Origin of the sequence: Flavobacterium luminosum, assembly GCF_023635005.1 — a bacterium.
Classification (GTDB): domain Bacteria; phylum Bacteroidota; class Bacteroidia; order Flavobacteriales; family Flavobacteriaceae; genus Flavobacterium; species Flavobacterium luminosum.
The window spans coordinates 57,672-99,216 of record NZ_JAMLJM010000010.1; the positions used below are offsets into that span (position 1 = coordinate 57,672).

General features: G+C 34.3%; 27 protein-coding genes and 1 tRNA gene (1 of these 28 running past the window's edge). 20 read left to right on the plus strand and 8 right to left on the minus strand.

Annotated elements, in window-relative coordinates; translation table 11 throughout:
- Window positions 1–9, plus strand: the 3' end of a protein-coding gene (locus NAT50_RS11315) for a DUF1294 domain-containing protein (RefSeq protein ID WP_250593336.1). The gene continues 252 nt to the left of window position 1, outside the view; the window shows 9 of its 261 coding nt (coding positions 253–261); its start codon lies off the left edge, out of view; it ends in the stop codon at window positions 7–9.
- On the opposite strand, the gene NAT50_RS11320 is transcribed toward NAT50_RS11315, so the two are convergent.
- Entirely contained in the window at window positions 6–1,052 is a 1,047-nt protein-coding gene (locus NAT50_RS11320; RefSeq protein WP_250593337.1) for a hypothetical protein, read from the minus strand. The two genes, NAT50_RS11315 and NAT50_RS11320, sit on opposite strands and share 4 nt — an antisense overlap.
- A gap of 99 nt (window positions 1,053–1,151) precedes the next feature.
- Here NAT50_RS11320 and NAT50_RS11325 point away from each other — a divergent pair, with 99 nt between their 5' ends.
- A complete protein-coding gene (locus tag NAT50_RS11325; protein ID WP_250593338.1) occupies window positions 1,152–1,754 on the plus strand; it encodes a trimeric intracellular cation channel family protein in 603 nt (200 codons plus the stop codon).
- Between the two features lie 54 nt (window positions 1,755–1,808).
- Here NAT50_RS11325 and rpiB read toward each other — a convergent pair whose 3' ends face one another.
- The gene (gene rpiB / locus NAT50_RS11330; RefSeq protein ID WP_250593339.1) at window positions 1,809–2,240 is read right to left on the minus strand and encodes a ribose 5-phosphate isomerase B; all 432 of its coding nucleotides are present in this window, start codon (window positions 2,238–2,240) and stop codon (window positions 1,809–1,811) included.
- Between the two features lie 769 nt (window positions 2,241–3,009).
- On the opposite strand from rpiB, the gene rnr reads away from it, so the two are divergent.
- The 4 genes from rnr (at window position 3,010) to NAT50_RS11350 (ending at window position 7,404) form a co-directional block, all read left to right on the plus strand.
- Window positions 3,010–5,190, plus strand: a complete 2,181-nt coding sequence (gene rnr, locus NAT50_RS11335) for a ribonuclease R (protein ID WP_250593340.1) — start codon at window positions 3,010–3,012, stop codon at window positions 5,188–5,190.
- A gap of 50 nt (window positions 5,191–5,240) precedes the next feature.
- Entirely contained in the window at window positions 5,241–5,927 is a 687-nt protein-coding gene (locus NAT50_RS11340) for a head GIN domain-containing protein (protein ID WP_250593341.1), read from the plus strand.
- 76 nt (window positions 5,928–6,003) lie between these two features.
- Window positions 6,004–6,690 (plus strand): LysE family translocator, encoded by a 687-nt coding sequence (locus NAT50_RS11345; RefSeq protein WP_250593342.1) that lies wholly within the window; start codon window positions 6,004–6,006, stop codon window positions 6,688–6,690.
- Window positions 6,691–6,738: 48 nt separating this feature from the next.
- Window positions 6,739–7,404: a GldM family protein gene (locus NAT50_RS11350; RefSeq protein ID WP_250593343.1), complete on the plus strand. Its 666-nt coding sequence runs from the start codon at window positions 6,739–6,741 to the stop codon at window positions 7,402–7,404.
- 50 nt (window positions 7,405–7,454) lie between these two features.
- Here NAT50_RS11350 and NAT50_RS11355 read toward each other — a convergent pair.
- Together NAT50_RS11355 and folB are read right to left on the minus strand one after the other, a co-directional pair.
- Window positions 7,455–7,525: transfer RNA gene (locus NAT50_RS11355), tRNA-Cys, on the minus strand.
- 78 nt (window positions 7,526–7,603) lie between these two features.
- Window positions 7,604–7,960 carry a dihydroneopterin aldolase gene (gene folB, locus NAT50_RS11360; protein ID WP_250593344.1) on the minus strand — a complete coding sequence of 119 codons (357 nt, stop codon included), beginning with the start codon at window positions 7,958–7,960 and terminating at the stop codon, window positions 7,604–7,606.
- A gap of 107 nt (window positions 7,961–8,067) precedes the next feature.
- Between folB and NAT50_RS11365 the strand changes: the two genes are divergently transcribed.
- Window positions 8,068–9,753, plus strand: coding sequence for a glutamine--tRNA ligase/YqeY domain fusion protein (locus NAT50_RS11365; RefSeq protein WP_250593345.1), 1,686 nt, complete (start codon window positions 8,068–8,070; stop codon window positions 9,751–9,753).
- Window positions 9,754–10,127: 374 nt separating this feature from the next.
- Here the strand turns inward: NAT50_RS11365 and NAT50_RS11370 are convergent, their stop codons facing one another.
- A complete protein-coding gene (locus tag NAT50_RS11370; protein WP_250593346.1) occupies window positions 10,128–11,114 on the minus strand; it encodes an SPFH domain-containing protein in 987 nt (328 codons plus the stop codon).
- 105 nt (window positions 11,115–11,219) lie between these two features.
- On the opposite strand from NAT50_RS11370, the gene NAT50_RS11375 reads away from it, so the two are divergent.
- A complete protein-coding gene (locus NAT50_RS11375) occupies window positions 11,220–11,876 on the plus strand; it encodes a PorT family protein (protein ID WP_250593347.1) in 657 nt (218 codons plus the stop codon).
- A gap of 140 nt (window positions 11,877–12,016) precedes the next feature.
- The gene (locus NAT50_RS11380; RefSeq protein ID WP_250593348.1) at window positions 12,017–12,595 is read left to right on the plus strand and encodes a hypothetical protein; all 579 of its coding nucleotides are present in this window, start codon (window positions 12,017–12,019) and stop codon (window positions 12,593–12,595) included.
- A gap of 39 nt (window positions 12,596–12,634) precedes the next feature.
- Here NAT50_RS11380 and gltX read toward each other — a convergent pair whose 3' ends face one another.
- Window positions 12,635–14,137, minus strand: coding sequence for a glutamate--tRNA ligase (gltX, locus tag NAT50_RS11385; protein WP_250593349.1), 1,503 nt, complete (start codon window positions 14,135–14,137; stop codon window positions 12,635–12,637).
- Between the two features lie 125 nt (window positions 14,138–14,262).
- Here gltX and NAT50_RS11390 point away from each other — a divergent pair, with 125 nt between their 5' ends.
- From NAT50_RS11390 to NAT50_RS11415, 6 genes are all read left to right on the plus strand, one after another.
- Window positions 14,263–17,556, plus strand: a complete 3,294-nt coding sequence (locus tag NAT50_RS11390) for a coiled-coil domain-containing protein (RefSeq protein ID WP_250593350.1) — start codon at window positions 14,263–14,265, stop codon at window positions 17,554–17,556.
- Window positions 17,543–17,962 (plus strand): rRNA maturation RNase YbeY, encoded by a 420-nt coding sequence (ybeY, locus tag NAT50_RS11395; RefSeq protein WP_250593351.1) that lies wholly within the window; start codon window positions 17,543–17,545, stop codon window positions 17,960–17,962. The genes NAT50_RS11390 and ybeY overlap by 14 nt, the downstream gene beginning before the upstream one ends.
- Before the next feature lie 135 nt (window positions 17,963–18,097).
- Entirely contained in the window at window positions 18,098–19,969 is a 1,872-nt protein-coding gene (gene mnmG, locus NAT50_RS11400; RefSeq protein ID WP_250593352.1) for a tRNA uridine-5-carboxymethylaminomethyl(34) synthesis enzyme MnmG, read from the plus strand.
- Between the two features lie 245 nt (window positions 19,970–20,214).
- On the plus strand, window positions 20,215–21,063 hold the full coding sequence (locus NAT50_RS11405) for a class I SAM-dependent methyltransferase (RefSeq protein WP_250593353.1): 849 nt from the start codon (window positions 20,215–20,217) through the stop codon (window positions 21,061–21,063).
- 255 nt (window positions 21,064–21,318) lie between these two features.
- Window positions 21,319–21,897 (plus strand): OmpH family outer membrane protein, encoded by a 579-nt coding sequence (locus NAT50_RS11410; protein WP_250593354.1) that lies wholly within the window; start codon window positions 21,319–21,321, stop codon window positions 21,895–21,897.
- A gap of 129 nt (window positions 21,898–22,026) precedes the next feature.
- Complete coding sequence (locus tag NAT50_RS11415; protein ID WP_250593355.1) at window positions 22,027–24,294, plus strand: helix-turn-helix domain-containing protein; 2,268 nt, start codon at window positions 22,027–22,029, stop codon at window positions 24,292–24,294.
- Between the two features lie 13 nt (window positions 24,295–24,307).
- On the opposite strand, the gene NAT50_RS11420 is transcribed toward NAT50_RS11415, so the two are convergent.
- Window positions 24,308–24,691, minus strand: coding sequence for a DoxX family protein (locus NAT50_RS11420; RefSeq protein ID WP_250593356.1), 384 nt, complete (start codon window positions 24,689–24,691; stop codon window positions 24,308–24,310).
- Between the two features lie 4 nt (window positions 24,692–24,695).
- On the minus strand, window positions 24,696–25,844 hold the full coding sequence (locus tag NAT50_RS11425; protein WP_250593357.1) for a DNA polymerase III subunit: 1,149 nt from the start codon (window positions 25,842–25,844) through the stop codon (window positions 24,696–24,698).
- Between the two features lie 393 nt (window positions 25,845–26,237).
- Between NAT50_RS11425 and NAT50_RS11430 the strand changes: the two genes are divergently transcribed.
- From NAT50_RS11430 to NAT50_RS11450, 5 genes are all read left to right on the plus strand, one after another.
- Window positions 26,238–26,675, plus strand: a complete 438-nt coding sequence (locus NAT50_RS11430) for a hypothetical protein (RefSeq protein WP_250593358.1) — start codon at window positions 26,238–26,240, stop codon at window positions 26,673–26,675.
- A gap of 47 nt (window positions 26,676–26,722) precedes the next feature.
- Complete coding sequence (locus NAT50_RS11435; protein ID WP_250593359.1) at window positions 26,723–28,003, plus strand: hypothetical protein; 1,281 nt, start codon at window positions 26,723–26,725, stop codon at window positions 28,001–28,003.
- 123 nt (window positions 28,004–28,126) lie between these two features.
- The gene (locus tag NAT50_RS11440; RefSeq protein WP_250593360.1) at window positions 28,127–29,566 is read left to right on the plus strand and encodes a T9SS type B sorting domain-containing protein; all 1,440 of its coding nucleotides are present in this window, start codon (window positions 28,127–28,129) and stop codon (window positions 29,564–29,566) included.
- Between the two features lies 1 nt (window position 29,567).
- The gene (locus NAT50_RS11445; RefSeq protein WP_250593361.1) at window positions 29,568–32,981 is read left to right on the plus strand and encodes a PorP/SprF family type IX secretion system membrane protein; all 3,414 of its coding nucleotides are present in this window, start codon (window positions 29,568–29,570) and stop codon (window positions 32,979–32,981) included.
- Window positions 32,982–33,082: 101 nt separating this feature from the next.
- Window positions 33,083–41,545 (plus strand): beta strand repeat-containing protein (locus tag NAT50_RS11450; protein WP_408610669.1); only part of this gene is annotated, 8,463 nt, incomplete at its 3' end.

The following is a 41,545-nucleotide window of genomic DNA, read 5'->3' on the forward strand; positions in this document are numbered from 1 at the left end:
AGAATTTAATTTTCGCTTTTATAATTTCTTTTCAAAAAATTCAACGCAGCTTCTACCACTTCTCCCATGGATGTTGCTTTTTTGAAATGGATATCGTGAGTAAATTCGAAAATTTCATGTTTAAGTTGTTTCAATTTTTCTGGAGAAGAAAGCTCCATTGATTTCATGGCTTTTAACAAATCGTTTAATCTTTTCTCTGAACCAGCCATTCGCTTTACCATAACAGAGCGTTCTTCAATCTGATATTGTTCTATCGAGTTGGCTTCGAGTTTATCACTAACCAATTGACTAAACTTGAAATTTTCTTTGAACAGATGGGGTTTGTATAATTTAAAACTTCCTTCGTAGCATTGCTGATCGAAATCGATAGCTCTAATTTTAAATACTTTATGATCGAAATCGAAAATTGGAATCACCACAAAATTATAAGATCGCATATCTCCCAATAAACCAATGGTGCATCGTTCGTTGAATTTGACAAATTCTTTGGCAATTTGTGATTTTTCAAGTTCGGTACAGTTTTTCAGATGCTTTTCTAAAAAAAGATCACCAGGAACTCCTACAATATGTTCTTCGATGATGGTATCCTTGAAAACTAAAAAATTAATGCGATTCGGTGATAAAATATCTTCAAGCTCCAAACCAAAAATTCGGGAAGCATCCGCTTTTTTGACATAAAAAATCGTGTAATTCTCATTCAGAATATTTCGGACTTTAATTCGAAAAGGTTTCGAATTCCCAAAAGTGCAAAAATCAATATAGTCAACAGTGAGGAATTGTATTTTACTTTCATCTCCATCGGATAATAAAAGAGTGTAAATCTTTTTTAGACTGGCGTCTATTTCCTGTTTTTCAAATTCATTATAAAAGACACGAATCCACAGAGTATCTTTTCCATTGTCATCAAACACTTCTACAGATCCCTGAAATCGAAGCAAATCATCATAAAGAACATAGGTTTTCGTGGTTCTTTTGTATTTTTCTAAATACTGAAAAAGCACCTCGTTAATTGGGTAATACTGTTTCTTAAATAATGGTGCTTCCTGACCCATAACTCATGTTGATTGCTAGCTATTTTATAAAAAGTAAAGTTAGTTGAATTTTACTATCTCTTGAAATGATTTAATTACTTTTGTGATTATTTGGATTGTATGGATAACTTGCATATTATTGGTTATTTGGGCGTTTTCGTATTTGCCGTAATAGGTGTTTTAAAGGCTAGAACCAAACGTTTTGATATTTTTGGAGCTGCTGTTTTAGCTTTTGTAACCGCTTATGGTGGCGGAACCATTAGAGATTTGCTCATTGGAATTAAACCCGTGAATTGGGTAAATGATAATTTGGCTGTTTTTATAGTATTGTTATCCACTGTAATTACCTTTTTCTTCAAACTCAATAATACCATTATCAGAAAACTGATTTTTTGGATTGATGCTTTTGGGATAGGATTATTCACCATTGTGGGGATTCAAACAGCGCTTAAAGCGGACGTCAGTCAGGGATATTCGTTAATTATGGGAATCATAACCGCTACCTTTGGTGGATTAATTTCCGACGTATTGTGTAATAAAGTACCTAATTTATTAAAACCCGGTGAGTTATACGCTACGGCTTGTATCGTTGGGGGAAGTTTATATCTTTTGATGATTAACTATCATATCAATACAACAACGAGCATGATTGTTGGAATTTTGGTTACTGTAGTGGTACGTATTTTTTCAATTAGACGAAAATTACAATTACCTCGTATTTAACCTAAAACATAAAAAAAAGAGCTGGTTTCATTTTTTGATCCCAGCTCTTTCTATTTATCGGCAAGCTATTTTTTTAACTCGGTTAGCATGTCTTCCTCCTTCAAATGGTGTTTCTAAAAAGGCTTGTACCATTGCTACTGCCTGAGGAATTGAAGTATATCGGGCAGGAATACTAATCACATTAGCATCGTTGTGTTGACGGGCCAATTCTGCAATTTCAACGGTCCAGCACAAAGCACATCGTACATCCTGATGTTTGTTGGCAGTCATGGCTATACCGTTACCGCTACCACAAATTACAATTCCAAAATCAGCTTTCTTAGTCTGAACATCATACGCTACCGGATGCCCAAAATCAGGATAATCGACACTATCAAAAGTATCGGTGCCGTGATTCACTACCGTATGTCCTAAATTTTCTAAAAATTCAACTATTGCTTTTTTGTAATCGGGACCTGCGTGATCGTTTCCTATTGATATAATCATAATGCTATATTTGTTCTGTGTTGATTACGTACAAAAATACAAAATCGCTTTCTTTTAATTCAAAACAAACCATATTAAATACTTGTTGTGTTTAAAAAAGGATGAAATCAACGATAAGTGCGTTTGTTAATAATTATTTTTAATTAAAATACTGTATTTCAGTATTTTAAATCGATTTTATAACCTCTTTTTTTACGATGTTAATAACGAATCACAATCCCTTTGTTTCTAAGAGGTTAACATTTAACATCATTTGTTAATAACTTTGAATAGAAATTTAGAACTTTTTTTCGGTTGTATGACAAAAAAGTGTAATCCAAAATTGAAATGAGAAAATCAAGAAAAGTTTCGGCAATTTGTTCTTAAATTATTCAACAATAAAACATAGTTTTCAACAGTTTTTCACAGATGAACTTTTCAAAAAAAGAACGTAAAACACAAAAACTAACAATTGTTAATAACCTTTATATTAGATTTCATTTACAACAGATTATCTTTTCATAACAGTGTTAATATCTCAGTATAACTCTGTAAAACTTTAAAAAAAAACCAAAATAAGAAAAGTTTTCAGCCTTATTAACACCCTATCATAATCATCATAAATTTTAAAATTTTAAAAATCTCTTTTTTGTTTTTTTAATTGTTGTTGAAAACTTTGAAAAGTTATGCAAGAAAAAAATTTAAAAGTTATTTTTAAGCCAATTGTTTCTACCGATTTCTGTTTTCTGAATTCTTCTTTGTAATTTTAATAAAAATTAGAAAAGATACAATGAGTATGAAACCTAAAAAGTTTAGTAAAGGGGTTAAAGATTTTTCTGGAAAAATTTTAAAGATTCTTTCCAAAGAACCTAATAAAACTTTTAACTATAAACAAATTGCTTCCCGATTGGAAGTTGACGATACTAAGAGCCGAAATGAGATCATTAAAGATTTAAAAATTTTAGCTTCTAAAAAACAGATTATCGAGACCGAACCCGGTAAATATTTAGTCATAGCACAGAGTCAAGATTATTACGAAGGTACTATCGATATGACCTCTCGTAAAACAGCCTATTTTATATGTGAAGATTTCGAAGAAGATGTTTTCATTCCAACTAATAATTTAAATCATGCTTTAGATGGAGATAAAGTTAAGGTTTACGTTTACAATAAGAGAAAAGGTAAAAGACCTGAAGCTGAAGTAATTGAAATTATCGAAAGAAGTAAAACAGAATTTGTTGGAGTCATCGATATTCAAAAAAACTTTGCTTTTGTAACTACGGCAAATGCTAAAATGTATACCGATATTTTTATTCCTAAGGATAAAATTGGTGAAGCTAAAAATGGAGATGTGGTTTTGGCTAAAATTGAAGATTGGCCCAAAAAAGCAGATTCTCCTTTTGGTTCTGTGATTAAAGTCTTGGGAAGACCAGGAGAGCATGATACTGAAATTCATGCTATCTTGGCTGAATATGGACTTCCGTATGACTTTCCTCCCGAAGTAGAAGCTTATGCACAACAGTTGGATACATCGATTCATCCGAATGAAATTGCAAAGCGTCGTGATATGCGTAACGTACTGACTTTTACTATAGATCCCAAAGATGCTAAAGATTTTGACGATGCTTTATCATTTCAAAAGTTAGAAAATGGTCATTATGAAATTGGTATTCACATTGCCGATGTATCACACTATGTTCAGGAAGGAACTATCTTAGATGAAGAAGCCTACCAACGAGGAACTTCTGTTTATTTGGTAGACAGAGTGGTTCCAATGTTACCCGAAGTTTTATCTAACTTCGCTTGCTCTCTTCGTCCTCAGGAAGAAAAATATACGTTTTCAGCAGTTTTTGAAATTAATGAAAAAGCACAAGTTACCAATCAATGGTTTGGTAGAACTGTGATTCATTCAGATCAACGTTTTTCTTATGAAGAAGCTCAGCACATCATTGAAACTCGCGGAAACAGCATCCCTGCTGAGATTTCTTTAACCGGAACAGAATATATTGTTCCAGATCCAATCGTAAATGCTACTCTAAAATTAGATGAACTTGCTAAGATATTCCGAAGAAACCGTCTTAATAATGGAGCTATTTCTTTTGATAAAGTGGAAGTAAAATTCAATCTTAATGAAAAAGCTGAACCTACCGGAGTGTATTTTAAAATTGCTAAAGATGCCAATCATTTAATTGAAGAATTTATGTTGTTGGCCAATCGAAAAGTAGCCGAATACATTGGTAAACAGCAAAAAACATTTGTGTATCGTATTCACGATGAACCCGATGAAAATAAGTTAATGAACCTTCAAGGTGTGATTTCTAAATTTGGGTACAGCATCAATTTTAAAAGTAAAGAGGCTATTTCAAAATCTTTGAATGATTTGTTAGTTGGTGTAGTTGGAAAAAAAGAACAAAACATGGTCGATACTTTAGCTATTCGTACCATGAGTAAAGCAAAATATTCTACCGACAATATTGGTCATTACGGATTGGCTTTCGATTATTATTCACATTTTACCTCACCTATTCGTCGTTATCCTGACGTTATGGTACATCGTTTGTTACAGTACTATTTGGATGGAGGCAAAAGTGTGAGCGAAGAAGTCTATGAAGAAAAATGCGTACACACTTCCAATATGGAAAATTTAGCTACCAATGCCGAACGCGATTCTATTAAGTACATGCAAGTTAAATACATGCAGGACCACAAGGATCAGGAGTTTGTTGGTGTAATCTCCGGTGTGACCGAATGGGGTATTTATGTTGAAATCATCGAAAACAAATGTGAAGGAATGGTTCGTATCCGTGAAATAAAAGATGATTATTATACGTTTGATGAAAAACAATATGCTTTAGTTGGTGAAATGACTAAAAGTCTTTTGCAATTAGGTGATGAAGTCATTGTTAAAGTAAAAAATGCCGATCTAATCAAAAAGCAATTGGATTATCATTTCATCCGAAAAAATGAATAACAATTCCTAGCAGCTTAATCAAAGCTGTTAGATTTTAAATAGAATACACAATGAAAAGACTAACATTTTTATTTTTAGCATCGACTCAATTTTTAGTGGCTCAAACTACTAAATCAGTGGGCGATTTTACAAAAGTTACAGGTTTTGATCAGATTTCTATAGTTTTAATTCCTGCTGGAGAAAATAAAGTAGAACTTTCAGGAAACAATTCTGAACAGGTAGAATTTGTAAACAATAACGGCGAACTAAAAATCCGTATGCCTTTACAAAAACTGTTAAAAGGGGAAGATGTATTAGCTAAAGTTTATTTTAAAAAAATCGAAGCAGCGGAAGCCAACGAAGGAAGTCATATTAAATCTGAAGCAACGATCAAGTCGATTAATTTTGATATCATAGCCAAAGAAGGTGCAACGGTACAATTAAACTTAGAGGCAAGTAGAGTGGCTGCCCGATCTTCGGGAGGTTCAGAAATTAAGTTGCAGGGTACAACCCAAAATTTCGAAGCAATTGCTAATTCTGGAGCAAAAGTCTATGCTAAAGATTTTGTAGCTTCTCAAGCTACAGCGACTGTAAATGCTGGTGGAGAAATAGAAATAAATGCCTCCGATTTTATAGATGCCAAATCCAGAGCAGGTGGTTCTATAATAATTTATGGTGATCCTAAGCAAGTGAATCAGAAAACCATTTTAGGTGGAAATATCATCGTAAAAAGTAACAAAAAGTACCATACCAACTAAAAAAAATATTAAAATTCAATTAAAGCTAGAATTTTAAAGAATATAAAATTAAATTGCGGTTTCTAAACAAACTATAATGATTCAATACATTTTAAGCAACGGTATTCCACTTGGTATTTTTTTAAGTTTTATGATCGGACCCGTTTTCTTTGTATTGTTAGAAACCAGTATTACCAAAGGATTTCGAGCCGCTTTTGTGTTTGACGTTGGCGTCGTTTTAGGCGATATTTTCTTTATCGGAATTGCTTATTTGGGAAGTTACCGTTTAATTCAGAGTTTAAAAGACGATCCAGCCCTTTTTATCTTTGGCGGCATCATTATGCTTACTTATGGGCTTATTTCCTTTTTTAAGCTTCGTAAAGCAAGCAAAAACATAGAAGCCGATCAAGAGGTAGTCGAGCTCATAAAAAAGGATTATTTGAGTCTCTTTATTAAAGGTTTTTTACTCAATTTTATCAATATTGGTGTACTAGGTTTTTGGCTATTAATTATCATTACTTTCGGTCCTAGATTACAAATGGAAATTTCTAACGTAATTTGGTTTTTTTCTACTGTAATCCTTTCTTATTTGGTAACTGATATTGGTAAAATTCTATTAGCGAAACAATTACGAAAAAAATTAACTCCAGCAAACATTATTAAAATCAAAAAACTAAGTAGTATTTTGCTAATAATCTTTGGGGCTGTATTGTTGGCGCAAGGTTGGTTTCCCTCTGACAAACAATTCGTAAAAGATACCATCGAAAAGATTGAAAATAAATAAATTAATATTCCCAATAGAATAAATTTTACCCACTTAACCTCTATCATTTTGAAAAAATTATTACTCCTACTTTTTACTTCTTTGTCTTTTTATGCACAAAGTGATTCTTTAAGTATTCAAAAACCGAAACTTTCCGTAGTAGGAAATGACGGTATGAAAGTTTTATATCGTGGAATTTCCAATCCTATTTCTATAGCTGTAAATAATGCTTTATCTTATAAGATATCGGGCGACGGAGTTTCTCAAGATTTAGATGGAAAATACGCGATCAGACCAAAATCAGGCAATGAAACTAAAGTTTTATTAGAAATTCAAACTACAGACAGTACAACCGTAGTGGAAGAACATGTTTTTAGAGTAAAACCTTTGCCTCTTGTATCCTTATTGGTCAACAAAAAAGGATGTATTAATGGCGATTGTACTATAGAAATTCAAAAAAAAGAATTGTTAAATGCAGAAATTACTGTAAAACTGGTTGATTTTCTTTTTGATTACAATATTACAGTGAAAGGTTTCCGATTGTATCTTACCAATAGTAACGGCGATACCTTGGCTAGTTTTGATATTCAAGGAAATAAAATTCCACAAGATATTTATAATGAAATCATTACGAATGAAAAAACGTCTCTAATTATTATTCATAAAATTGCGTTCGATTCCGATTTAAACCTATCGATTTCGAAAACACCGATAATAAAAATAAAGACGATTTAGAAAATGATAAGCATAAAAAAAGAGTTACTGAAAAGTAACTCTTTTTTTTGAGGCATCGCCCGGATTCGAACCGGGGTAGACGGTTTTGCAGACCGGTGCCTAGCCGCTCGGCCACGACGCCATTGTGGTGTGCAAATATAATAAAAAGTTTAAAGTTTAATAGTCAAAAATTAAAAGAATCTTTTTTTTCTTGTTTCTTTTATCTTTTCTTACTCATCATAATGGTAACTTCTTGAACATCACCACCTATAGGAGGGTTTAGCTTAGATACTTCTACAGTTACATTGTTCACTTTATCTATTTCTTTTATCGTTCTTTCAAGAATTCTTTGGGCCACATGTTCCAAAAGTTCTGATCGTATAGCCATTTCTTCGACCACAATTTTGTTCAGATGTACATAATCGACTGTATCGGCAAGCTTATCGGTTTGAGAAGATTTTTCTAAATCTGCTTCAATTTCTAAATCAACTCTGTAATCACTACCAATTTTACTTTCCTCTACCAAACACCCGTGATAAGAAAAGGTTCGTATATTTTTAAGTCTAATAATTCCCATTATTCCTTTTTTTGATGGTTTAAAGGTACAAGTTCAAGGTTTATTAAACAACATTAAACTTTAAAGCTTAAACTTTTTTATCTTTGTGCAAAAGATAAGAAAACACAATGTCTACAAAAGAAAAATCATTGAATTTTATAGAGCAAATTATTGAAGAAGATCTTAAAAATGGTTTGCCAAAAGATAAGTTACGTTTCCGTTTTCCACCGGAACCTAATGGTTATTTGCATGTGGGTCATGCTAGTGCAATTTGTTTAAATTTTGGATTAGGTATTGATTATCAAGTGCCTGTTAATTTGCGTTTCGACGATACTAACCCTGCCAAGGAAGAACAGGAATATGTAGATGCTATTAAGAGAGACGTAGAATGGTTGGGTTTTAAATGGGCTAATGAATGCTACGCTTCTGATTATTTTCAACAATTGTACGATTGGGCTGTAGCTCTAATTAAAGCTGGTAAGGCTTATGTTGATAGTCAATCTTCGGAAGAAATGGCTAAGCAAAAAGGTACACCCACCACTCCAGGTACGGATAGCCCTTATAGAAACCGTTCGATTGAAGAAAATTTAGATCTTTTCGAACGTATGAAAAACGGTGAATTTGAAGAAGGAACGCATATTTTACGTGCTAAAATTGATATGTCTTCTTCTAATATGTTGATGCGTGATCCTATTATGTATCGTATTTTACACAAACATCACCACAGAACCGGCGATGCTTGGTGTATTTATCCAATGTACGATTGGGCACACGGAGAAAGTGATTACTTAGAACAAATTTCTCATTCGTTTTGTACACTAGAATTTTTACCTCACCGTGAGTTATACGATTGGTTTTTAGATAATATTTACGATAGTTCAAAAGTTCGTCCAAAGCAACGTGAATTTGCTCGTAGAAATCTTTCTCATACGGTGGTTTCTAAACGTAAATTATTACAATTAGTTGAAGAAAAGTATGTTACGGGTTGGGATGATCCTCGTATGAGTACAATTTCAGGGATGCGTCGTCGTGGTTACACTCCTGCGGCTATTCGCAATTTTGCTGACACAATCGGTATTGCAAAACGTACCAATTTAATAGATGTTTCATTATTAGAATTTTGTGTACGTGAGGATTTGAATAAGACTGCACCTCGTGTGATGGCTGTTTTAGATCCAATTAAATTGGTAATTACCAATTATCCTGAAGGTCAAGAGGAATGGTTAGAAGCTGAAAATAATCCTGAAGAAGAGGTGTTAACTTTCAGAAAAGTTCCTTTTTCGAGAGAAATTTATATTGAAAGTGAAGACTTTAAAGAAGAAGCCGACAAGAAATTCTTCCGTTTGACTTTAGGAACTGAAGTTCGTTTAAAAAATGCCTATATTATTAAAGGTGAATCTGTTATAAAAGATTCAGAAGGAAATGTTACCGAAATTCATGCTACTTATGATCCAGATTCTCGTTCTGGAAGCGGTACAGAAGCTAGTAAACGTAAAGTTAAAGGCACCATTCACTGGGTTTCTACAGAACATGCTTTAGAAGCTGAAGTTCGTGTTTATGATCGTTTGTTTACGCATGAAAATCCTGACGGAAACAAAGAAGTTGACTTTAAAGAATATATAAATCCTAATTCTTTAAAAGTAATTACCGGTTTTGTGGAACCTAGTTTACAATCGGCTAAAGAATTGGATCATTTCCAGTTTCAACGTTTGGGTTATTTCTGTGTGGATAGAGATTCTACTTCAGAAAAATTAGTTTTTAACAAAACTGTTGGCTTGAGAGATACTTGGGCAAAAGTAGAGAGTAAAGAATAACATATTTGATTTTTATATGAAGGCTGTAAATAAAATTACAGCCTTTTTTATTTTTATTGATAGATATATAAATTTTAATAGATTATATATATTATAGTTTTTATTGATTGATTTTATTTTTTAATTATAAATTTTTATTAAAATCGACTTCTATATTTTTATTTTAAGACGTTTAAAAAAATGAATAAGGTGTTTTTATATTAGTTTATTTAAAAGACTTTTAAATTGAATTTATTTACTTTTTAATAAAAAATGTAGTAAAAAACTGTATTTTATATTTTACTTAATCTTTTTGATTCAATTCATTGTTTCATGATTCCTAATTAAAAAAAAAGAGCTTCATTTCTGAAACTCTTTTTGTGAAATTGTAATGATTAAATTTCTTCTGTTGGATTAGATGTATCCGAAGGATTATAATCGGTCGATGTATGATCGTTTGTATTTTTAATTCGTTTCGATTGACCTTTCATTTGTTCACCCATGATATTAGTCGCTGCAAAACTTGTAACCATACTATTTAACATATCGCTTGCGGCTTGAGGCGAATTAGGTAATAAAATTAAATTAGAATTGGTATCAGCTCCAATAGCTTGTAGTGTATCATAGTGTTGTGTAATTACAATCAGAGCAGAAGCTTCTTGTGAATTTATACCAACTTTGTTCAAAACATCAACACTTTCTACTAAACCACGAGCAATTTCTCGTCTTTGATCTGCAATACCTTGTCCTTGTAATTTTTTACTTTCCGCTTCCGCTTTAGCTTTGGCTACAATTCTAATTCTTTGTGCTTCTGATTCATACATTGCCGCAGTTTTTTCTCTTTCGGCAGCATTGATACGGTTCATTGCATTTTTTACTTGAATATCTGGATCAATATCAGTGACTAAAGTATTGATGATATCATATCCATACGCCATCATTGCTTCATTTAATTCACGTTTCACAGCAATAGCAATATCATCTTTGCGTACAAACACATCATCAAGAATTAATTTTGGTACTTCGGCACGTACCACGTCAAAAACATAAGCTGTAATTTGATCGTGAGGATATTCTAGTTTATAGAATGCTTCGTAAACATGTTCTTGTATTACTTTGAATTGTACCGAAACTTTCATTTTAATAAACACGTTATCTTTGGTTTGTGTTTCGATGATAACATCCAATTGTTGAATACGCAGATTTACTTTACCTGCAATGCGGTCTATAATTGGAATTTTTAATTGTAAACCGGAATTTCGAATACTTTGAAATTTCCCGAAACGTTCAATGACTGCTGCTGTTTGTTGCTTAACAGTAAAGAAAGAAGATAATAAAAGAATAATGCCAAAAAAAAGGATGGCAATGGTAAATGGTCCCATAATGTTTTAGTGATTAGTTCGTTATATAAGTTATACGTTAAATAATTCATATTGTTACAACCTTTTTCTCAGTATAATGTTTAATTTTGTGTAAAATTATCTCTTATGAAACGTTTTGTATTGATACTGTGTATCTTATCTAGTGGTTTTTCTTTTTCTCAACATAACAGAAATGATGGAAATCATATTGGTATTTCTTTTGGTGCTACTCAAACTTCCTTATTCACCTCTAATTTTGACACTAAACCTGAAATGGGTTGGATTGGTGGTTTTTCTGTTCGCGGAAATTATTACAACAATTGGAGTATGATTTTTGGAATGCAATTTACGGAGAGTAATTTTTCTGTAGAAACGAGTAATCTTTTATTCCAATCGGAAAATGTAAAATATAAACTTTCAGGAGCTCAAATTAGATTGTTGTTAAGCGCCAATATCATTGAAAATCATCTTTCTGTTGATTTTGGTCCTGTATTACAAGTGAATGGTAAATTAAAAATTAATGAGGGTAACAAAGACAATCTTATAAACGGAAATTTATTAACAGCTAACGATATTTTGGACGTCACCAAGATCAACGGTAATGTGTATTTAGGTATTTCAGCCGGAGGAAAATGGGTAAAAGCAGTTGTTTTCTACCAATATGGTGTGAATAATTTTATGAACAATCTTAATAAATTTGATGATTTAAAACTGAAAAACAATAATAAAGATTTCAAAGGTAATTTAGGAATGCTTTCCGGACAATTACTTGTCAACTTATAATAACAAACTCCCTTCATGGGAGTTTTTTTATAGCTTCACTTTTAAAATGTTAACTTCTTAATAATACTTTTTTAGTTATTTGTTAATCAAAAAGTAGATTTCAATTAATAGATTTGAGTTGTACTCAAATTTCAATTGCAATGAAACTTTTCCCCCTTGTTTTTTTTCTTTTCTATAGCCTTTTTGCTTTTTCTGCCGATGAAATTGTCCTAAAAGATGGCAGTAAACTAACTTTGAAAACCAACAGTTTTAAAGTCAATTTTTCCGAAAATAGTATTACTTATCAAACGTTATCCTCTTCAAAAGAGCAAAGTCTTAGTTTTAAAGATTTTGATTACGTTATTGCTGGTGTCAACAAATTTCAAACATTTAATTTAGAAGGTTCTTCTTCTGTGGAAGGTTATTTTGTCTTAGCCGAATCGAATTCTAAGAAACTTATCTTTCGATCGATTTACAATCCAGATGGTTCCATAGCAAGATTTATTTTTCATATTCTAAATGAAAACCTTCAGATTTTAGATTCTCACTTCTTTGATGCTGGTAGTAGTAAAAAAAGTGTGGATGTAAGAGCTGAAATTTATCTAAAAATTCGACATTATTTTAGTACGTGTACTGAGATGATGAAGCGACTTGAAGTGTATGACATGAATGCCGCTGAAAGTAACCATGTTCGAATATTGTTGTTTTTTAAGTCACCCATGTATTATAAGTGTAATTAAAAAAAGGAGGCTGTTTTATTAACAGCCTCTTTTCTTTTTTTATATTGTATCAACAGCTTTTTGTAAGCGTTTGATGGTTTCTTCTTTTCCGAGTATTTCTACAATATCAAATAAGTGTGGTCCCATCATTTTTCCAACTAAACTCAATCGGAAAGGTTGCATTACCTTACCCATTCCTATTTCATTTGCCGTTAACCATTCTTTTACTATGGTTTCGATGTTTGCACTAGTAAAATCAGAAATTGACTCTAAAACGGTAATTAATTGTTTGATTAGTTCGGGAGTTTCTTCCTTCCAATTTTTTAATGCTTTTTCATCATAAGTTGTAGGAGCAACAAAGAAATAATCTGTTAAATCCCATAATTCATTAACAAAGTTGGCTCTTTCTTTGTTTAAAGAAACAATTCTTTTTACATCTAAAGTAGTTGAAATGCCTTTCTCAGTTAATATCTTTTCAAACAGAACAGCAAGTTGCTCATCACTTTGTTTTTGTAAATATTGATGATTGAACCATTTGTTCTTTTCCGGATCAAACTTAGCACCTGATTTGTTTACGCGAACCAAATCAAATTTTTGTATCAATTCTTCTAATGAAAAAATTTCTTGTTCTGTACCATCATTCCAACCCAATAAGGCCAAAAAGTTGATTACTGCTTCAGGGAAGAAACCATTTTCTCTATAACCCATTGATGTTCCTTCTTCAGTTTTCCATTCTAAAGGAAATACTGGGAATCCCATTTTATCTCCATCACGTTTCGATAATTTACCATTACCAATTGGTTTTAAAATCAATGGTAAATGTGCAAATTCTGGTGCTTCCCATCCAAAAGCTTGGTAGAGTAACACGTGTAATGGTAATGAAGGCAACCATTCTTCTCCACGGATTACATGGGAAGTTTCCATTAAATGATCATCTACTATGTTCGCTAAATGATACGTTGGCATCCCATCACTTTTGTATAATACTTTATCATCTAATAAGTTCGTTTCGAATTTAATTTCTCCACGGATGATATCTTTTAGATGTAAAGTTTCATTCACCGGTGTTTTAAAACGTACTACATAAGGTTCACCGGCAGAGATTCTTTTCGTAATTTCTTCTTCAGAAAGATTTAATGAAGTATCTAAAGTTTCACGTACGGTATGATTGTATATAAATGTTTTACCTTCCGATTCTGCAAGTTTTCGTAATTCATCTAGTTTATCAGCTGAATCAAAAGCATAATAAGCCCAACCTTTGGTTATTAATTCATCAGCATATTGTTTGTAGATTTCCTTGCGTTCACTTTGTCGATAAGGTCCAAACTTTTCATTTTTTCCAACGGTTTCATCAGGTGCAATCCCTAACCATTCTAAAGCTTCAAAAATGTAAGCTTCAGCTCCTGGAACAAAACGAGTTTGATCGGTATCTTCAATGCGTAAATAAAAAACACCATTGTTTTTCTTCGCAAATAAATAATTGAATAAAGCGGTTCTTACGCCTCCTATGTGTAATGGTCCTGTAGGACTTGGTGCAAAACGCACTCTAACTGGCTTAGACATAATGTGTAAAATTTGTACAAAGATACATTATTATGATTTTCCTATTCTTAAATGCTCCTGAAAATCCTAGATTTTTGTATTCGGAAATTTTATAACTTTATAGGTTATAAACAATTGAAACAATTATGAACTCCTCAGCGCTCATTTTTTTAAAGCTTGAAGAATTTATCAGAAAGTATTATACCAATGAATTAATTCGTGGATCTATTTTATTTGTAGGTTTAGGATTGTTGTACTTATTATTTACAAGCTTCGTTGAGTATTTTTTATGGTTACCATCAGTAGGTAGAACCATACTTTTTTGGTTGTTTCTTATCGTTGAAATTTTTCTACTCACAAGATTTATTCTATACCCACTTTCGAAACTTTTCAAGATTAAAAAAGGTATTAATAACGCTGAGGCATCAAAAATCATCGGTAATCATTTTTCGGATGTGAATGATAAATTGCTTAATTTTTTACAGTTGACGACTGATACCAATCAATCGGAATTGCTTCTAGCTTCCATTGAACAGAAAGCATTGGCTTTAAAACCAATCCCATTTACCAAGGCTGTTGATTTTACTCGAAATAAAAGAATATTACCCCTTGCTATTTTACCCATTTTAGTTATACTCTTTTTCTTAATATCCGGAAGACAAGAATTAATTACCAATAGTATGGCACGTGTGGTTAATTACCAACAACACTTTTCCCCTCCTGCCCCTTTTTATTTTGTTATTGCGAATCCCTTGGTAACGGAACAAAACAAAGATTATGTTTTGCGTGTTAAAACAATTGGCAACATTGTTCCGGATAAGGTTATGATTTTTATGAATAACGAAAGTTACTATATGGAAAACACTAGATCAGGTGAATTTCAATTTGTATTTGAAAAGCCTCTTGCGAATATCCCTTTTCATATTGAAGCCAATGAAGTGACTTCTCCTGATTATCTTCTTAAAGTAACAACTGTTCCTGCAGTACTTAATTTTGAGATGATTTTAAATTTCCCTAAATACTTAAACAGAAATACTGAAATCATCAAAGGAACCGGTAATGCTATTGTACCTGAAGGTACTTCGATTACATGGAAAATGAATACGGTTGCGACTGATGAAGTGAATTTTTTATACGAAAAACAAAAGATTTCCTTTTTTAGACAAACGAATACGTTTAGTTTGAGTCAAAAAGTAACTAAAGATACAGAATATCAAATAGTTACTTCAAATAAAGCGCTCAAAAACTACGAAAATCTGTCATATTCTATCAAAACAGTAAAGGATTTATATCCTACTATTAAAGTTGAGCCTGTGCCAGATAGTTTAAAGACTAATAAAGGGTATTTCATTGGACAGGTTGCTGATGATTATGGTTTATCAAAATTACAAATCGTATATTATCCAAAGAATAATCCTGCTGAAATTAAACGTGGAAATATCCGTGTAAAGAATGATGTTTATGATCAGTTTGTTTTTGCTTTTCCAAGTAACTTAACGATCAAAGAAGGGATTCCTTATGAATACTATTTTGAAGTGTTTGATAACGATGCTTTACATCAATTTAAAAGTTCTCGTTCTGCCATTTTTTCTCATAGAGAATCTACGGCTTCTGAAAAACAAGAACAGTTTTTAGAGAATCAAAACAAGAGTATTCAAGGTTTAGAGCAATCTCTAAAAACTCAAGATAGACAATTAAGTGAGTTAGAAAAAATTCAAAACTCAGGAAAACAAAAAAAGGAATTAGATTATAAAGACCAACAAAAGATTAATGATTTCATTAAACGTCAGAAACAGCATGAAGAAATGATGAAGGAGTTCTCTGAAAAAATGAAAGAGAATTTAGAGAAATTCAATCCTAATAAGATTGATCCTGATAAACAACTTTTACAAGAACGTTTGAATAGAGTAGAAAAGGAATCCGAAAAGAATCAAAAATTATTAGATGAATTAAAAGAACTAAATTCGAAATTAGAGCAAGAAGATTTATTGGATAAAATTGAGAAGTTCCAACAGAAAAGTAAAAATCAAACCAAAAGTTTAGAACAATTGGTTGAATTGACCAAACGCTATTATGTAGAAAAAAAGGCTGAACAATTAGCAGAAAAGTTACAACAATTAGCAGAAAAGCAAGATCAATTATCAGATAGCAAAACGAATTCAGAAGAGAAGCAAAACGAAATCAATAAAGAATTTGATGCCTTAAAAAAGGAGTTGAATGATCTACAAAAACAAAACAAAGAATTAAAGAAACCTCTTGATTTGCCATCGCAAAAAGATAAAGAAGAAAGTATCAATAATGATTTACAAAATGCTTCGAAAGAGTTACAAAAAAATTCCCCTTCTAAAGCTACTGTAAAACAAAAAAGTGCTGCAAAAAAAATGCAACAAATGGGACAATCTATGCAAATGAATATGCAAAGTGGAGAGAAAGAACAGTTACAAGAAGATGTAAAAATGTTGCGCCAGATTTTAGATAACCTATTAGAATTTTCATTTTCAGAAGAAAAATTAATCAATAATTTTAAAGCGTCTAATGGAGTTTCTGCTTCTTTTTCAAAACACATCAAAGCCCAACACGATCTAAAAGATCAGTTCAAACACATCGATGATAGTTTGTTTGCATTATCATTACGCAATCCAAAAATTGAAGAAAAAATCACTTCTCAAGTGGGTAATGTTTATTATCATTTAGACAAAAGTATCGATTATTTTAACGAGAATCAATTAGGACGTGGAACCTCTAGTCAACAATATGCGCTAACCAGTGCGAACACATTAGCTAATCTTTTAGCTGATACTCTTAACTCCATGCAGATGTCTATGTCGGGTCAAGGACAAGGTTCTCCTAAACCAGGTCAAGGTCAGGGTCAAGGAATGCAACTACCTGATATCATTCAAAAGCAAGAAGGTCTTGGAAAGAAAATACAACAGGGTTCTAAAAGTGGCAATCAACAGGGTAATTCACCTGGAAACCAAAATAACGGTTCAGGTTCTAAAGGCGGTAACGGCCAAGACGGTGAAGGTGATGCTAAAGCTGTTTTAGATATTTTAAAGGAACAAAGACAGTTACGTGATGCTTTAGAAAAAGAATTACAAAAGCATGGTTTATCTGGTCAAGGTCAAGCGGCTTTAGATAAAATGAAGCAAATAGAAAAACAGTTAATCAATAAAGGTTTCACTCAAGAGGTGATTCAAAAAGCATTAAACCTTAAATACGATTTACTTAAATTAGAGCAAGCGGTACAAGAACAAAATCAAGACAATAAAAGAGAATCGAACACCAATAAGAAAGAGTTTCAAAACACGGCTCCTGCCCTACCCGCTAAATTGCAAGAATATTTAAATAGTATAGAAATTTTAAATAGACAAACATTACCTTTGCGTTCTCAATTTAATAAACGAGTTCAAGATTATTTTAAAGAAGATGATAAATTATAACTACGAATGTGATTTTAGGCTTGAGGATGAACAGTTTTTTTCAGACTGGATTACCAGAGTAATTGAATCTGAAAACAAATCTACAGGTGAAATCGCCTACATCTTTTGCGATGACGATTACCTATTAGAGATTAATCAACAGTACTTAGATCACGATACACTTACCGATATTATTAGTTTTGATTACACAGAGAACGATATTATAAGTGGAGATATTTTTATTTCTATCGATCGTGTTCAAGATAATGCAGATGATTTTGATACTCCATTTGAAGAAGAATTAAAACGCGTAATGATTCACGGTATCCTTCATTATTGTGGATATAAAGATAAATCTTCAGATGAGGAAGCTTTAATGAGAAACAAAGAAGAAGAGAAAATAAATATGTTTCACGTGAAACATTAACCTTCTTTAAATTTTTGTTTCACGTGAAACAAAAATTATCGATACCAAAAAATGAATTGTTTCACGTGAAACAATTAAGGATAACAAGCAAAATAATTATAATGTTTCACGTGAAACATTAAATTTTAAATACCAATGTTTTTAGAAAAATATGATGTTATTGTTGTAGGTGCGGGTCATGCTGGTTGTGAAGCTGCGGCTGCATCTGCAAATTTAGGATGTAAAACATTATTGATTACGATGAGTCTTCAGAACATCGCGCAAATGTCTTGCAATCCTGCTATGGGTGGAATTGCTAAAGGACAAATTGTTCGTGAGATTGATGCGTTGGGTGGTTATTCTGGAATAGTTTCCGATATAACGGCTATACAGTTTAAAATGCTTAACAAATCAAAAGGTCCTGCAATGTGGTCCCCTCGTGTGCAAAGTGATCGTATGCGCTTCTCGGAAGAGTGGCGTTTAATGTTAGAACAAACGCCTAATTTAGATTTTTACCAAGAAATGGTTACAGGTCTAATTGTTGAAAATGGTAAAGCGGTTGGAGTTAAAACCGGTATTGGTTTATCTATATATTCTAAAGCAGTTGTTTTAACCAATGGAACTTTTTTAAATGGATTGATTCATATTGGGGACAAACAATTTGGTGGAGGTCGTGCGGGTGAAAGTGCCTCTTACGGAATTACTGAAGATTTAGTCGCTCTCGGTTTTCAAGCGGGTCGAATGAAAACTGGTACTCCTCCGCGTGTTGATGGTCGTTCTTTAGATTATTCAAAAATGCGTGTGGAACCCGGAGATGAGAATCCTGATAAATTTTCTTATTCGGATGTCACAAAACCATTAACGGTACAACGCGATTGTCATATGACTTACACCTCTCCTTTAGTACATGATTTGTTACGGGAGGGGTTTGATCGTTCTCCGATGTTTAACGGACGAATTAAATCTCTAGGTCCTAGATATTGCCCCTCGATTGAAGATAAGATTAATCGATTTGCAGATAAAGATCGTCATCAGTTATTTGTGGAGCCAGAAGGTTGGAATACAGTTGAAGTCTATGTGAATGGTTTTTCAACTTCTCTACCAGAAGATGTTCAGTTTAAAGCGTTGCGTTCTGTAGAAGGTTTTGAAAACGTAAAATTCTTTAGAGCAGGTTATGCTATCGAATATGACTACTTCCCTCCTACCCAATTAAAACATACTTTGGAAACAAAGTTGGTCGAGCATTTATATTTTGCAGGTCAAATTAATGGAACTACAGGTTATGAAGAAGCCGCTTCACAAGGTTTAATGGCTGGAATTAATGCAGCGTTAAAAGTTCAGGAAAAAGAACCTTTTGTGCTGTTGCGAGACGAAGCTTATATCGGAGTACTTATCGATGATTTAATTACAAAAGGTACCGAAGAACCGTATCGTATGTTTACTTCTCGTGCGGAATACAGAACTTTACTTCGACAAGACAATGCCGATTTTCGACTTACTCCTAAATCGCATGCCATTGGTTTGGCTTCAGAGGAACGTTTACGACGTATGGAATACAAATTTGAAGAAGCGGATAAAATGGTAAATTTCTTTAAAGAAACTTCCGTTTCCGTTTCCGAAGCAAATCCTGTTTTAGAAGCTAAGAATAGTTCACTGATTTCACAAGGAGATAAAATGTTTAAAATTTTCTCTCGTCCACAAATTGACATGCAGGATATGTTACAATTTGAAAAAGTGAAGACCTATGCAGAAGAAAGCAAATTGGATCAGGAAATTTTAGAGCAAGCAGAAATTCAAGTGAAGTATTCAGGTTATATTGAAAAAGAAAAAGCGAATGCGGAAAAACTACATCGTCTAGAGAATATTCGTATTCCGGATAACTTCGATTACGATCAGTTAAAATCGCTATCGTATGAAGCTCGTGAAAAACTTAAAAAAATACGTCCGGTAACAATTTCTCAAGCTTCTCGTATTAGTGGAGTATCTCCTAACGATATTTCAGTTTTATTGGTTTTTATGGGTAGATAATTTTTTTGTACGCAAAAGTAATTTACAAATTACTTTTGCGTACTATTCTTTTTTTTGTTTCACGTGGAACTTACTTTTAAAAATCTCAAAATCTCAAAATAGTAAAAATCCAACGCATTTTCGCTCTAGTTTTTTTGATGGTGAATCTTTTTTTAAAAGCTATGCTTAAAAGAAACAAAAAATAGAAAATGAAGATTTTTGCTTATTCTCAAATAAGATATTTTTTAACAACTTTAAATTACAAAATGAACTTTTCAAATCATAAGGTATATATAAAAGTCGAAGATCATTCGGTTTCTGGAGAACATTTCGAATTATTGTTAGATGATGATTTGCAATTATTAAAAACACATCCTCAACCAGCATTAGAAAATTTAGGTAAGTATTACGAAAGTGAAGATTATATTTCTCATACCGATGCGAAACGTTCTTTGTTTGAAAAAATTTATCATTGGGTAAAAATTTATTCTTTGAATAAAAAAGTAGCCTTGCTTAATAGTCTTCACCCTGAAAAAGGTACTGTTTTAGATATTGGTGCTGGAACTGGTGACTTTTTGGTTACCGCCAAAGCGAATGGTTGGCAAATTACAGGTATAGAACCTAACGAAAATGCTAAAAATCTAGCTATTTCTAAGGGTGTTAGCTTTAAAAATGATACTAAATCTATTGAAAACCAGCAATTTGATATCATTACCATGTGGCATGTTTTGGAACATGTACCGGATCTTACCTATCAAATTCAGGAATTAAAGCGTTTATTGAAGCCGAATGGGACTATCATTATAGCTGTTCCAAATTACAAATCGTATGATGCAAATTATTATGGTCCTTTTTGGGCTGCTTATGATGTGCCTCGTCATCTTTGGCATTTTTCCAAAACCGCTATCGAAAAATTGGTTTCACGTGAAAACATGAAATTGGTAAAAACACTGCCAATGTATTTTGATAGTTTTTATGTATCCTTGCTATCTGAAAAATACAAAACCGGTAAAATGAATTTTCTCAAAGCTTTTTGGGTTGGTTTTCGCTCCAATTGGAAAGCAATCTCAAATTTTGAATATTCATCTCACGTTTACATAGTAAAAAACGAGTAAAAACGATTTAATACGGTTTATTTAAAAGATCTAGCTGTAGGTAAGTAAAACGGATGTCTTTTTTTAAAAAGTGTCTTAAATCGAATTTATTTAAGTGGTTTTTAATAGTGAAATTCGATATAACTAAGAAAAGTATAAGGATTATCTATAATGAAAATTAAGGACGTTTTTTGGAATAAAATCCAACTTTTAGATCTCTTTCCAAAAAAATGTTATTTTTACCAAAATTTAAAAAATTAACAACGAAAAATAGAAATGAAAAAAATTGTAATGTTTGCAGCGATGGCAATTTCTCTAATTGCTTGTAACAAGACTCCTGAAGTAAAAGAATTCAAAACAGCATATATCGACACGCAAAAGTTGATGGAAGATTATGAAGAGGCTAAAGTTTTAAGTGAAAAATTTAAAACTAAAGGGGAAGTAAAAGGTCGTGAATTAGAAGTGGAAGCTAGAAAGCTAAAAGCTGAAGAATCGAACTTCAAACAAAATGCTATGGCTAAAGGGCAAGCTTGGGCACAACAAAAATATGCTGAATTACAACAAAGAGCACAACAATTGGCTTATGCTGAACAAGCAATCGCGCAACAATTGCAAATGGAAGGTGGCGTAGAAAGAGATTCAGTAGTAATGAAAGTACGTGATTTCATTAAAGCTTACGGAAAAGAAAAAGGATACGATTACATTTATGGTACAGGCGATGCAGCTACCGTTTTATATGCTAAAGATACTTATGATATCACTAAAGATGTTGTGAAAGCTTTAAACGAAAAATATGCTGCAAAAAACAAGCCTGCTGAGAAAAAAGAAGAAACAAAAACTGCAGAAAAGAAATAATCATTTTCAGCATAATTTAAAAGCCTTCAAATCATTTGAAGGCTTTTTTTATGCATGTAAACCAAATTTTCACGTTCCCTCCTATTTATTAGCTAAATTTCAATAAATTAGTACTTTAATTTACGCCACATGCAAACAATATCTGAAGAAGCCAAGTACACTTTACAATTTATCAACCAAACCCAACGTAATATCTTCCTCACCGGTAGAGCCGGTACAGGTAAAACTACCTTATTACGTGAAATCATTAAAACGACACACAAAAATGTAGTCGTTGTTGCTCCCACTGGTATAGCTGCCTTAAATGCTGGAGGAGTTACTATTCATTCGCTTTTTCAATTACCTTTCGCAGGTTTTATTCCAGAGGAAGTTGCTCCACAATTTTCTGAATTTTCCCAGTTTGAGACTCGAAAAACTTTGGCTAGACATTTCAAAATGAGTAGCTTAAAAAAGGCAGTAATTCGCAACATGGAATTGCTTATTATTGATGAAGTTAGCATGCTACGCGCTGACTTACTGGATGCCATGAATTTTATGCTTCAAACGGTGCGAAAAAATCGATCACCTTTTGGTGGTATTCAAGTTCTTTTTATAGGCGATTTATTGCAATTACCACCGGTTATTCGTGATGATGAATGGAAAACCTTACGAAACTATTATCACGGGAAGTATTTCTTTCATTCCCATGTTTTTCAAAATAATCCCCCACTCTATATTGAATTAACAAAGATTTTCCGTCAAAAAGATGATGTTTTCATTGCACTTTTAAATAATTTACGACACAATTATGTTTCACAAGAAGATGTTGATTTATTGAATCGCTATGTAATTTCACCTTCGGATTTACAAAAACATACAGGATACATAACCTTGTCGACTCATAATGCCAAAGCAGAGGCTATAAATACTAAGGCTTTGGCCGATTTGGAGGGTACATTACATACTTACCTACCCGATGTTATTGACGATTTTCCCAAAAAAATTTATCCTGTTGAAGAGCAACTCCAATTAAAAGTTGGAGCACAAATTATGTTCATAAAGAACGATTTGAATCCTGAAAAGCGTTTCTTTAATGGAAAAATGGGCGTAATCAAATCACTCTCGGAGGAAGAAATTTTGGTTCAGTTTCCAGAGGAAGACAAGGCTATTGTAGTGGAAAAGTATGAATGGCAGAACATTCGGTATTTTGTTAATCCTGATACTAAAGAAATTGAGGAAGAAGTCATGGGGACCTTTGTTCATTATCCAATAAAATTGGCTTGGGCCATCACGGTGCATAAGAGTCAGGGATTAACTTTTGATAAAGCAGCGCTTGATGTATCGCAGGTTTTTTTGCCTGGACAAGCTTATGTGGCTTTATCTCGTTTACGTTCCTTAGACGGGCTTATTTTGCTTTCTAAATTACAAATGAATGGCATTTCTAATGACGAAGACGTTATGCTTTATGCAGAAAACAAAGTCAACGAAGAAATATTGGGCGAAATACTTCATCAGGAAACGAAAAAATTTCTCTTGGATTTTTTAAAAAATTCTTTCGATTGGAATCAATTATTGCAAGAATGGCGCAATCATTTACAGAATTACGACCAGAAATCTGAAAAATCTTCACATTACTTTTGGGTTAAGAAACAAGTCGATGCATTGATTGATATAGTTGAACCTGCTCGAAAATTCAAAATACAATTAGACCAGCTTTTTTCACGTGAAACGATCGATTATCAATTCATTGAACAAAGAATCAATGCTGCTTATGATTATTTCTTTAAGGTTTTAGATGATATGGTGTATAAAGTTTTATGGAAATTGGAAGAAGTAAAACGTGCCCAAAAAGCCAAGACTCTTTTCGACGAATTAACATTTTTGGAAGAGATTCAGGTAAAATCGGTTTTGCGTTTAATGAAAGCGAAATTGATGATAAAAACTATTGTTTCAGGTGAGGTTATTTCTAAAGAAAACTTGTTTTCAGAAGAAACGAAGCTGTACAAATCGAAGAAAATAACAACGGTTCAAAATACTTTCAAAGAACAGCATTTCAGTATTTTAGAAGATGAAATAGCGGACAATCGATATAAGTCAAAATCAAAAACTCAAAAAAAGCCCAAGAAAAATACCGTTCAAGAAACTTTTGAATTGTGGCAAGCTCAAAACAGCATCAAAGAAATTGCTGTGTTGCGTAAACTTACCACTCAAACTATTTCCGGTCATATTGCCAAGTTAATTGAAATGCAAGCGATTAAGCTACACGAAGTCCTGCCTGAAGACAAAATTCAGGAATTATCCGAGGCTTTCAAAGGATATCAAGAAGAGTCTCTCACCCCGCTGAAAGAAAAATACGGAGATCAGTTTACTTGGGATGAATTAAGAATGTTTAAAGCTAGTGTAGCACCAAACAATTAATTCTTTTGGATTTTTATTGGAATAAAAATACACCAAAAACCGCTGTAATAAAATAAATAGCAATGGTTCTTGCACCATCGTAATCTTTCGCTACGCGTTGACCTAACAATAACATTAATAAGGTGATACAAGATAAAACAGCTCCGTATTTTCCAAAAGTAGTTCCACCATTTACAAAAATCTCAACGATTCCTACGGTACACAATAAACCGGCGATCAATTCTAAAACTAATAAAGTGCGTAAGGCCAAAGCAACTTTTCCGTCAAAGAAAGTTCCTGCAAAATGGCCTTTCAACCAATTTAAATTACCTTGAAAATCAGTGAATTTATCATAACCTGATTGTAAAAAGGTTATTGCTAAAAAAAAGAGTACTAGTAATCCGGCTAAGTTGTGCATAATTTTATTTTTTATGGATTAAACGTGTTAATTTGATTGATAGATCGGTTAAAATAATTTTAGCATTGCCATTGCGTTCAATATGATAAATCGCATCAGACAATTCTTTGTAAATATCTGTAATATTGTTGCCATTTACAAAAGGAGCAAATTTGTGTAAATTAAAATCCCCTACACTACTTTCAAAATAGACTAATTTATCTGTTTCATAGTTAAGTAACAACGCCTGACGAAACATTTCGATACAAAAATGCAAAAATTTCTTTTGTGTTTCTCTCCCTAATCCCGCAATCTGTTCACTCCAAGAAATTAAATCCTGGATGGCGGCTGCGTTTCCTTTAGCTCTAAAAGCAGCTCGAACCCATTTAATGAACCATTCTTCAAAGGGTTGATCGTCATTTTTATCATGACATAAGTTCAAGGCTCTATTGTAATTTCCTAGCGCTTTGTGAGCAATTAGTTTTGCTTTTTTAGGCTCAATATTTTGGTATTCAATTAAATGATGGGTAATTGCTTCTTCACTTAAAGCAGAAAAATGCAAAACTTGACATCGAGAGCGTATGGTTTGAAGTATGTCTTCTTCGTTCTCCGAAATCAAAATAAAAAGAGTTTTTTCGGTAGGCTCCTCTAAAATCTTCAAAATTTTATTCGAGGCTGCGATATTCAATTTATCAGCCATCCAGATAATCATGATTTTGTAGCCACCTTCATAAGATTTTAAGGAAAGTGCCTTCAAAATTTCTTGAGCATCCTCTACCCTAATCTCTCCTTGTTTATTTTGTACATTTAAGAATGAATACCAATCAAATAAACTTCCATAAGGCTTTTCTTTTAAAAATTGCCTCCAAAGATTCAAGAAATCAATGCTTTTAGGCTTCGATTTTACTTCTTCAGTGGTGACGGTCGGATAAATAAAATGTAGATCGGGATGCTGAAAATGCTCAAATTTAAGGTTGCAAGCGGTATTACCACCTTCATTTTCGGCACCAATATTATTGCATAACACATACTGCGCATAGGCAATAGCAATGGGTAATACACCACTACCCTCAGGCCCTACAAATAATTGTGCATGAGGAATCCTTCCTGACGAGGCACTTTTTAGTAAATGATTTTTTAGATGGTCGTGGCCAACAATGTTTTTAAAAAGCATGATGCAAATATAAACGAACAAAATGAAATACTGTATTGCTCTTTTTTGCGTTTGTATAACTAAAAAAAAAGATAGTTTTCAACTAAATTTTGTTAATAAGTCTTTGCGGTTTAAAATATTTTAATATTTTTGCTTAGTTGTAAATTTAATAAATCCTTTATTTACAAGGGTTTTTAGAGTAATTTTCAGAAAAAAACATAAAGCTTGTAAATTTTGGCACGCTTTTAGTAATCATTTAACAAAAAAATAAATGCATTGATTTTTTGTTAAAGTTTTTAAAATAAAATGACAAGTTCAAATAAAAATTCATAAAAGTGAGGCAAAAAACTTGTCAATTGAATTTAAAAACATATTTTTGAATAATTAGAGTTAAACTAAAATTTTGAATCAACCATGAAAAAAATTATCTTCTTAGGCCTATTTATGCTTTTTGCTGTAGGTAATGTTAATGCTCAGGCTAAGGGAAAACCTAAAAGTATTATCAGTACAAATGCTGGTATCAGAAAGTTTCATGAAAAAAGTGAACTTGAAAGCATGCAAAAAGGTCAACTACTTGAACTATATATCGAACGTATTAATTCTCTTGTGAATACTTTGCCGTATATCGCGCTAACACATAAACCTGGTGTTACTATGCAAGACGTGGGTATTCCAGATAACTCAGAGAATATCAAAGCATTAGATGCTCAACAAGAAAACACTAGAACTTTTTTAACTGCAACAGTAGATTTCCAAAGAATCATGACACCCTACGCTGATAAAGGAAATTTAGTGTCGTCAATACTCTATTATGAGTCGATGTTAAAAGAATTAAATAGTTTTAATGAATAATTAAAATATTTTTTATAACTTTAGAAAAATTTCTAAATCCAATCCCCATGAAAAATTTACGCAACTTCAAATGGATTGCTTTGTTTGTAGCTTTCGCAGCTAATGCTCAGCAAGAAAAAGGTATAATCGGTACTAGTAACTGGTTAAACAATTGGACGGAATTCAACCCTAAAAAAGTTGAATATAACGAGACGAATTCAATTTTGTATGGAAAAATTTCAACCAATACTACATTATACAAAAAAAATGTGTATTTGTTGCAAGGTCCAGTTTATGTAACTAGCGGAACAACTCTAACCATTGAAGCAGGTACTGTTATTAAGGGGGATGTAGCTACCAATGGTGCTTTAATTATTGCCAAAGGTGCGAAAATTATCGCGGAAGGAACTGAAACTGATCCAATCGTTTTTACATCTAACAGTTCACAAAAAAAACCAGGAGACTGGGGTGGTTTAGTGATTTTAGGAGATGCCCCAATTAACAAATTTGGAGGAACTGCTTCGTTAAATTATGAAGGTGATCCTTCTCAAACTATCTACGGTGGAACAAACCCAACAGCAAGTTCTGGAGTAATCAGATTCTTAAGAGTGGAATTTGCAGGTAAAAAAATCAAAGGATACAAAGATTACAATGCAGTTTCAATCGCTGCTGTTGGAAACAAAACAATTATCGAAAATGTAATGTCAAGTTTCTCTGCTGGCAATGCTTTTGAAGTTTTAGGTGGAGATGTTACTTTGAAAAACTTAGTAACGTTACGTTCTACTGGAGATGATTTCAGATTTACACAAGGTGCTCAAGCTAAATTAGATAATTCATTAGCAGTGAGACACTCTTTTTCTTCAGGAGCAACAAGAGCAAGAGCTATCAATGTTACTTCTTATGAGAAGAAAGACGAAACAGATTTTACAAAAGCTTTGACCAATGTTGTAGCTACTCACTGTACATTAGTAAATTCTACTGATGATCTTAACAGAGATTTAGCTAGCGGCTTAGTAAAAGAATCAGTTTTCGTAGCAGAAAATACAGGATTAACTTTAAAGAAAAGCGTTATCTCAGGTTTTAGTCCTGCAGTGGTTTTAGATGATGAAATCAAACCGGAAGCTGGAGGATTGAAAAAAGTTAAATTAGAAGAATTATATTTCAACAATTGTAAAGGAAATATTTTCTTAGAAAACACTACAAACAATGAGGACTTAGAAGATTATTACGGAAATCCTCAGTTTGCTAACCTTTATGAAGCTACTCCAAATACTGAAATGTTTATCGCTTGGGATGCGAAAACACCTGATTTCAGAGTGAAAATTGGTAAAATTACCGCTTCAAAATAATCACAACATATTAATTTCAGGATAATCCATTAAAAGGTAAAACTTTTAATGGATTTTCTGAATTACTATACAATATTAATTGCTTTTTTTCGTTTAAGAATTTTGTGTTAAGTAAAAGTTAATATGAAAAGAACTCTACCATTTAAAATCAAAATCGTTTTTGTTTTGATTCTTACCTTCTTTTCTCAAAGTGGGTTACACGCTCAGATTAGTGCGCCGACTTTTGCTTTTACTAAAATTTGTGCAAGCCCTGGCTTTAATACCTATACCGTTAATTTTAGTTTCACAGGTAGTAATACCTACACCTTGGAAATGTCCGACCCAAACGGATCATTTAGTTCTTTAACAGGGATTACTATATTATCTTCACAAACAACTACTAGTCCGGGAAGTTTTACATTCAAAGTTCCCACTTCAACGGCTGGTCAAAATTATAAACTAAGAGTTAGAGGAAGTTCTCCAAGTGTTATTGGTTCAAGTTCTTCTGCATTTCCTGCTTATTATCAGGCTTTTGATCAACCTTTCTATTTAAATAATAAGGCTTCAAACATAGGTATTTGTGGTTCTGGAACTGTTACTTTATCTGTAGACGCAACAGCTCCATCTCCAGTAAGTATTCCTAATTTGAAATACAAATGGTTTAAAGACGGGGTGGTTATTTCTGGTCAAACAGGATCTTCTCTTATAGTGAGTAGTACAGGACAGTATCAGGCATTTTTAGATTATGGTTCTTGTTCTACTTTTGATGAAGGCCAAGTAGAAAAATCACAAAAAGTAACCGTTAGTGTTATTTCATCAAGTACTACGTTTAATTTAAGTTCTAGTATTGATCCTCCCAATGATGTATGCCCATCCAATCCAACGGTATTAAGTACTTCTCCAGGATATAGTTATAAGTGGTATAGAAATGATGTAGAAATTGCAGGAGCAACTGCTAATACGTATACTACTGCTGTAACTGGAAACTATAAGGTTTTGGTTAATGCTGGTTCGTGTGTGTCACCAATCTATACCAATACAATTCAAGTAAATGGGTTTGATTTTAATCTTACTTTTCCAGCATCACAATCACCGAGTATTAACAAAATACAACAAGGCGAAACTTTTGCAGTAACGGTTACTACAACAGCGACTAATCCAACTTTTGAGTGGTATGCTCCAAGTTCTACGACTCCTGTAAGTACTTCCGATACTTTCAGTACCGACACTCCAATCGATGGCAATTACAAACTAGTGGTAAAACAAACTTCAGGTTGTGTTTTTTCTAAAGAAATTTTATTCAGAGTGGGATTCGGAATTAATCCTACCCAAATACCAAATACAATAAGCCCTAATGGCGATACTGTAAATGATTTATGGGAAATTCCTAATGAATATTTAACAACAGAATACGAAGTATTAATTGTAGATACCTTCGGAAAAGAAATACTAAAAACAACAAATTATCAGAATAATTGGCCCCAGAACACCATAGAATTTAAATCAGTAAATCCAATTTTTTACTATGTTATTTCTAAAGGTGGAAGCCCTGTTAAAAAAGGAACGATTACCGTTATAAAATAGCATGAGAAAAAAATTATTAAGTACTTTATTGTTTTTTAATTTGTTTGGCGTTTTACATGCACAGACTACAGATGGTGTGGTTTCTTTTGATCTACCAATAAAAAATTCTCTGAAATTCAATAAATTCTTAATTAACCCAACTTTCAGTTTCGTACGTGAAGACGAATCTTTTATTTCTTTCACCAATAAAAGACAATGGATGGGGTTTGAAGATGCACCTACAACCTACTTTTTTAGCTATTCTGGTAAATTTAGAGACCAAAATGGAATAGGTTTTGGAGTGTTTCAAAGAAACATTGGAGTTTTAACTACCTTTGGAGCGGTGGGGAATTTTACTCGAAATGTCGAAATCAACAGAGATAGCAATTTTTCTTTTGGTTTAAATTTAGCGTATGTGAATAGCGGTTTAAACGAGGGTAAAATTATTACCAATGAATCAGACCCTTCTCTTCAGAATATTGCAAAAAATTCATTACTTACCATAAATCCCGGTATTAACTACAGCACCGGTATGATCGATTTAGGATTAACTGCGAATAATATCTTCTATTACAATTTTAATAGTTCTGAAATGGTGAGCGATGATCCTATGAAAAGTATCGCTGCCCATTTGATGTACACTGGTTATATCTACGATAGAGGTTTCTTTGAAAATGCTAAATTCTCGACAATTTTAAGAGGAGAAATGGCAAAAGAAAAAACTATTTTGTCTGGTTCCGTTTTATTAAATGCACCAAAAGGTATTTGGGCACAAGCTGGATACAATTCTGTATACGGAGCTTCTGGAGGTTTAGGTATTATCTTGGCTAAAAAAATATCTATAGGCTATACTGTAGAGAAAGGGTTTGGTAATTTTTCCAATTTTGGTCTTACTCATGAAGTTACTTTAGCTTACAAAATAAAAGGTTATGGCGATTACGAAGATGCTAAGCCGATAGTTAGAGCGACAAATAAAACAAATCCATATAGTAAGCCGGCACCAGTTAAGAAAAAATCAGCTGCTGAACTTCAAAAAGAGCGTGAAGCTTTGTTGGCTTCTAGACAAAAAGAAGAAAGAGATCGTTTAGAAAGAGAACGTCTGCTAAGAGAAAAGGCAATGGCGGAAGCTAAAGCAAAAGCAGAAGAAGCAGCACGTTTGAGAGCGGAGAGAGAAAAAGCAATGGCTGAAGCTCGTGCTAAGGCGGAAGCAGAAGCTCGTGCTAAAGCAGAAGCTGATAAGAATAAAGCACTTTCAGAAGCCGATCGTTTGAGATTAGAGAAAGCTGCTGCTGAAAGAGCAAGACTTGAAGCTGAAGCTAGAGCCAAAGCAGAAGCGGCACGTAAAATACAAGAAGCAAAACAAGCCGAACAGGATCGATTAAAAGCTAAAGTTGAAGCAGATAATAAAGCGAAAGCGGAAGAGTCAGCTAGAATAAAAGCTGAAGAAGCCGCTCGTATAAAAGCAGAGCAAGAACAAGCGCAGGCTGCTGCGAAAGCTAAATCGGAAGCTGAAGTTCGTGCTAAAGCAGAAGAGGCAGCACGCTTGAAAGCAGAATCAGAAGCTAAGGCTAAAGAAGAAGCCGATCGTAAAGCGAGAGAAGCTGCGGAGGCGAAAGCGAAAGCAGATGATGCAGCAAGAATAAAAGCGGAAGAGGCTTCACGTATAAAAGCAGAGCAAGAACAAGCACAGGCAGCTGCGAAAGCCAAAGCGGAAGCTGAAGTTCGTGCTAAAGCAGAGGAAGCGGCACGTTTGAAAGCAGAATCAGAAGCTAAGGCTAAAGAAGAAGCCGATCGTAAAGCGAGAGAAGCTGCGGAGGCGAAAGCGAAAGCAGATGAGACAGCTAGAATAAAAGCGGAAGAAGCAGCACGTATAAAAGCAGAGCAAGAACAAGCACAGGCAGCAGCGAAAGCCAAAGCGGATGCTGAAGTTCGTGCTAAAGCAGAGGAAGCGGCACGTTTGAAAGCAGAATCAGAGGCTAAGGCTAAAGAAGAAGCCGATCGTAAAGCAAGAGAAGCTGCAGAGGCGAAAGCTAGGGCAGATGAAGCGGCCAGAATAAAAGCGGAAGAAGCAGCACGTATAAAAGCAGAGCAAGAACAAGCACAGGCAGCAGCGAAAGCCAAAGCGGATGCTGAAGCTCGTGCTAAAGCAGAGGAAACGGCACGTTTGAAAGCAGAATCAGAGGCTAAGGCTAAAGAAGAAGCGGATCGTAAAGCGAGAGAAGCTGCGGAGGCGAAAGCGAAAGCAGATGAGGCAGCCAGAATAAAAGCGGAAGAAGCAGCACGTATAAAAGCAGAGCAAGAACAAGCACAGGCAGCAGCGAAAGCCAAAGCGGAAGCGGAAGTTCGTGCTAAAGCAGAAGAAGCGGCACGCTTGAAAGCAGAATCAGAAGCTAAGGCTAAAGAAGAAGCCGATCGTAAAGCGAGAGAAGCTGCAGAAGCAAAAGCCAAAGAAGAAGAAGCCGCTCGTAAAAAAGCAGAAGCAGAAGCTCGTGAAAAGGCTCGTGAGGAAGAAAGATTAAGAAAAGAAGCTGCGGAAAGAGCTAAATTGGAAGCCAATAAAACAGCGGAAGATAAAGAGATAGAGAATTTGACTCAGGTTATAGATGATTCTAAGAAAATCCAAAATCAAAACGTTGATAAATTCAAAGCTTTGGTTGATGCAAAACAAAGAGAGTTATTAGAATTACGAAAAGAGAATGATTTAACGGAACAAGGTGTTGTTATTCAAACAAAAGAAGTAGAATTCCAGAGTGCTTCTGCAGCTAATAGAGCTATAGAGAATTTAAAATCTGAAATTTCTCAAAGTACTCAGGAACAAGCAAGATTTATTCAAGAATTTGAAGCTTTGGCCATAGCACGTCTAAGAACTGTTCCAAGCAAGAATGATTTAATTAATAAAAGTTATGCAGAAGCTTTATTAAAATTAAAAACAGAAAAAGCTACAACAGACAAACAAAATCAAGAGTTAATTGCCAAATTAGATCAGATTAAAGCTGAAATAGAGGTAGAGAAAAAACGTAGAATTAAACGTGCTCAGTTTGATAGTACTCAAGACAAATACTTAAAAGACAGAGCTACTTTAAAACAAATAAAAGAAACCACCTCGCCTACAGGACAACAGTTTAAACCGACTGATTTTGATTATGGTGATGAGGATCAGGCGAATATGCAGATTGTGAAAAATGTGGAAAACATTCAACCTGGTTTCTATCTGGTTTTAGCAGTTCATAAAGATCCTGCTAAACGTGATGAGTTCTTGAAAAAAGTAATACAAGCGGGTCAAACTAATATAGATTTCTTCTATAATGTAGCCACAAGTTCGTATTACATATATTACCAAAAATTTGAAGAAATTGATGAGGCTACTTCAGCAATGAACGAAAAAGGAAGTAAGCCATATAACGGAAAAATGGTAGTGGTAAAAGTTGAAAAATAATAAAATTAATCCCAGCATTTATGTAAAACTTCGGTTTGAGTTTTACATAAATGTTTTGCATATCATACAATGAAATAACTTTAGTAAATAAAGATTGCCCTATGAAGTTAAAATTCTACTCACTGTTAGTTGTGCTGTTTTTGATAAACAGTGTAACTTATGCTCAAAATCTGAAGCCTTTTACCCCTCGATTTGATCAGGATTTAAAGGGTGATATTTTGTTGATTGGTAACAATACTCTTAGCAGAAAAACTAATAGTACATCTACTAATGTTCCTTACAACGGGAATAGTCAGAATGGCGGTATTAATATGCAGTTTATCGATATCGATGTGGATGCAACAACATTTAACTCGAGTAGTGCCGATCTGGTCATACCTTCAGCTAGTTCTAGTTGTTATCGTATTAAATATGCGGGATTGTATTGGGCAGGAATCTTACAAAGTAATACTAGAACAGGTATCAATAATGTTAAATTAAAATTACCAGGTTCCTCTACCTACACGAATATTACAGGAACAATTATTCATGATGATCCTAATAATCCAATAGGTGACGATGATAATAAAGTCTATGCTTGTTATTATGATATAACCTCTCTTGTTACTGGTTTAGCGAATCCTCAAGGGACTTATACAGTAGCTGATGTTGTATCTAGTACCGGATACAATGGAGGTACAGGATTAAGTGCTGGATGGTCCATTTTTGTGGTTTATGAAGACCCTAATTTACCAGCTAAATCTATTGTATCGTTTGATGGTTTTAGTGGTATTGGAGGAGCCACTACGTTGAATATTCCAATTTCTGGTTTTAGAACAATTCCATCGGGTCCGGTTAGGGCAAAATTTGCTTTTTCTTGTTTGGAGGGAGATTACAGCATTACAGGTGATTATTTGGAAATTAATGGCACGAAAATAGCAACTTCCTACACCAATCGTCCGAGAACCACAAATAACTTTTTTAATAGTACAATCAACGATATTAATGGTATTATTGCTGCCAGAAGTCCTAATAGTGAGAACACACTCGGTTACGATGCGGGAATAATATCCAATTTTAATAATTCGAATGCGGTTTTAGGAAACAATGCTACTTCTGCTAATATTAAATTGGGTTCTGGAGGAGATGTCTTTTTCTATTTCTTTAATGCTTTTGCAGTAGATATTATAGAACCACAAATTGTATTGACTAAAACTATAGAGGACAATGCGGGTAATCCTATTGCTGATGGTTCAGCGGTAAATTTAGGGCAAAGTTTAACGTATGTAATAGGGTTTCAAAATATTGGAAATGATGATGCTACGAATGTAACCATTAGAGATGTTTTACCGGTTAATGTAATTTACAATCATCCAACGGATCTTGTATTACCTACAGGAGTTACGGTGGCTTCTTATAATGCAGCAACAAGAGAAATTATTCTAAACGTAGATCCTTCATTAGTAAATGTTGGTGATCCAAGATATACGATAAGGATAAAAGTAAGGGTAGTAGCGAATTGTTATGAATTAATTGATGCTTGTGAAAATAGAATTATAAATCAAGCTTTTGCTTCATATCAAGGAGTAATTAATACTACACCAATTACAGATGACCCGAGTTTATCGACTTTTTCTGCTTGTAACTTAGGGACTCCATCACCTACTAACTTTATTGGAAATATCGATGATTGTGTTTTTTCTCAAAACGTAATCATGTGTGGTACAACAGTTCAATTAACCGCACCTAACGGTTACAGCACGTATACTTGGTCTGGTCCATCAGGAGCGACTATAACAGCAGTTTCTGGAACAAATAATCAATCAGTAGTTGTTAATCAAGCGGGGACATATACCGTTTTAGCTAACGCACCAGATCCTTGTATCGATATACCGGTAACATTTAATGTGGTGACTTTTGGAGTGGGGGTAACCAATCCAGTTATTCCTTATGCAGATGAAGTGGTGACCTGTCCAAACGATGGAAAACCATTACCGTATATTTATTTGTGTGGTGTAAATGATTCACAAACTATTCTTACTAATATTGCCGATGCTACTTCTATCGTTTGGCAAAAATTAGACGAGACAAGTTGTGCCGCAGCTAACCCAGTAACTTGTGCCAATGAAACAGCTTCTTGTGTCTGGAATCAGATTGGAACTGGTTCTTCTTTTACTGTTGCTGCTGAAGGACAATATAGAATTGTAATTAATTATCCTGGCGGATGTTCTAGTATTTTTTACTTCAATGTGTTTAAAAATTTATTAGATCCACAAGTGGTAGCCACAGATATCATCTGTAATACACCGGGTTGTATCACTATTAATAACGTACCTTCATCTGGTTATGAATTCAGTTTATCAACACCTACAGGAGCGCCAACCAATGTATGGCAATCTAGTAATGTGTTCTGTAACATAACAACAGCGGGTAGTTATACAGTATTGATCAGACAAACTGGTTTTACAAACGGATGTATAGTTTCGGTTCCTGATATTTCAGTAAGAGCTAGAAATTTCACCGTTACTTCTAATGTAACAGACCCTTTATGTTTTGGAGACAAAGGAAGTATAAGCTTAGCAATTAATGAGGTTAATGCTCAATATTACTTTTATTTATATAGTGGCAATACTACATCGGGTACTTTAGTATCTAGTGCAGGACCTCAAGCGGCTAACAATTATACCTTTTCAAATTTAACACCTGGGCAAACGTACACATGGTCAGTGAATACTGATAACGGTTGTACACAATCTGGGACATTAACCTTAAGTAATCCAAAACAATTAATTGCAACGTCTTCAGTAACAAAACCTTTGTCTTGTACACCGGGAGAAATTACTGTTAGTGTAATAGGTGGAACAGAGCCTTATGTTTATTACGTGAACACAACACCTCCATCAGGGGCATTTCAAACTACAAACACAATAGAAGTAAATACACCTGGAACCTATACTATTACAGTGGTGGATGCTAATAATTGTCAGACAGTAACGACTCAAGTAGTATCGCAAGTACTTCCACCAGCTTACACCGTTTCGTCGACAAATATTTTATGTAATAATGCCAACAACGGTACAATTACTTTTAATGTGACTAATGCCAATGGTAATGCACTTTTATACAGTATAAACAATGGAACCACTTGGTCTAATTCTAATGTTTTCACAGGATTATCAGCGGGAACATATACAGCTTTAGTCCAATATACTACCGGAACGGCTGTCTGTACTACAACATCAGAAACGATAACGATCTCTAATCCAAATCCTTTAACAATAGCAGCAGTATTAAATCCTGTAATTACTTGTCCTGCACCGGGCGTAATTACGGTAAATGCTTCAGGAGGTACCGGAACATTACAGTATAGTATCGACGGAATCAATTTCCAATCAAGTAATGTTTTTACTGTTTCTGTTGGGGGAACTTATACCATAACCGTTAGAGATGCGAACAATTGTACTGCTACTACTACCGTTACAGCAGTAACCCCTATTGGACCAAGCGATTTGTATTTAAAAGATCAGGTAAAAGTGAGTTGTGACAATGTAACAGGACAACTTAATGTAGATGTGGTTCCAGGTTTTGGAGGACAACCACCACTAACTTTTCAAATAGTAGCACCGATCATAAGTCCAATTCTTAGTAGTGGTAATTTCGCAGGTTTATCACCGGGCGCATACACTTTCCAAGTAACAGACAAAAACGGATGTACTTATCAAGAAGTATTTGTTTTAGAGTCTGTGGCACCTCCAGTGATTACACCAAATTTATTAAACGATGTAAGATGTTTCGGAACGAATACCGGTAATGCATCGTTTACTATTACGGGCTTACCTAATAAAGCAAGCTATTCTTATTCGATTACACCGGCACCGGGAACTTCGGCCAGTGGTACAACTCCTAATGGAGGCTCTACAACGGTTACAATCCCTTTAACCAATTATCCGGCGGGTACTTACACTTTAACACTAGTGTATCAGAGTTGTACCATTACAAGTACAGTAACTATTGGAGGACCTTCTTCTGAGTTAGCAGCAGTATTAAATTCTACACCGGTTACTTGTAGTGCTAACGGAACCATCACCGTGAATGCTTCGGGCGGATGGGGTGGTTATACCTATACTATAAGCCCAGCCGCTGGTACACAATCGGGAAATACGTTCACCAATGTACCTCCGGGTAACTATACTATAACGACAACCGATGCTAATGGATGTCAGGATATAGATACTATTAATTTAACAGCACCGACACAACCAACGTTAGCATTAAATGCCACTTCAGATTTTTGTTATGATACTACTAATGGGGCTAGTATTTACGTTACAGCATCGAATGGTGTAGCACCTTATCAGTTTAGTATTAATGGAGGTGCTTATGTAGCTTCAAATACACCAACTAACGGACACACATTTACTAATTTGACTCCGGGTACGTATACTATTTCGGTGAGAGATGCTTATGGATGTACTAATGCAACAACATTTACGCAAACGATTAATCCTCAATTAACCATTAATGCAGTTTTAACAAAAGACTTTGATTGTACGGCGACACCATCAGCAACGATATCAGTTACCGCTGCAGGAGGTTACCCTGGATATACTTATCAAGTGAGTTATAACGGTGGTGCTTATACAGCAGTTTCTCCTGTCCCAAGCAGTAATCCGTTTGTTTATACGATTCCAACAACAAATCCTGGTACTTACCAATTTCAGGTTACTGATATCAGAGGATGTATAGCATCCTCAGGAGTGGTTACAGTTCCTGCTTTATTAATACCAACAGCAACACTTACGGTTACAAATGTTTCATGTAATGGAGGAACTAACGGAAGTGTGACTATCACCCCATCTTCAGGAACGGCACCTTATCAGATTAGTTTTAACGGAGCGGCATTTAGCTCTTCAACTACATACGGTGGTTTAACGGCTGGGACCTATAATTATATTGTCCGTGATGCAAAACAATGTACATTCAACGGAACCGTTACTGTAACAGAGCCGACAGCCATTTCGCTTTCTGCACTGTTAACCTCACCTTACACATGTACCAGCAGTGGTGTAATTACCGTTACAGCTTCAGGAGGAACGGGTACATTATCTTACAGTATCAACGGTACTACATTCCAAGCTAGTAATGTATTTACCGTATCAAGTGCAGGTACCTATACAATTACTGTGAAAGATGCTAATGGATGTACAGCAACTACTTCTGTTGTAGTGGCTCCATTAACACCACCTACAGATATTTCATTCTCGGCTACTGCGGTGACATGTACTTCAGGTAATACTTCGAATGTTACGCTAACAGTAACGGGTGGAGCTTTACCTTTAACATATCAAATCATAGCACCAACGGCAGGAATTGCACAAACTTCTAATGTATTCAATAATTTGGCTCCAGGAACTTACACTTTCTTGGTTACTGATGCTAAAAACTGTACTTATCAAGAATCGTTCACTATAAACCCATTACCGGCATTAACAGTGAACGCCGTGGTGAACAATAATGTTCAATGTGTGGGCAGTGCAACAGGTTCTATAAGATTCACAGTTTCAGGATATAGTCCAACATATAATTATACGATTACACCAAACGGATTCCCTGGAGATTCAGGAACTAATATTGGAGTAGCTTCAGTTACGGTAAATAATCTACCAGCTAATACGTATACTATTACTATTGTAAATCCATCTACAGGTTGTACAACAAGCACTACGGTTACTATTAGTGCTCCAGCGGTTGCTTTATCGGCAACATTAGACACCAAACCGGTGACCTGTTTAACTAATGGTTCTGTAACGGTTAATGCTACAGGCGGATGGGGAGGTTATACGTATGCTATAAGCCCTGTGGCCGGTACACAATCGGGTAATACCTTTACTAATGTTCCTGCAGGTTCATACAACATTACTATAGTGGATGCGAACGGTTGTTCTATTACAAGACCTTTTACTCTAGCCGCACCGACACAACCAACCATAGCATTAGAGGCTACTTCGGATTTTTGTTATGATACGACTAATGGAGCAAGTTTATACGTTACGGCATCTAATGGTGTAGCACCGTATCAGTTTAGTCTTAATGGAGGAGCTTTCGTTGCTTCAAACACACCAACTAATGGACATACTTTCTCTAACCTTACTCCAGGTACGTATACTATTACGGTGAGAGATGCTTATGGATGTACGAATGCTGTAATATTTACTCAGACTATCAATCCTCAGTTAACACTTAATACAGTTTTAACTAAAGACTTTGATTGTTCTACAACTCCAAATGCTGTAATTTCGGGAACTATCAATGGAGGTTATCCAGGGTATACCTATCAAGTAAGTTATAATGGAGGATCTTACGCTGCTCCTACAACAGTGACAGGTTCTACTTTTACCTATTCTATACCAACTACAAATCCTGGTACTTATCAAATACTAGTTACAGATATTAGAGGTTGTACTGTTCAATCGGGAGTCATAACAATTCCTGCATTACAACCTGTGACAGTTTCAACATCACAAGTTAATGTATTGTGTTTCGGTGATGCTACAGGTTCCGTTACTTTTACTCCAGGTGGAGGAGTTGCTCCTTATCAGATTAATTTTAACGGTACAGGTTTTAGTGCAAATACAACCTATTCTAATTTAGCGGCTGGAACGTATACGTATGTAGTTAGAGACAGTAAATTGTGTACAATTTCAGGATCGGTAACTATAACTCAAAACCCTCAAATTACATACACTTCTAATTTGGTGCCTATTACTTGTGATCCAGTTAGTGGAAATACTACTTTAGGTCAAATATGTGTTCAAGGAGTATCGGGAGGAGTTGCTCCTTATACTTATACGTTGGTAGATCTTTCGAATGGTAATGCGCCTCAAACGTTCACTGCTGCAACAACGGGTATTAACCACTGTTTTACTAATTTAGATTATGGTTTCTATGATTTAATTGTGACTGATGCCAACAGTTGTTCAATTACAACTAGTAATATTGCCATAGCATCACCAGTAAGTGACTTGCAAGTAACAGCTACCGTATTACCGGCAGGAGATTGTTTAACAGGTGCTACAGTAAAGGTAGATGCAATTTCAACTTTTGGTACAGGTGGCCCTTATTATTTCTCATTGTATCCAAATACTACTACACCTCCGGCAGGTGCTGGTTGGATACCAGAGGACACTGTTGGTTCAGGTAGTGCTACTTTCTCTGGTTTATTAACAGGTGTAACGTATTCTTTCATTGTATGGGATAGTGCAAGTAATTGTTATTACTATGCTCAAGCAAACACTGCTACAGCTTCTAATTCGAATATGACTTCCAATATAGATGTTATCAATAATGTAACTTGTAAAGGAAGCGCGGATGCGAATGTAAGTATAGAAGTTAGCAATTATGCAGGAACTTCAGTTTCATGGCAAATTTTCAATTCTTTAACAACAGCACCAATAACTCCAATAACTAATGTTACCGGATTACCAGCAGGTGGACCTTATCCAATTACTAATATTGGCCCAATGGCTCCGGGTTCATACTTTGTTTTACTAACAGAGACGAGTGGACCTAATAACGGTTGTTCGGTTTCTTCTGCAGTATTTAATGTGGTTGAATCTGTTAATCCTTTATCAGTGGTAGCTAGTGCTATTAAAAATGACAACTGTAATACAAATGCTGGAGTTATTACCGCTGTTGCTCAAGGAGGAACGGCACCATATACTTTCAGTATTGATGGTGTTACATATGGTTCTTCAAGTACATTTAACGTTGAATCAGGGACCTATACCATATATGTAAAAGATGCGTATGGTTGTATTGCGAGTACTCCTACTACAATAACAGTTAATCTTGACACAACTCCAAACGCAGATGTATCCTTAATTAATGCTTGTGCTGTTGAAGGGAACTTCTCGGTAAATATTACATTAAATACTGCTGGAATAGCTCCTTATACATTAAGTGTTGATGGAGGTGCATTCCAAACGGTGACTTTCCCTTACATGGTTGCTGGATTATCTTCAGGAAGTCATACTTTTGAAGTTAAAGATGCTAATGGTTGTGGTGAAACTGAAACGATCAATATATTAACTCCAATGGCAGGATCGGTTGCTATAACGGCTTTACCGACATGTGCAAATAATGATGGAAGCATTGTAATAACAGCAACAGGTGGTTCAGGAAATTATGCTTACAGTATTTCTCCGGTTGCTGGAACTATCTCAGGTAATGTGATCTCTGGTTTACCGGCAGGGAACTACACGGTAACGATTACAGATACAACAACTAATTGTACGTTTAATGTACCAGTTACCTTAGGAGCACCAACTCCGGTAACTTTTACGGCTAGCTCAACCCTAGTGAGTTGTTTTGGAGGCAGTGACGGAACGATCACTGTTACTTTGGATCCTACAAACGATAATCCAGTATATACTTATGAGATTATCGCCGGTCCAATTATTTTCTCTGCTCAAACATCAAATATATTTACTGGCTTACCGACGGGTACTTACACAGTACAGGTGAACTCAGGTAGAGGATGTTTTGCGACTTTAAATGTTCCGGTAAATCAGCCGACAGATTTAGTG

Excerpts from the sequence above, each read along its gene's own strand:
- NAT50_RS11425 (WP_250593357.1), bottom strand. The coding sequence starts at position 25,844 with ATGCTTTTTAAAAACATTGTTGGCCACGACCATCTAAAAAATCATTTA.
- NAT50_RS11445 (WP_250593361.1), top strand. The coding sequence starts at position 29,568 with ATGAGAAAAAAATTATTAAGTACTTTATTGTTTTTTAATTTGTTTGGC.
- NAT50_RS11345 (WP_250593342.1), top strand. The coding sequence starts at position 6,004 with ATGATTCAATACATTTTAAGCAACGGTATTCCACTTGGTATTTTTTTA.
- folB (WP_250593344.1), bottom strand. The coding sequence starts at position 7,960 with ATGGGAATTATTAGACTTAAAAATATACGAACCTTTTCTTATCACGGG.
- NAT50_RS11380 (WP_250593348.1), top strand. The coding sequence starts at position 12,017 with ATGAAACTTTTCCCCCTTGTTTTTTTTCTTTTCTATAGCCTTTTTGCT.
- NAT50_RS11320 (WP_250593337.1), bottom strand. The coding sequence starts at position 1,052 with ATGGGTCAGGAAGCACCATTATTTAAGAAACAGTATTACCCAATTAAC.
- mnmG (WP_250593352.1), top strand. The coding sequence starts at position 18,098 with ATGTTTTTAGAAAAATATGATGTTATTGTTGTAGGTGCGGGTCATGCT.
- NAT50_RS11420 (WP_250593356.1), bottom strand. The coding sequence starts at position 24,691 with ATGCACAACTTAGCCGGATTACTAGTACTCTTTTTTTTAGCAATAACC.
- NAT50_RS11405 (WP_250593353.1), top strand. The coding sequence starts at position 20,215 with ATGAACTTTTCAAATCATAAGGTATATATAAAAGTCGAAGATCATTCG.
- NAT50_RS11440 (WP_250593360.1), top strand. The coding sequence starts at position 28,127 with ATGAAAAGAACTCTACCATTTAAAATCAAAATCGTTTTTGTTTTGATT.
- NAT50_RS11365 (WP_250593345.1), top strand. The coding sequence starts at position 8,068 with ATGTCTACAAAAGAAAAATCATTGAATTTTATAGAGCAAATTATTGAA.
- ybeY (WP_250593351.1), top strand. The coding sequence starts at position 17,543 with ATGATAAATTATAACTACGAATGTGATTTTAGGCTTGAGGATGAACAG.
- rpiB (WP_250593339.1), bottom strand. The coding sequence starts at position 2,240 with ATGATTATATCAATAGGAAACGATCACGCAGGTCCCGATTACAAAAAA.
- NAT50_RS11370 (WP_250593346.1), bottom strand. The coding sequence starts at position 11,114 with ATGGGACCATTTACCATTGCCATCCTTTTTTTTGGCATTATTCTTTTA.
- NAT50_RS11435 (WP_250593359.1), top strand. The coding sequence starts at position 26,723 with ATGAAAAATTTACGCAACTTCAAATGGATTGCTTTGTTTGTAGCTTTC.
- NAT50_RS11430 (WP_250593358.1), top strand. The coding sequence starts at position 26,238 with ATGAAAAAAATTATCTTCTTAGGCCTATTTATGCTTTTTGCTGTAGGT.
- rnr (WP_250593340.1), top strand. The coding sequence starts at position 3,010 with ATGAGTATGAAACCTAAAAAGTTTAGTAAAGGGGTTAAAGATTTTTCT.
- NAT50_RS11375 (WP_250593347.1), top strand. The coding sequence starts at position 11,220 with ATGAAACGTTTTGTATTGATACTGTGTATCTTATCTAGTGGTTTTTCT.
- gltX (WP_250593349.1), bottom strand. The coding sequence starts at position 14,137 with ATGTCTAAGCCAGTTAGAGTGCGTTTTGCACCAAGTCCTACAGGACCA.
- NAT50_RS11340 (WP_250593341.1), top strand. The coding sequence starts at position 5,241 with ATGAAAAGACTAACATTTTTATTTTTAGCATCGACTCAATTTTTAGTG.
- NAT50_RS11390 (WP_250593350.1), top strand. The coding sequence starts at position 14,263 with ATGAACTCCTCAGCGCTCATTTTTTTAAAGCTTGAAGAATTTATCAGA.
- NAT50_RS11325 (WP_250593338.1), top strand. The coding sequence starts at position 1,152 with ATGGATAACTTGCATATTATTGGTTATTTGGGCGTTTTCGTATTTGCC.
- NAT50_RS11410 (WP_250593354.1), top strand. The coding sequence starts at position 21,319 with ATGAAAAAAATTGTAATGTTTGCAGCGATGGCAATTTCTCTAATTGCT.
- NAT50_RS11415 (WP_250593355.1), top strand. The coding sequence starts at position 22,027 with ATGCAAACAATATCTGAAGAAGCCAAGTACACTTTACAATTTATCAAC.